General features: G+C 66.7%; 49 protein-coding genes (1 of these 49 running past the window's edge). 26 read left to right on the forward strand and 23 right to left on the reverse strand.

The window, feature by feature from the left end; all coding sequences use genetic code 11:
• From E6C76_RS22280 to E6C76_RS16050, 4 genes are all read left to right on the forward strand, one after another.
• Nucleotides 1-189: hypothetical protein (locus E6C76_RS22280; protein WP_211090284.1), on the forward strand; the 189-nt coding region annotated here is incomplete at its 5' end.
• Between the two features lie 7 nt (nt 190-196).
• The gene (locus tag E6C76_RS16040) at nt 197-682 is read left to right on the forward strand and encodes a hypothetical protein (RefSeq protein WP_136349263.1); all 486 of its coding nucleotides are present in this window, start codon (nt 197-199) and stop codon (nt 680-682) included.
• A gap of 27 nt (nt 683-709) precedes the next feature.
• Nucleotides 710-1,381 (forward strand): hypothetical protein, encoded by a 672-nt coding sequence (locus tag E6C76_RS16045; protein WP_136349264.1) that lies wholly within the window; start codon nt 710-712, stop codon nt 1,379-1,381.
• A 139-nt stretch (nt 1,382-1,520) separates the two neighbouring features.
• Nucleotides 1,521-1,931 (forward strand): carboxymuconolactone decarboxylase family protein, encoded by a 411-nt coding sequence (locus E6C76_RS16050; protein WP_136349265.1) that lies wholly within the window; start codon nt 1,521-1,523, stop codon nt 1,929-1,931.
• Between the two features lie 64 nt (nt 1,932-1,995).
• Here the strand turns inward: E6C76_RS16050 and E6C76_RS16055 are convergent, their stop codons facing one another.
• Nucleotides 1,996-3,282: an MFS transporter gene (locus E6C76_RS16055; protein WP_136349266.1), complete on the reverse strand. Its 1,287-nt coding sequence runs from the start codon at nt 3,280-3,282 to the stop codon at nt 1,996-1,998.
• 128 nt (nt 3,283-3,410) lie between these two features.
• Between E6C76_RS16055 and E6C76_RS16060 the strand changes: the two genes are divergently transcribed.
• Entirely contained in the window at nt 3,411-4,232 is an 822-nt protein-coding gene (locus E6C76_RS16060) for an AraC family transcriptional regulator (RefSeq protein ID WP_230976294.1), read from the forward strand.
• Between the two features lie 139 nt (nt 4,233-4,371).
• Nucleotides 4,372-4,980, forward strand: coding sequence for an LOG family protein (locus E6C76_RS16065; RefSeq protein ID WP_136349268.1), 609 nt, complete (start codon nt 4,372-4,374; stop codon nt 4,978-4,980).
• A gap of 4 nt (nt 4,981-4,984) precedes the next feature.
• Here E6C76_RS16065 and E6C76_RS16070 read toward each other — a convergent pair whose 3' ends face one another.
• The 5 genes from E6C76_RS16070 to E6C76_RS16090 all read right to left on the reverse strand — a co-directional run bounded on the left by E6C76_RS16070 (nt 4,985) and on the right by E6C76_RS16090 (nt 11,352).
• Entirely contained in the window at nt 4,985-5,422 is a 438-nt protein-coding gene (locus tag E6C76_RS16070) for a GNAT family N-acetyltransferase (protein ID WP_136349269.1), read from the reverse strand.
• Nucleotides 5,423-5,434: 12 nt separating this feature from the next.
• The gene (gene hisC, locus E6C76_RS16075; protein ID WP_136349270.1) at nt 5,435-6,529 is read right to left on the reverse strand and encodes a histidinol-phosphate transaminase; all 1,095 of its coding nucleotides are present in this window, start codon (nt 6,527-6,529) and stop codon (nt 5,435-5,437) included.
• A gap of 16 nt (nt 6,530-6,545) precedes the next feature.
• A complete protein-coding gene (locus tag E6C76_RS16080) occupies nt 6,546-7,583 on the reverse strand; it encodes a glutathione S-transferase C-terminal domain-containing protein (protein WP_136349271.1) in 1,038 nt (345 codons plus the stop codon).
• 104 nt (nt 7,584-7,687) lie between these two features.
• A complete protein-coding gene (locus E6C76_RS16085; RefSeq protein WP_136349272.1) occupies nt 7,688-9,979 on the reverse strand; it encodes a TonB-dependent receptor in 2,292 nt (763 codons plus the stop codon).
• Nucleotides 9,980-10,053: 74 nt separating this feature from the next.
• The gene (locus E6C76_RS16090) at nt 10,054-11,352 is read right to left on the reverse strand and encodes an MFS transporter (RefSeq protein ID WP_136349273.1); all 1,299 of its coding nucleotides are present in this window, start codon (nt 11,350-11,352) and stop codon (nt 10,054-10,056) included.
• Between the two features lie 310 nt (nt 11,353-11,662).
• On the opposite strand from E6C76_RS16090, the gene E6C76_RS16095 reads away from it, so the two are divergent.
• The 5 genes from E6C76_RS16095 (at nt 11,663) to E6C76_RS16115 (ending at nt 15,380) form a co-directional block, all read left to right on the forward strand.
• Nucleotides 11,663-12,871: an AraC family transcriptional regulator gene (locus E6C76_RS16095; protein WP_136349274.1), complete on the forward strand. Its 1,209-nt coding sequence runs from the start codon at nt 11,663-11,665 to the stop codon at nt 12,869-12,871.
• 89 nt (nt 12,872-12,960) lie between these two features.
• The gene (locus tag E6C76_RS16100) at nt 12,961-13,608 is read left to right on the forward strand and encodes an energy transducer TonB (protein WP_136349275.1); all 648 of its coding nucleotides are present in this window, start codon (nt 12,961-12,963) and stop codon (nt 13,606-13,608) included.
• A gap of 43 nt (nt 13,609-13,651) precedes the next feature.
• Nucleotides 13,652-14,521 (forward strand): MotA/TolQ/ExbB proton channel family protein, encoded by an 870-nt coding sequence (locus E6C76_RS16105; protein ID WP_136349276.1) that lies wholly within the window; start codon nt 13,652-13,654, stop codon nt 14,519-14,521.
• On the forward strand, nt 14,521-14,943 hold the full coding sequence (locus E6C76_RS16110; RefSeq protein WP_136349277.1) for an ExbD/TolR family protein: 423 nt from the start codon (nt 14,521-14,523) through the stop codon (nt 14,941-14,943). The genes E6C76_RS16105 and E6C76_RS16110 overlap by 1 nt, the downstream gene beginning before the upstream one ends.
• Nucleotides 14,944-14,954: 11 nt before the next feature.
• A complete protein-coding gene (locus tag E6C76_RS16115; protein ID WP_136349278.1) occupies nt 14,955-15,380 on the forward strand; it encodes an ExbD/TolR family protein in 426 nt (141 codons plus the stop codon).
• 17 nt (nt 15,381-15,397) lie between these two features.
• Here E6C76_RS16115 and E6C76_RS16120 read toward each other — a convergent pair whose 3' ends face one another.
• On the reverse strand, nt 15,398-15,691 hold the full coding sequence (locus E6C76_RS16120) for an antibiotic biosynthesis monooxygenase family protein (protein ID WP_230976295.1): 294 nt from the start codon (nt 15,689-15,691) through the stop codon (nt 15,398-15,400).
• 87 nt (nt 15,692-15,778) lie between these two features.
• The gene (locus E6C76_RS16125) at nt 15,779-17,002 is read right to left on the reverse strand and encodes an MFS transporter (protein WP_136349280.1); all 1,224 of its coding nucleotides are present in this window, start codon (nt 17,000-17,002) and stop codon (nt 15,779-15,781) included.
• Between the two features lie 70 nt (nt 17,003-17,072).
• On the opposite strand from E6C76_RS16125, the gene E6C76_RS16130 reads away from it, so the two are divergent.
• Complete coding sequence (locus E6C76_RS16130; protein ID WP_136349281.1) at nt 17,073-17,984, forward strand: LysR family transcriptional regulator; 912 nt, start codon at nt 17,073-17,075, stop codon at nt 17,982-17,984.
• Here E6C76_RS16130 and E6C76_RS16135 read toward each other — a convergent pair.
• The 6 genes from E6C76_RS16135 to E6C76_RS16160 form a co-directional block, all read right to left on the reverse strand.
• Nucleotides 17,975-19,189, reverse strand: coding sequence for an exo-beta-N-acetylmuramidase NamZ family protein (locus E6C76_RS16135; protein WP_136349282.1), 1,215 nt, complete (start codon nt 19,187-19,189; stop codon nt 17,975-17,977). The two genes, E6C76_RS16130 and E6C76_RS16135, sit on opposite strands and share 10 nt — an antisense overlap.
• Nucleotides 19,186-19,767 carry a DOMON-like domain-containing protein gene (locus tag E6C76_RS16140; protein ID WP_136349283.1) on the reverse strand — a complete coding sequence of 194 codons (582 nt, stop codon included), beginning with the start codon at nt 19,765-19,767 and terminating at the stop codon, nt 19,186-19,188. The genes E6C76_RS16135 and E6C76_RS16140 overlap by 4 nt, the downstream gene beginning before the upstream one ends.
• A gap of 105 nt (nt 19,768-19,872) precedes the next feature.
• Nucleotides 19,873-20,601: an amino acid ABC transporter ATP-binding protein gene (locus E6C76_RS16145; RefSeq protein ID WP_211090275.1), complete on the reverse strand. Its 729-nt coding sequence runs from the start codon at nt 20,599-20,601 to the stop codon at nt 19,873-19,875.
• 57 nt (nt 20,602-20,658) lie between these two features.
• Nucleotides 20,659-21,753: an amino acid ABC transporter permease gene (locus E6C76_RS16150; protein WP_136349285.1), complete on the reverse strand. Its 1,095-nt coding sequence runs from the start codon at nt 21,751-21,753 to the stop codon at nt 20,659-20,661.
• Between the two features lie 4 nt (nt 21,754-21,757).
• A complete protein-coding gene (locus tag E6C76_RS16155) occupies nt 21,758-22,942 on the reverse strand; it encodes an amino acid ABC transporter permease (RefSeq protein WP_230976296.1) in 1,185 nt (394 codons plus the stop codon).
• A 90-nt stretch (nt 22,943-23,032) separates the two neighbouring features.
• Nucleotides 23,033-24,061: an amino acid ABC transporter substrate-binding protein gene (locus tag E6C76_RS16160; protein WP_136349286.1), complete on the reverse strand. Its 1,029-nt coding sequence runs from the start codon at nt 24,059-24,061 to the stop codon at nt 23,033-23,035.
• Between the two features lie 535 nt (nt 24,062-24,596).
• Between E6C76_RS16160 and E6C76_RS22095 the strand changes: the two genes are divergently transcribed.
• Complete coding sequence (locus tag E6C76_RS22095; RefSeq protein WP_168734364.1) at nt 24,597-24,971, forward strand: PilZ domain-containing protein; 375 nt, start codon at nt 24,597-24,599, stop codon at nt 24,969-24,971.
• Between the two features lie 78 nt (nt 24,972-25,049).
• Here E6C76_RS22095 and E6C76_RS16170 read toward each other — a convergent pair whose 3' ends face one another.
• From E6C76_RS16170 to E6C76_RS16200, 7 genes are all read right to left on the reverse strand, one after another.
• A complete protein-coding gene (locus E6C76_RS16170) occupies nt 25,050-26,255 on the reverse strand; it encodes an ABC transporter substrate-binding protein (RefSeq protein ID WP_136349288.1) in 1,206 nt (401 codons plus the stop codon).
• A gap of 75 nt (nt 26,256-26,330) precedes the next feature.
• Nucleotides 26,331-27,284, reverse strand: coding sequence for a branched-chain amino acid ABC transporter permease (locus E6C76_RS16175; protein ID WP_136349289.1), 954 nt, complete (start codon nt 27,282-27,284; stop codon nt 26,331-26,333).
• A gap of 8 nt (nt 27,285-27,292) precedes the next feature.
• Entirely contained in the window at nt 27,293-28,162 is an 870-nt protein-coding gene (locus tag E6C76_RS16180) for a branched-chain amino acid ABC transporter permease (protein WP_136349290.1), read from the reverse strand.
• A 12-nt stretch (nt 28,163-28,174) separates the two neighbouring features.
• Nucleotides 28,175-28,879, reverse strand: coding sequence for an ABC transporter ATP-binding protein (locus E6C76_RS16185; protein ID WP_136349291.1), 705 nt, complete (start codon nt 28,877-28,879; stop codon nt 28,175-28,177).
• Entirely contained in the window at nt 28,879-29,718 is an 840-nt protein-coding gene (locus E6C76_RS16190; RefSeq protein WP_136349292.1) for an ABC transporter ATP-binding protein, read from the reverse strand. Before E6C76_RS16190 ends, E6C76_RS16185 begins: the two co-directional genes overlap by 1 nt.
• Before the next feature lie 104 nt (nt 29,719-29,822).
• Entirely contained in the window at nt 29,823-32,150 is a 2,328-nt protein-coding gene (gene ggpS / locus E6C76_RS16195; protein WP_136349293.1) for a glucosylglycerol-phosphate synthase, read from the reverse strand.
• Between the two features lie 61 nt (nt 32,151-32,211).
• Nucleotides 32,212-33,471, reverse strand: a complete 1,260-nt coding sequence (locus tag E6C76_RS16200; protein WP_136349294.1) for an MFS transporter — start codon at nt 33,469-33,471, stop codon at nt 32,212-32,214.
• Between the two features lie 489 nt (nt 33,472-33,960).
• On the opposite strand from E6C76_RS16200, the gene E6C76_RS16205 reads away from it, so the two are divergent.
• From E6C76_RS16205 to tyrS, 13 genes are all read left to right on the forward strand, one after another.
• Entirely contained in the window at nt 33,961-41,547 is a 7,587-nt protein-coding gene (locus E6C76_RS16205; protein WP_211090251.1) for a two-partner secretion domain-containing protein, read from the forward strand.
• Nucleotides 41,548-41,646: 99 nt separating this feature from the next.
• The gene (locus E6C76_RS16210; protein ID WP_136349295.1) at nt 41,647-41,949 is read left to right on the forward strand and encodes a hypothetical protein; all 303 of its coding nucleotides are present in this window, start codon (nt 41,647-41,649) and stop codon (nt 41,947-41,949) included.
• A gap of 100 nt (nt 41,950-42,049) precedes the next feature.
• Entirely contained in the window at nt 42,050-42,835 is a 786-nt protein-coding gene (locus E6C76_RS22640; protein ID WP_331000021.1) for an S-layer family protein, read from the forward strand.
• Nucleotides 42,781-43,611, forward strand: a complete 831-nt coding sequence (locus E6C76_RS22290; protein ID WP_211090252.1) for a DUF637 domain-containing protein — start codon at nt 42,781-42,783, stop codon at nt 43,609-43,611. The genes E6C76_RS22640 and E6C76_RS22290 overlap by 55 nt, the downstream gene beginning before the upstream one ends.
• A 199-nt stretch (nt 43,612-43,810) precedes the next feature.
• Nucleotides 43,811-44,164 carry a hypothetical protein gene (locus E6C76_RS16220; RefSeq protein WP_136349296.1) on the forward strand — a complete coding sequence of 118 codons (354 nt, stop codon included), beginning with the start codon at nt 43,811-43,813 and terminating at the stop codon, nt 44,162-44,164.
• Nucleotides 44,165-44,461: 297 nt separating this feature from the next.
• Nucleotides 44,462-44,803, forward strand: a complete 342-nt coding sequence (locus tag E6C76_RS16225; protein ID WP_136349297.1) for a hypothetical protein — start codon at nt 44,462-44,464, stop codon at nt 44,801-44,803.
• 165 nt (nt 44,804-44,968) lie between these two features.
• Complete coding sequence (locus E6C76_RS22100) at nt 44,969-46,006, forward strand: S-layer family protein (protein WP_211090253.1); 1,038 nt, start codon at nt 44,969-44,971, stop codon at nt 46,004-46,006.
• Between the two features lie 166 nt (nt 46,007-46,172).
• On the forward strand, nt 46,173-46,643 hold the full coding sequence (locus tag E6C76_RS16235; protein WP_136349298.1) for a PACE efflux transporter: 471 nt from the start codon (nt 46,173-46,175) through the stop codon (nt 46,641-46,643).
• Nucleotides 46,621-47,679, forward strand: coding sequence for a UDP-N-acetylmuramate dehydrogenase (gene murB / locus E6C76_RS16240; RefSeq protein WP_136349299.1), 1,059 nt, complete (start codon nt 46,621-46,623; stop codon nt 47,677-47,679). The genes E6C76_RS16235 and murB overlap by 23 nt, the downstream gene beginning before the upstream one ends.
• A 141-nt stretch (nt 47,680-47,820) precedes the next feature.
• Complete coding sequence (locus E6C76_RS16245) at nt 47,821-48,474, forward strand: c-type cytochrome (RefSeq protein ID WP_136349300.1); 654 nt, start codon at nt 47,821-47,823, stop codon at nt 48,472-48,474.
• A gap of 80 nt (nt 48,475-48,554) precedes the next feature.
• A complete protein-coding gene (locus E6C76_RS16250) occupies nt 48,555-48,908 on the forward strand; it encodes a RidA family protein (protein WP_136349301.1) in 354 nt (117 codons plus the stop codon).
• A 128-nt stretch (nt 48,909-49,036) separates the two neighbouring features.
• Nucleotides 49,037-52,903, forward strand: coding sequence for a DUF3683 domain-containing protein (locus E6C76_RS16255; RefSeq protein ID WP_136349302.1), 3,867 nt, complete (start codon nt 49,037-49,039; stop codon nt 52,901-52,903).
• A gap of 214 nt (nt 52,904-53,117) precedes the next feature.
• Nucleotides 53,118-54,368 (forward strand): tyrosine--tRNA ligase, encoded by a 1,251-nt coding sequence (gene tyrS, locus E6C76_RS16260; RefSeq protein WP_136349303.1) that lies wholly within the window; start codon nt 53,118-53,120, stop codon nt 54,366-54,368.
• 41 nt (nt 54,369-54,409) lie between these two features.
• On the opposite strand, the gene E6C76_RS16265 is transcribed toward tyrS, so the two are convergent.
• Both E6C76_RS16265 and E6C76_RS16270 read right to left on the reverse strand, forming a co-directional pair.
• Nucleotides 54,410-55,192 (reverse strand): NAD-dependent deacylase, encoded by a 783-nt coding sequence (locus tag E6C76_RS16265; protein ID WP_136349304.1) that lies wholly within the window; start codon nt 55,190-55,192, stop codon nt 54,410-54,412.
• Nucleotides 55,189-57,185: the 3' portion of a molybdopterin-containing oxidoreductase family protein gene (locus E6C76_RS16270; protein WP_136349305.1), read on the reverse strand. The gene runs 73 nt beyond the window's last position; the window shows 1,997 of its 2,070 coding nt (coding positions 74-2,070); its start codon lies beyond the right edge, outside the window — the gene reads right to left on this strand; the stop codon is at nt 55,189-55,191. The genes E6C76_RS16265 and E6C76_RS16270 overlap by 4 nt, the downstream gene beginning before the upstream one ends.

Raw genomic sequence — 57,185 nt, forward strand, 5'->3', positions numbered from 1 at the left:
ACGGCCAGTCTCATTGACGCCATGCACGGCAAATACGTTCTTGGCGAGATCGATTCCAGCGGTCACAATGCTCATGGACTTCCCCTGTCGGACGGATTGATGAGAGTTCGCACTTCCCATCGTGGCATTCAGGTGCCGATTACCGCAATGCGGTCAGGCCGGGACGGGGAAGTCCCTTTCATTCGTTAGAAATCTTATGCAACTGTCCATTTCATCAATAAGTCAAGCATTCTTCGCCTGGGCAGACCAAGCGTTATCTCAGCCAATTCCGAGCTCGACCGTAGCATTCCACTTCAATCTCTACGAGGGGCGGGAGTCAGTGCATGTCCAGCTCATAGGCATTGATTCCTTTGTTCTTGGCGATGTTTCAGAGCGGGACTACTGGCCCGGCTCGGAGACGTTTAGTACAGGAGAGAACATTTTCGAGATTCCGTTCTCCGTAGCTGGCGCTGGCTGGCAAGAATGGCAGCAAACCAGCATCGCGATGGCTCAGTCCTACATTATCAATGGCAACAAGTCGAACGTTCTCAAGATACACGCGGCGTGGGAATTGGCTTTGTCGATGGGGATATGTATGTACTCTGGCAATCATCAGCCATCTAATATGGTGCTCAACCACGCTCCCTTCGGTCGCTGGACGCTGCACCATAAAGCCGCGCAGCGCCAGCTAGATCTACGTTAGGCTTCATCAACAACCGGTTGCGGCCATATGGACTGGAAACCAAAAACAACCAATCCCGCAATACTTACGGCCTTGTCTGACTACCGCGACTTTCTCATGCGGATAGCAACTCTTTACGCAGGCACTAGGCTTGTCGAGTTAATCGATCTATTTGCACTCGGCGGCGAGACAAAGATTGCTATATCTGATGACTTTCCCGAAGGAATGACCACCATCCGGACAGTAGATCAGTTGTCCAAATCCATTCAATGCGGAGAGTATGGGCAACTTGCATTAGGGCTTGGAGTGATCCAGTTATGCACCGCCTTCGAGATATTCTTTGATAGTGCTGCAAGCTCCCACGGAGTCGCCGTCTCACAGGCTGACTCATTTGACGCGACCCATCATTCGATTGGCGGAACAGTCAAGCTGGGTAACAAGACGCTGATGCAGATTAGGAAGCTCCACCTCTCATTGGGAGTCAATAGTCCAATGAATTCCGACGAAGTTTTGATCAAACTCGCGTCGATCATCGAAGCACGGAACTGCTTTACTCACGCCGGCGGCTTGGTGAAAACTCTCAAAGCTAAAGAGAGACTGTGGGCATACCGAATCCCGAGCACCGTTGGGCAACCTTTGAAGCTCAAAGACAACCACCTCGATGACTTCTTGCATTACATGGCAATCAACACCTTGGCGTTTGTCAACAACGTGCCATGAAGCCTAACTCCTCAGTCAAGCAGACTGGGCGGTTCCTACGGTTTTGTGGATGCCCGGGACAAACGGCTTCGGAGTGTGCCTTGCTGCGTGGCCACAAAACTCTCGACACATCGTGCTGATTCATGGAGAGGCCACTTATATGGCTACCGTTCCTTTCTCATCCGACCCCGAGCAGGATCCCCGGGTCCGCGCGGTATTTGACGATATCCGCGCCACCCGCAAGACGGATTTCATCAACAACATGTGGCGGGCGCTGGCCTTCGATCCGGCGCTGCTGGAGCGCACCTGGGGCGAGGTCAAGGCGTTGATGGCCACGCCGACGGCGCTGGACCCGCTCACCAAGGAAATGATCTACATCGCGGTGTCCGTCGCCAATTCCTGCGGCTACTGCGTGCATTCCCATACGGCCGCAGCCAAAGCCAAGGGGATGACGGCCGAACAGCATGCCGAACTGCTGGCGATCGTCTCGTTGGCGGCAAAGACCAACCACCTGGCAACCGGCCTGCAGGTGCCGGTGGACGAGGTGTTCGACCTGGGACGCGGCGCATAGCAGCCGAACCCGTGCCTGCGCCGCTCGACTTCGGCGCGGCATCTTCGGGGATTGTGCAGCGTAGCTACGGCTGCGCGGCCACCGCCTGCCGTGGCGTGGCCTTCGCCGCCACGCCGATGCCCACCAGCCCGGCGGAGGCCACGCTCAGCACGAGCGCGGCCGCAGAGCCGTAGAAGATGCCGGAATCCAGGCCGGCATCCAGCATCGCGCCGAACACCGGCGCGGCCACGCAGAACCCCAGATCGAGGCCGGAATACACCGTGCCGTACACCCGTCCGGTGGCGCCCGGCGGCGCGGCGCGCTTGATCAGCATGTCGCGCGAAGGGCCGGCCAGGCCGGTGCCCAGGCCGGCCACTGCGGCGAGCGAGAGCGCCGCGATGCCGGGCAGCCAGCCGCTGCCGGCCAGTGCCAGCAATGTGGCGGAGGCGAGCAGGCTGACGCTGATGACCAGCTCCAGACGTGCCACCCGGCCGACCAAGAAGCCGCCCGCCACCATGCCGGCCGCGCCGAACAGCATGTAGCCGGTGACCACCATGGAGGTCAGCGCCAGCGGCAGGGCGTAGAGATGCTGAAGCGCCGGGCTGGCGAAATTCTGGATGACGCTGAGCGCGCAGGTGCTCCAGAAGAAGAACGAGAAGCACAGCCACACCGAGCGCAGCTTGAGGAAGGCGAGCGGGTGCTCGCGCGTCGGCGCCGCATGGGTGGCGGCCCTGTGCGGGGTAGCGGCGCGTATGCCCTGGCGGTCGTCCAGCGCGTCGCGGTGCCACACCATGATGGCCAGCACCGCGGCCGCCAGCAGTCCGCCGCACAGGCAGGCCAGGCGCCAGGAACCCGTGGCGGCGGCGATGCCGGCCATGAACACCGGCGCGGCGGCCCAGCCGAGGTTGCCGGAAATGCCATGCACGGAAAAACCGTGGCCCAGTCGCTGCGGAGAGACGCGCTTGTTGAGGATGGTGAAATCCACCGGATGGAAGGGCGCATTGCCCAGCCCGGCGATGGCCGAGGCCGCCACCAGCCCGAAGTAGCCGGTGGCCGTGCTGGCGACCAGGCCCGCGATGGCGAAGCAGGCCAGCGCGAAGAACAGCACCGGGCGGGCGCCCACGCGGTCCACGACGAAGCCGGCCAGCGCCTGCCCGACGCCGGAAATCACGAAGAACACCGACACCATCAGGCCGAGTTCGGAATAGCTGAAGCCGAATTCCGCGATCAGGAACGGAAACAGCGGCGGCAGCAGCATGTGGAAGAAGTGAGAAGAGCCGTGTGCCAGGCCGATCAGGCCGATGGTGCGGGCATCCTGTTTCAGTGTGTTGGGGTTGGGCGTGCTCATGAAGGCGATCATAGTCAGCGGCATGCCGTCCGATATACGATAGCAAGCCAACTACTGTCGCGATCATGCCAAGCCACGCCGTTGCCGATCCCTCCGCCCCGTCCCCGCGCCGCACGGTCCGCCCGTCCGCAACGCAAGGGCGTGGCGCGTGCGTGCCGGCGGTCACGCCGCATCTGTTCGTGCCCACCGGGCAGCGTCCGGTACGCGCCAAGGCGCGCCAGTTGAGCGCGGCCACGCAGGTGATCCCGCACAGCCACGCATGGGCGCAGATGTCGATTTCCACCACCGGGGTGATCCGCCTGAGCGTGCCCACCGGCACCTACATCGTGCCGCCTTCGCGCGCGGTATGGATTCCGCCGGAAGTGGAGCATACGGTGACCATGGTGGAAGACGCCGACCTGCGTACCCTGTACTTTCACCAGCCTGCGGGGTGCTGCGGGCCTGGCGTGCCGCCCGGTGAGGAGGAGCCATGGCGCCGCTGTCGGGTATTGCACGTCTCCGAACTGCTGCGCGCGCTGGTGCGCGAGATGCCCAGCGTGCCGGACGACGTGGCGCTGCCGGCGGAAGCGCTGCGCCGTGAAGCCTTGCTGAGTGCGTTGATCCTGGAAGAGATGCGTACCGCCCACGCGGTGCGCCTGGGCGTGGACCTGCCACGCGACAAGCGCCTGCGCGCGCTGTGCGAGGCGGTGCTGGCCGACCCCACGCGGCACGAAACGCTCGATGGCTGGGCGCGCGACACCGGCGCCAGCCCGCGCACCGTCGCCCGGCTGTTCCGCCAGGAACTGGGCAGCACCTTCTCCCAATGGCGCCAGCAGGTGATCCTGGCGAAAGCCGTGGCGCTGGCCGCCGGGCGGCGGCCGATCAACCAGATCGCCGCCGAACTGGGCTACAACAGCCCGAGCGCGTTCAGCGCCATGGTGCGCCGGGCGGTGGGCATGTCGCCGGCGCGCTTCCTGGGCGCGCAGCAGGGTTGAAGCGCCGGGCGCGGATCATGCCTTGCCCGGGATGCTTCGACTTCGCGCCCGCGCGCGGCTACCATTCGGCCGCCCCCGAAGGCGGCGGGCAAACGCAGGCCAAAACCCAAACCCCCGACCGACCGTGACCGGAGTTGCCATGACCCAGACCGAATCCCCCGCCCCGTTCCGCAGCCTGTGCGTGTATTGCGGTTCCGCCAACGGACGGCTCGACGACTACGCGGGTGCCGCCCGCGCGCTGGCCGCCGCCATGGTGGAGCGTGGCATCCGCCTGGTGTATGGCGGCGCCAGCGTGGGCATCATGGGCGCGGTGGCCGACGAGGTGCTGCGCCTGGGCGGCGAGGCGGTGGGCGTGATTCCCGAATCGCTGATGCGCAAGGAGCTCGCCCATGCCAAGCTCACCGAACTGCACGTCACGCCGTCCATGCATGCGCGCAAGACGCTGATGGCCGAACTGGCCGACGGTTTCGTCGCCCTGCCGGGCGGCATCGGCACCTTCGAGGAACTCTTCGAGGTGTGGACCTGGGGGCAACTCGGCTTCCACCGCAAGCCCTGCGGCCTGCTCAACGTGGCCGGTTATTACGACGGGCTCACCGGCTTCCTCGATCACGCCGCGCAGGAGCAGTTCGTGCGTGCCGAGCATCGCGCCATGCTGGTGGTGGAAAGCGATCCGGTGAGGCTGCTCGAGCGCTACGCCGCCTATCAGCCGCCCGCGCTGGCGAAGTGGGTGGAGCGCGGGCAGACCTGATGTTCTAGCCACCGCGCGGGCCCAGCGCTTTGGTCAGACGCACCAGCGGGAAACGCCCTCCCTGCGTCACCGCGCCATCCGTGGCGTAGCCGAGCTTCAGGTAGAAGTCGAGTACCTCCAGCTTGCCGGTGACCAGCGCTTCGCGCAGGCCGGTCTCGTAGGCCCATGTTTCCAGGCCCTGCATCAGCAGGCGGCCGATGCCTTGGCCCTGGCGATCCACCGCGACGGTGATGCGTTCGAACTTGGCCTTGCCTTCGTAGTTGCGCAGGCGGCCGGTGGCGGCCGGGGTCGGGCCGTCCATGATCAACAGATAGTCGACCTTTTCCCCCGGCTTCTCGTCGATTTCGCCTGCCACCGGAATGTCCAGGCTCAACGCCACTTGTATCCGCAGATAATGCACGGCGGCCAATTGCCAGGTCTCTGCGACCCGAATGATTTCCATGATGTTTGCCCTTTATGTCTGCCGGTCCGCGGCGAGGCGCCGCAGCACTGCGAAGACTCGCCGGTTTTCCTCGTCGTTGCCGATGGTGACGCGGATCCAGTTGGGCAGGCCGGTCTCGCGCCCCGAGCGCAATACGATGCCTTCTTCCAGGAATACCCTGGCCGCCTCGTCGCCGTCGCGGCCGAGATCGATCATCAGGAAATTGGCGAAGCTGGGGATGTAGCCCAGGCCCAGCGCGTCGCAGCAGGCGTAGTAGTCGGCGAGCCCTTGCCGCACCGCAGCGACCGAGCGCGCGAGGAAGTCCTCGTCGTCCAGCGCGGCGGCGGCGGCGATCTGAGCAAGATGATTCACATTGGGCGGCGTCTTGACCTTGTGCAGCAGGCGTATCGTCTCCGCCCCGGCGGCCGCGTAGCCGATGCGCAGGCCGGCCAGGCCATAGGCCTTGGAGAAGGTGCGCAGCACGATCAGGTTGGCATGCCGGCGTGCGAGCGCGATGCCGTCCGGGAAGTCCGGCGCCGCGGCGTACTCTCCGTAGGCTTCGTCGAGCACCACCGCCACCTCCGGCGGCACGCGCTCGAGAAATGCCCGTAGCGCCCCCGAGGCGACCACGGTGCCCATCGGATTGTGGGGGTTGCAGAGCCAGACCAGGCGCGTGCGTGGGCCGATGGCCGCCGCGACCGCGTCGAGGTCGATGGCGTATTCCCGCAGGGGAACCGTCACGACGCGTCCGCCGCTCACCTTGCTGGCGATCGTGTACCAGCCGAAGGAGGGTTCGGGGAGGACGACCTCGTCACCCTCGCCGACGAAAACCGAACAGATCAGCGACAGAATCTCGAAAATCCCGTTGCCGAACAGAAAACGCTCCGGTTCGAGATCGTGGCGGCGTGCCAGTTTGTTGCGCAGCGCGTCGCAGAAAGTGGCTGGGTAGCGCGAAGCCTCGCCGAGCGCTGCCGCCAGCGCCTCGCCGACCCGCGGCGAGTAGCCCAGGCTGTTCTCGTTGAGGGCCAGGTTGATCAGCCTGCCGTGCGCGCCGGATTCGTCCAGTGAGCGTGGAGGGTCGAAGCCACGGATGGCATCCAGGTGGTGGCGATACTTCATGGTGTGCATGCTCTCCCGTGCAGCCTCACGCGGCCGCTCCCGGTTCTCCCCAGCGCCACAGTCCGGCCGTGCCGGCCGCTCCCGGCCCCGAATTCAGCGCCGCGCCGCGCAGTTCTTCGCGCCCATGCGGCGCCAGCCAGGGCGCCAGCGGATCCTCGTCCAGCACCACTTCGGTCTCGAAACCGCGCCGGTACTTGCCGTTCGTGCCCGGCAGCAGGCCCAGGCTGATCTTCTCGCGCTCGTCGATGAAGCCGGGCGTCTGGAACAGATCGCGCGCATAGGCCCACAGGTGGGGGAAGTCGGTGATGCGCTCGACCGGCCCCAGTTCGGCCGGAAAGCGCGGCCGGTAGTTGGTGTCGTAAGAGGCCAGGGTGACGAACAGACGCACGTCGGCGTCGGTCAATTGCTCGCCGAACAGGTAGCGCCGGCTCTGCAGACGGAAGTCGAGATCGGCCAGGCGGGCCTCGAAGACCGTCTTGGCCGCCGCCGCGGCACCGGTGGAGGTAGCGAACAGCACCTTGTAGGGGCCGTTGTTGACGTCGTCGAAGAGTTGCTGGTTGAGCAGGTCGATCTGCGCACGCAAGGCCTGCGGATAAAGATCCGGCGCGCCCGGGCGGTGCAGCGGTGCCCAGGCGGTCTCCAGGTCGATGCTCAAGGTATGGTAGTCGTTGGTGACGACCCGCCCGCTCGCCACTTCGACCACGGCCGGTACGGTGCCCCGCCGGTCGTAGCCCGGCAGCGTGCGGCGGTACAGCTCATTGAGGCGGGCCACCTTGAATACCTCGTCCACGCCGCCGGGCTGGTCGTCGAATTCCCAGCCGTCGTCGCCGCGTGTCTTCACGTAGCCCACTGGGATCGCCTGCTCCAGCCCGAGCAGGCGGCGCACGATCAGTTGGCGGCGCGACCAGCCGCAGCCGGTGGATACGATCAGACGGTAGCGGCCGGCTTCGACCGGCAGTTGCGCAGGTCCGTCGCCAAAGCGTTGCGTGAACACGTTGCCCTGTCGTACGAAGGCGCCGTCGTGGCTTTGTTCCACGGTCTTTTCTGGATACACGGTTGCCATGTCATTTTCCTTGGAAGGGTTTTGCGGGTGCCTGGATGTTCGCCGCCTGGGCGTGCCGGGGCCCATGCCGGCGGAGCGCGGTGCGGCGCCGTTCTTTCATCCGCTCAGAATTTGTAGGTCAGGCTGACGCCGAAGGTGCGCGGATCGCCGTATCCGGTGGGGTAATGGCCGTTGCTTGCGTTGGTGCCCCCCTGGTAGAGCATGGCCTGGTTCTTGTAGCGTTTGTCGGTCACGTTGTTGACGTAGGCGCCGATGACGATCTGTTCGCCCGGCAGCGTGTAGTTGGCGCGGACGCTGCCGAGCCAGTAGGCTTTCTGCAGTGCGTACAGGTCGGTGTCGTTGGTGACGTTGAAGTGGTGCCTGCTGGTGTAGCTCCAGTCGGTACCGAGCGCCAGCGTGCCGCCGGCCAGCGGCGTGCGGTAATCGACGCCGAGCAGCGCGGTCGTTTCCGGGACGCGGGCAAAGCCGTAGCCCTTGTAGTTGGTGCCGCCGGCGATCAACTCGTCGAATTTCGTCCGCAGGCGGTTCAGGTTCGCGCGCAGGCGCAGTGCCTCGGTGAGCTGGAACTGGGCTTCGAGCTCGATGCCGTCGACCCGGCCGGAGCCGGCGTTCATCAGCGTCGGGTAGAACACGCCGTTCAGCACCTGGTTGACCACCAGTTGCATGTCGTCGTAGTCGTAGTGGTAGGCCGAGGCGTTGAACACCAGGCGTTTGTTCAGCCAGGTGCTCTTGTAGCCGACTTCGTAGGACTTCAGCTTTTCCGGATCGACGACCGAGAACTGCGATACTCCCGGCACGCCGTTGGGCGTGATGTAGGTGTTGTAGTTGCCCGAACGGAAGCCGCTGGCGTGGCGGAAATAGACCAGTTGGTCGTCGTCGATGCGGTACTCGGGGGTGATGTCGTAGCCGAGGTTGGACCAGCTATTCTTGATCCGGCCGCCGGTCGAGTAGTAGGTCGACAGCGTGGCCCCCGCCAGCGCGTCCGGCGACCACCAGTTGCCGTTGACGGTGAAGGGCGAGGCGCCGGTGGCGCGCACCGTGGTCAGGTCGATCCCGCTCTTCTCGTAGGTGTAGCGCAGGCCGCCGCTGAGCTTGAAGCGTTCGGTGAATTCGAAGCCGACGCTGCCGAACAGCGCGGCGCTGGTGGTGTCCTGTTCGTAGGCGGTGGCGTTGAAGGACTGGGTGGCGGCGTTGCCGGTGAGCTTGGCGTTGGCGCCGTAGGATTCGTTGTCGTCGCGGAACAGGTAGGTGCCGGCGATCCAGGTGAGACGCTCGTCCGTGGGCGAGGCCAGGCGGAACTCCTGGCTCTTCTGGGTTACCTTGTTGCGCGAGTAGGAGCGCGCGCTGCCGCCGGTCGCGTACTCGTACGGCGTGTAGTCGGAATCGACCAGGCCGGTGCGCCGGCCGTGGTCGATCGCGGTCACCGAGGTCAGCGTGAGGCCGCCGATATCCCAGTTGAAGGTGAGGCTGGCGCCCTCGGAATCGACCTTGAGCGGCAGATCGAAGTTGTAGGCGACGTGGTCGCGGTCGCCCCTGCCGGCGCCGATCGGGGCGACGTAGCCATTGACGTCCGGCGCGCCGTTGCGGGTGACCGAGTACCAGGGGTTCTGCGTGCCGTCGAGCCGGCGCACATGCACGTTGAGCAGGGCGTCGAGTTCGGGGGAGATGAGCGCCAGCAGCTGGAAGCGGCCGGCGAAGTCGTCGAAATCGCCGACGTCGTTGCCGGTGGTCGTGTTCTTGGCCAGGCCGCCGCGCTTCTCGTAGTGGATGGCGGCGCGGCCGGCCAGCACGTCGTCCTTGATGGCCCCGCCGACGGCGCCCTGGAACACGCGGGAATCCAGGTTGCCGATCTGTACCCTGGCATAGCCGTCGGTCTCGAATGCCGGCTTGCGCGAGATGAAATGGAAGGCGCCGCCGGTGGTGTTCTTGCCCCACAGCGTGCCCTGCGGGCCGCGCAGCACCTCGACCCGCTGCAGATCGAACAGCGGTCCGCCGGTGAACAGGTTGTTGTTGTAATACACCTCGTCGGCATAGAAGCCGATCGGGTTCACCGCGTTGTTGGTGGCTTCGTTGGAGCCGACGCCGCGGATGAAGAAACGCGGGCGCGCCCGGCTCTCGGTGTTCCAGCCCTGTGCGCCGGGGATGAATTTGGCGACGTCCTTGGTCGTCCGCAACTCGCCTTCCTCGAGGTCCTCGCTGCTGATCGCGGTGATCGCCGAGGGGACCTTCTGCAGGCTCTCGGCACGCCGGGTGGCGGTGACGATCACCGTGTCGAGCTGCTCCCTGCTCTCGGCGCCCTGCGCCGGGACGATTCCGGACAGGGTGGCGAAGAGTCCGCCGAGGGCGAGGATGAGCGGGCGTTTCCTGAAACGGATGGTGCTGGGGGAATGCTGCATGACGTTCTCCGGAAAGTTCTTTCGTCGGGGGGAAGGAAACCGAGGCCCGGTGCGCAGGCGGCGGGCCGGTGTGCTCAGGCCGGCTCTGCTGTCTGGCCGGGGCGTCCGAGCCAGAAGGCGAGGACGATCCAGATCAGCCCGGCGGCGGCATAGGCGACCGGCGCCACGAACACCGCCTGGGCCAGGGAGTGGGCGTCGGACAGGCGGCCGACGAGTTCGGGGCCGACGATGCCGGCGATGCCGGAGGTCAACACCACGGACAGCGCGGTCGCGCTGTTGCGCAGATAGGGCGGCACCGTCTCGACGATCAGCGTCGTCAGGGTGCCGGCGCTGAAGCCGAAGAGGGCGATCCCGGCCGCGATGGCGATCTGCGCGACCGTCAGATCGCGGCTGCCGTAGGCGATGGCGAAGGCCCCGGCGGCCAGCAGCGAGGTGGTCGCCAGAAAGGCGGGAAAGCCCCAGCGGAAAGGCCGCAGGAACAGGCTGGAGAAATAGCCGCCGAGCAGGCCCACCGGCAGGGTGTAGAGCAGGATCTGGGCGAGAAACCCGGAAGCCTGCTGGTTGCTCAGATCGAAGACGCGGTGCAGGTAGGCCGGAATCCAGATCTGCACCGACATGGCGGTGAAGAAGAACAGCAGCGCCAGCGAATGCAGGACGTAGCCCGGATAACGGAAAACGGCCAGGCTTTCGCGCACGCCGGGCCTGGCGCGGGCCGGCGCCTCGCCGGGCTGGATGTCGTCGAGCGCACCGATGGCCGGTTCCCGGACCCACAGCAGCAGGGCCGCGAGCAGCAGTCCGGGCAGCCCGGCGACGAAGAAGGCGGTCCGCCAGCCGTATTCGGCCGCCAGCCAGCCGCCGAGCGCCAGTGCGGCGGCGGTGCCGATCTTGTTTTTCAGCATGTACAGCGAGAACACCAGGTTGCGCCAGCGCGGACGGTAGAGGTCGGCCAGCCAACTCGGTGCGAGGGTGTTGTAGGCCGCTTCGCCGAAACCGGTGGCGACGCGCCAGAACAGCAGGCCGAGAAAGCCGGTGGCGAGGCCGGTGGCAATGGAGGACACGCTCCAGATGGCGACCCCGGTGAGCAATACGGCCTTGCGTCCGAAACGGTTGGCCAGGACGCCGAAGATTGGCGCGCCGAGGATGCCCGCCAGGGTAAACATCGAAGACAAACGCCCGATCTGCTCGTCGCTGAAACCGAATTCCGCTTTGATCGGCGTCAGCAGCGAGGCAATGATCATCGCGTCCAACACGCAGACGACGCCCAGCAGCCAGATCAGCGTCAGCGACGCATGGCTGTTGTGCTGCCAACGGGAAGGGCTTGGCAAAGGGGTGTCGAAAGAATCGGTGAGCGTGCTTTCCTGCGGGTTGGCCATGACTGTCTGCCTCGGATGATCGGGAGCGGAAATCCGAACGGCCTGGGGGCGTCCAGAAGGAGGCCTATTGTTCAATGCCGGGTGCAGGGGATCGAAGGACAATCCGTGTCACATATATACAAACATCTGATTAACTTAGATTTTTGATTGCCTTGCCATAAACCTGCGGCTTGATTAGCTTTTTTTGGAAGCATCCGTCAGCCATGCAAAAGAGCCGCCCGGAGGGGGCGGGTGCACGCATGAACGTTCGGGCAAAGCCGCCGGATTCGCCGCTTTGCGGGGCCGGCCTTCAAGGTGCCTGATCCGCGTGATGCCCGGTCCGACGCGCGGCGAGATGATGACGGTGATGGCCGCAAAGCCGTCCATCACCGCGCTGGCGGGCAACGATGAACGAAGTACAGGAAGAGCGAACCGATCCATGGAACATCCAGCAGCGGACAATTCGTGCCAGCCTCGCAGTGCCAACCCCGCTTCCGGAGCGGCGCCGGGGAGGTACCAGATCGGCCTCTACGACCGTGAATTCACCCTGTTCCAGGTATCCGGCCTGCTGATGTCGGCAATGGAGCAAAGTGTTTCGTTCGAAGGGCTGCGACGGGAGATCGATATCGATCTGCAGCAGGGCAGTTGGCCGGCCGCGACCGTCTCCTATGCCGAGATGCGGAGAATCTTCGAGCGTTTGTGGCTGACCGGAGATAAAGCGCAATCCCTGTTCAACCATGCCTCACGGATCAACTTTGCCAGTTTCGGTATCGTCAGCCTGGCGGCGATGGCGCTGGACAGCAGCGAGAAGGGCATCCGCTTTTGCGCCAAGAATCTCCGTACCCCCTGGAATGCGGTCCCGGAGGCCAATCGGAACGGCAGCATGAGCATGCTGCACATTCCCAAATTCTACGATCCGGAGTTGCGCGCGACGCTCGAGCATTTCCATTTCGTCAACTGCTTCGCGGTGTCCCGTTCCCGATCGCCTGGAATCCGGGTCGCTGATTCGGTGCGGTTTACACGCTCCTGCGGCATTTCCCGGTCGGCGCTGGAGGACTATTTCGGCTGTCCGGTTTTTTTCGACGAGGACATCGCACAAATCGATTTTTCCCGGCAGTGGCTCGACCGCCCCGTTCCGATCCTTGATCCTGGCTTGCGGACCAGGGTGACGCAAATGTTCGAGGACGTTCTGGCCGAAGAGGCGCTGCGCGGGCAGAGCATCCTCCAGTTTCTGAGTACGCACCTAGACGAAATCAGATCGTCCGAAGACATGGCGCGCCTGCTCGGCGTCAGCCGCCGTACGCTGGCTCGTCTCCTCGACCGGGAAGGGGTCAGCTATTCCATCCTGTCGCGTGAGGTGCGCCTGACCGCGGCCCGCCGCATGCTGCGGCACGGCGTGGGCACGGCGAGGATTGCCGAGAACCTCGGTTTTGCCGACGAACGCAGCTTCCGGCGGGCCTTCCGGACCTGGAGCGGGGTGAGTCCTTCCGAGTACCGGCGTTCCCAGGAGCGCTTTCCCGGGGGCCTGACACGGGCCTGAGCCGTCCGGTATTCCACCGGGAAAACCGAAGGCATGACTTGCTCGGCCGTTCGGCCCGATTCCGCAGACCTGCAAGGATCCATCGATTCATGAGTTACGCCACCCAGCAACGCGACCCGCGCCGGCACCTGATCGGCATCGTGTTCGTGATCGTGCTGCACGTCATCGTTGTGTACGCACTGATCAACGGTCTTGGGCGCGAGGTGGTCGAGGTCTTCAAGGCGCCGCTGGACGTGCGCCTGATCGAAGAGCTCAAGCCGCCCCCGCTGCCGCCACCTCCCCCGCCATCCGAGATCAGGAAGATCGTCGCCCGCCCGCGCCCCGCTCCGCCGCCCCCGGCCTACGTCCCGCCGCCCGAGGTGGTGGTGGAAACCCCGGCCGAGCCTGCCCCGACGATCATCGTGACCCAAGCCGAACCGCCGCCCCCGGCGCCCCCCGCGCCGCCCGCCCCCGCCCAGCCGGTGGCCGCGGCCATCGGCGTGGCCTGCCCCAACCACCTCGCCATCCGCAGCAGCGTGCCCTACCCGCGCCAGGCCCTGCGCCGCAACCTCGCCGGCGACGTGCGGGTGGAGTTCGTCGTCGATACCAGCGGCGCCATCGGCAACGTGCGCATCCTCGAATCCAGCAACCCGGTGTTCGACGACGCCGTGCTCGGCGCCGTGCGCCGGCTCAAGTGCGTCGGCCAGGGCCAGCCGGTGCGCGTCAGCGTGCCGTTCCGCTTCGCCCTGGACGGCTGACGGACCCCGACCATTTTCAGACCCCAGCAAGATGGAGAACCCCATGACCCGCCCATCCAACGCGCGCCTGCTGCGCGCCTATCTCACCGCATCGCTCCTCGCGCTGTCCGTGGCAGGCACCCCGGCAGCGTGGGCGCAAGACACGTCCGCGCCCGAGGCTGCCCCGGCCAGCACCGCCCCGGACCCGGCTCCGCCCAGCCCGCAGCCCCCTGCAGCGGAAAAGGTCCTCAACCCCTACGGCCTGGAAGCGCTGTGGGCGCAGGGCGACGCGGTCGCCAAGGGCACCCTGCTGATCCTGGTATTGATGTCGGCGGCCACCTGGTACGTGATCGTCACCAAGCTGTACGAGCAGCACAAGCTGCGCCGCCACGCGCGCGAGGCCAGGGAGAAGTTCTGGACCGCCGGCGGCGTGCAGCAGGCCACCGAGGCGCTCAACCCGCACGGCGCCTTCCGCTTCATCGCCCAGTCCGGCCTGGAAGCCAAGGAACACCACACCGGGCTGCTGGAGCACATCGACCTGAACACCTGGGTGGGCCAGTCCATCCAGCGCGCCATCGAGAACGTGCAAAGCCGCCTGCAGGATGGCCTGGCGCTGCTCGCCACGGTGGGCTCCACTGCCCCCTTCATCGGCCTCTTCGGTACCGTGTGGGGCATCTACCACGCGCTCACGGCCATCGGCATCGCCGGCCAGGCCAGCATCGACAAGGTGGCCGGCCCGGTGGGCGAGGCGCTGATCATGACCGCCATCGGCCTGGCCGTGGCCGTGCCCGCGGTGCTCGGCTACAACTGGCTGGTACGGCGCAACAAGGCTTCGCTCGACGAGGTGCGTGCCTTCGGCGTGGATCTGCACGCGGTGCTGCTGGGCGGGGGCAACGCGCGCACCGCGGCGGCGGCCGCGCAGGAGGCGCACTGATGGGCATGCAGGTGGGGGCTGCACAGGAAGAAGACGAAGCCATCTCGGCAATCAACACCACGCCGCTGGTGGATGTGATGCTGGTGCTGCTGATCATCTTCCTGATCACCATCCCGGTGGCCATCCATACGGTGCCGGTGGAGTTGCCGCGGGAGAGCAACCAGCCGCGCGAAACCAAACCGGAAAACATCAATCTCTCGGTCACCCGCGAGGGCACGGTGTTCTGGAACCAGGAGGCGATCGCAGGCGAGGCGCTGGTCGAGCGCCTGAAGACGGTGGCCGTGCTGCAGCCCCAGCCCGAGGTGCAGATCCGCGGCGACGGCGCCGCGCCCTACGAGCACGTGGGGCGGGTGGTGCTGGCCTGCCAGCGCGCGGGGATCCTCAAGATCGGCTTCATCACCGAACCGCCGCCGCGCGGCTGACGAGGGCACCCATGGGAATGAACCTGCAAGGCCCTTCGCCGGCCGGCGAGCCGGAGGTGATGATGGACATCAACACCACGCCGCTGATCGACGTGATGCTGGTGCTGCTGATCATGCTGATCGTCACCATCCCGATCCAGCTGCATTCGGTGGCGCTGAACCTGCCGCAGGGCAACCCGCCGCCGGTGGTGGAGCCGGAGGTGGTGCGCCTGCACATCGAGGGCGACGGTACCATCCTGTGGAACGGTGAGACGCTGGCCGGCCTGCCCGGGCTCGAAGCCCGCCTGGCCGCCGCCGCGGCCCAGGCCATCCAGCCCGAACTGCACATCCGCCCCGATGCCGCCGTCGCCTACCAGGTGGTCGTCTCGGTCATGGCCGCCGTCCAGCGCAACCGCCTCAACAGAATCGGACTCCTCGGCAACGAGCAGTTCCTGTGAGGCCTGTGCCGATGGCCCTATAACACCGCTTCGAACAGCTCCAGGCTGGGCGGCCCCAGGTAGATCTCGCGCGGGCTCTTGCCCGCGTTGGCGTGCGCCAGGCGGAAGGCCTCGGAGCGCGTCCAGGCCTCGAAGGCCTCGGTGGATGTCCACTCCGTATGCGAGGCGAACAAGGTGTATTCCTCGGTCTGCGGGCCTTGCAGCAGATGGAAGCGCACGAAGCCCGGCACCTGGTCGAGGTAGCTTTCGCGCTGGCGCCAGTGTTCGATGAAGGTCTGCTCGTGGCCGCGCAGGATTTTGAAGCGGTTCATGGCCAGAAACATGGTGGCTTCTCCACAACGATACGGGGTGCCTGCCATGGTACGCCGCCCGCGCCGTGCGTGGCGGGTGGAGCAGTCTCAGTCCAGTGCCGGACGCAGGCGGCGCAGCCATAATGCGGTGAGCAGGGCCAGCACGGTGCAGCCCGTCAGCATCGCCACCAGGCCCGCCCAGCCACCCGCGCTCCACGCCAGCCCGCCCAGCGCGCCCAGCACGCTGCTGCCGAAATAGTAGCTGCACAGGTACAGCGCCGAGCCCAGTGCCCGGCGCTCCTGTGCGCGCCGGCCGACCCAGCCGCTGGCGGCGGTGTGTACGGCGAAGTAGGCGAAGGTGAAGATGCCCACCCCGATGATGACCACCGGCAGCGCTTCGAACAGGGTCAGCAGCAGCCCCGCGGCCATCAGCGGCATCAGGCTCCACAGCACGTTGCGCCGGCCGATGCGGTCGGCCAGGCGGCCGGCCCAGGTGGACGCCAGCGTGCCCAGCAGATAGAGCAGGAACACCGCGCCCACCGCGCTCTGGCTGAGCAGGTAGGGCGCCTCCTGCAGGCGGAAGCCGAGGTAGTTGTACAGGCCGACGAAGGCGCCCATGATCAGGAAGGCCACGGTGAACAGCCAGGGCAGGCCGGGGTCGCGGTAGATGCTCAGCACGTCGGCGAACACCCGGCGCGGCGTGGCCGGGCGGGCGCGGAAGTTGCGCGAGGCCGGCAGCCAGCGCCAGAACGCCAGCGCGGCGACGGCGCCCAGCACGCCCAGCAGACCCAGTGCGATGCGCCAGGAAAAGAAGTCGGTGAGCAGCGCGGCGATGAAGCGCCCGCTCATGCCGCCCAGTGCATTGCCGGCGATGTACAGGCCCATCGCGCGGCCCTGCGCGGACGGGGAGATTTCCTCGCCCAGCCAGGCCATCGCGGCGGCCGGCAGCCCGGCCAGCGCCAGGCCGAGCAATGCGCGGAGCACCAGCAACTGGTCGAAGCCGACGACGAAAGCCGAGGCCAGCGCGCACAGCGCGGCCAGCGCCAGCGCGGTGTTCATGACGCGGGCGCGGCCATAGCGGTCGGACAGGATGCTGGCCGGGATCAGCGCGGCGGCCAGCGCGCCGGTGCCCAGCGACACGGTCAGGCTGGCGCGTGCCGGGCCGACGCCGAATTCGCTGGACAGCAGCGGCAGGATCGGCTGCGTGCCGTAGAGCATCGCGAAGGTGGCGAAGCCGCCGATGAACAGCGCCACGTTGGCGCGCTGGTAGGCGGGGGTGCCGGCTTCGAGCGGGGCCGGTTCGGCGCTTGGGGCGGGGGGGACGGGGGACATGGCGCGATGCTATTTGCCGCCGATGCGTCAGTCCAATATATTCGAATCGATCCATTGATACGTTGAATATATGGAATTGCGCCACCTGCGTTACTTCGTCGCCGTCGCCGAAACGCTCAGCTTCACGCGCGCGGCGGAACGCCTGCACATCGCCCAGCCGCCGCTGTCCATGCAGATCCGTGATCTGGAGGAGGAACTGGGCGCGCGCCTGTTCGAGCGCGGACGGCGCAAGGTGGCGCTGACCGAGGCCGGTGCGCGTTTTCTGGAGCATGCGCGGGCCATCCTGGCGCGCGCCGCGCATGCTGCCGACGAGGCGCGCCGCGCGGCGGCGGGGGAGTTGGGCGAACTGCGCATCGGCATCACCTCCTCGCTGCCGTATACCGAGATGCTGCCGGACCTGCTGGCGAGCTTCCGCCGGCGTTATCCGCAGGTGCGTCTGCAACTGCGCGAGTTGTTCACCACCGCGCAATTCCAGGCGCTGGCGGCCGGCGAGCTGGATATTGGTCTGGTGCGCGTGGAAGCCGGCGCGGCGCCGTCCGGCATCGAATTGCGCGAGATCGGCCGCGATCCGCTCAATCTGGTCGTGCCGGCCACCCATCGGCTGGCGCGCCGCGCGGCGGTGGGCTTCGCCGAACTGACGGAAGAGGAATTCGTCACCTTCCCGCCGGGCACCGGTACCGGCCTGCCGGACAAGCTGCGCCAACTCGCGCTGGCGGCCGGTTTCGAGCCGCGCATCGTGCAGACCGCGCGCGAGGCCACCACGCAGATCGGCCTGGTGGCCGCCGGCCTGGGGCTGGCGATGCTGCCCGCGCCGCTGGCCTGCGTACGCGTGCCGCGCGTGCGCTATCTGCCGTTGAGCGATGCGGGGGCGGATTTCCCGCTCGCGCTGGCCTGGCGCGCGCCGGCACCGGAGCCGGTGGGCGTGCGCTTTCTGGAGGTGGTGGAGGCGGTGCGCGCGGCGCGCAATGCGGTTCAGGGATAGCGCCGGTACGGTGCGCTGCTTTCCAGCCAGGCCGCTTCATCGGCGGCGGCCAGCGCATCCAGGTCGCCGGGTTCGGCAGCCGGATCGTCCACCCATTCGCGCAGCAACGGCGAGCCGTTGATCAGGTCGATGGCCAGGCGGTCGAATTCGTATTCGTAGGGGAAGTCGCGCCACAGCGGATAGTCCGGGCGCAGGCGGCGCAGGGCCTTGAAGGCCAGCGCCTGCAGGCGCCAGGGGCGGAAGGCGTGGTGGGCGTAGGCGCCGTCTTCCACGTGGAACTGCAGGCCGCTGCACAACTGGCCGGCGTGTTTGTGGAAGGTGGGTTCGAACCAGCATTCGCGCGGTCGGCAGCCGGCCAGCCAGGCGGGGGCGAGCGCCTGCATTTCGGCGAGCAGCGCGCGTGCATCCAGGTCGGGGGCGCCGAACAGTTCCAGCGGGCGGGTGGTGCCGCGCCCTTCGGAGAGCGTGGTGCCTTCCAGCATCACCGTGCCGGCGTAGCAGCGCGCCATGGAGAGGTTCGGGGCGTTGGGGCTGGGGTTGATCCAGGCGCGCTCATTCAGCGGCCAGCCATGGCCGGGCGCGGCGTCCGGCTGCCAGCCGAGCATGTCGATGACCTGCAGGTCCACGTCCAGTTGCAGCGTGCCGACGAACCAGTGCGCCAGTTCGCCCATGGTCAGGCCGTGGCGCATGGGCAGCGGCCCGGCGCCGACGAAGCTTTCCCAGCCGGGGCGCAGCAGGGTGCCTTCCACCGGCCGCCCGGCGGGGTTGGGGCGGTCCAGTACCCACACGCTCTGGCCGCGCGCGGCGGCGGCTTCGAGCACGTAGCGCAGCGTGGTGATGAAGGTGTAGATGCGGCAGCCGAGGTCCTGCAGGTCCACCAGTAGCACGTCGAAGGTATCGAGCATGGCCGCCGTGGGGCGGCGCACCTCGCCGTACAGGCTGAATACCGGAATGCCGTGCACCGGGTCGCGGTAGTCGGGCGATTCCATCATGTTGTCCTGCTTGTCGCCGCGCAGGCCGTGCTGCGGGCCGAAGGCGGCGGTGAGCCGCAGGTCGGGCAGTGCGGCCAGGGCGTCGAGGGCGTGCTGCAGCGTGGCGGTGACCGAGGCCGGATGGGCGAGCAGGGCGACGCGGCGGCCGGCCAGCGGGCGGCGCAGGGCGGGCTCGGCGAGCAGGCGGTCGAGGCCGAACAGGGTAGGGGTCATGGGTGCTCGGGGCGTGGAAAGTGGGGCGAGAGCGCCAGCGCGAAACCGCGCCGGTCGTGGAAGTCGGCCTGCACGGCGGGGTGGCGCAGCGCCCAGTAATGCAGGCCGCCGCCATCCTCGGTCACCGCGCTGAGGCCGAGCATCCACTGGCGTCCGGGCGGGGCGGCGGGCAGCAGGGCCGCGGGCACTTGAATGGCGAGTTCCAGGCGTTGTGGCATGGCGGTGACCAGAATCTGCGGGGCCGTGCCGGCGGGCGGAGCAGCATCGCTGCGCGCGCGGTAGCGGGCGAAGTCGTACACCGCCCATTGGCCGGAGGGGGAGAAGTTGAACTCGCGGTAGGCGGTCTCTCCGGCGACGGTGATGAAGGCTTCGCAGCAGGTGTGCCGCCAGAGTTCGTCGGCAGGGCCGGAGGGCTGGATGGCCGGGATCCGCAGGCCGCCGTCGTGCTCGACGGCGTAGCGCAGCAGCAGGCCGCCACGGGGGTGCAGGTCGATGTCCGTTTCGACGCGGGTGGCCGCGCCCGCTCCGGTGGCCGGATGGGGTTGCAGCTTGAGGCGAACGGGCAGGCGGACGGACATGGCGTCGGGCCGGGAAGCGGGACGCCAATGGTAGCGCCTGGGTGGGCGCGAGGCGAGGTATGGCGTGGGGGCGCGGCGGCCGGAGCCGCCGCGCCCTGCCGCGGGTCAGTGGTTGAGGATCTGCCCGAGGAAGGTCTTGGTGCGCTCGTTCTGCGGGTTGGAGAAGAAGGCCTCCGGCGGGGCCTGCTCGATGATCTCGCCCTTGTCCATGAAGATCACCCGGTCCGCCACGGTGCGCGCGAAGCCCATTTCGTGGGTCACGCACAGCATGGTCATGCCGCTTTCGGCCAGCTGGATCATGGTGTCGAGCACTTCCTTGACCATTTCCGGGTCGAGCGCCGAGGTCGGTTCGTCGAACAGCATGATCTTGGGCTTCATGCACAGCGCGCGGGCGATGGCCACGCGCTGCTGCTGGCCGCCGGAGAGCTGGCCGGGGTACTTGTTGGCCTGCTCCGGGATGCGCACGCGGTTGAGGTAGTGCATGGCGACCTCGTCCGCTTCCTTCTTCGGCATGTTGCGCACCCACATCGGCGCCAGCGTGCAGTTCTGCAGCACGGTGAGGTGAGGGAACAGGTTGAAGTGCTGGAACACCATGCCCACTTCGCGGCGGATCGCCTCGATGTGCTTGAGGTCGGAGGTCAGTTCCACGCCGTCCACGACGATCCTGCCCTGCTGGTGTTCTTCCAGGCGGTTGATGCAGCGGATGGTGGTGGACTTGCCCGAGCCGGAGGGGCCGCACAGCACGATGCGTTCGCCCTGGCGGACCGACAGGTTGATGTCCTTCAGTACGTGGAATTCCCCGTACCACTTGTTGACCCCGGAGAGCTCGATCATCATCTTGTCGCCCAGGGTGTGCTTGAGTGCGTTTTCAGTCATTTTCGACGCTCGTTCCTAACGTTTGTGCCCGGTGTGCAGGCGGCGTTCCAGCCGCATCGAATAGCGCGACATGCCGAAGCAGAAGATCCAGTAGACCAGCGCGGCGAACACATAGCCTTCAATGGCGAAGCCCAGCCAGGCGGGGTCCACGGTGGCCTGGTGGATGCTGTTGAACAGGTCGAACAGGCCGATGATGATCACTAGGCTGGTGTCCTTGAACAGCGCGATGAAGGTATTCACGATGCCGGGGATGACCAGTTTGAGCGCCTGCGGCAGGATCACCAGGCCCATCATCCGCCAGTAGCCCAGGCCCAGCGCGCCGGCGGCCTCGTACTGGCCCTTGGGGATGGCCTGCAGGCCGCCGCGCACCACTTCGGCGATGTAGGCGGCCTCGAACAGGATCACCGCGATCAGCGCGCGCAGCAGCTTGTCGATGGTGATCTGCTCGGGCAGGAACAGCGGCAGCATCACCGAGGACATGAACAGCACGGTGATCAGCGGCACGCCGCGCCAGAACTCGATGAAGGTCACGCAGATGACGCGGATCGCCGGCATGTCGGAGCGCCGCCCGAGGGCCAGCAGCACGCCCAGCGGCATGGCGCCGGCGATGCCCACCACGGCGATCACCAGGGTCAGCATCAGGCCACCCCACTGGCTGGTCGGCACCACTTCCAGCCCCGGGCCGCCGTGCAGCAGCCAGAACGCCAGCCACGGGTAGACCAGCAGGTAGGCCAGGCCATACACCAGCTTGCGCGGCATGGCCTTGACGAACAGCGGCGCCGCGCCGGCCACCGCGAGGATCACGGTGAGGTCCACCCGCCAGCGCAGCCCCTGCGGGTAGAAGCCGTACATGAACTGCGCGAAGCGGTTCTGGATGAACACCCAGCAGGCCCCGCCCGGCGCGCAGTCGCTGCGTGTGCTGCCGCTCCAGGTGGCGTCGAGGAAGGCCCACTGGATCAGCGGCGGCACCGTGACCCAGATCAGGTACAGGGCCAGCGCGGTGAGCAGGGTGTTGAACCAGTTGGAGAACAGGTTGGCGCGCAGCCAGCCCACGACGCCCACCGACAGGGTCGGCGGCGGAAGATCGGGTTTGAAGACGTGCGTGCTCATGGCCTCAACGCTCCACCAGCGCGATGCGCTTGTTGTACCAGTTCATCAGCAGCGAAATGCTGAGGCTGATCGCCAGGTACACCGACATGGTGATGGCGATGGTCTCGATGGCCTGACCGGTCTGGTTCAGCACCGTGCCGGCGAACACCGACACCAGGTCGGGGTAGCCGATCGCTGCGGCCAGCGAGGAGTTCTTCACCAGGTTCAGGTACTGGCTGGTCAGCGGCGGAATGATCACCCGCAGGGCCTGCGGGATGATCACCAGGCGCAGGATGTGGCCCGGGCGCAGGCCCAGCGAGCGCGCCGCTTCGGTCTGCCCGTGGCTCACCGCCTGGATGCCGGCGCGCACGATCTCGGCGATGAACGCCGCGGTGTAGATCGACAGCGCCAGGGTGATCGCCACCAGTTCGGGAATCACCACCCAGCCGCCGCGGAAGTTGAAGCCGGTAAGTTCCGGCACGCTCCAGTGGAACGGGCTGCCGGCCACCAGCGCGAACAGCGCCGGCACGACCACGAGGATGCCCAGGCTGGCCCACAGCACCGGGAAATAGCGGCCGGTGTTTTCGTGGCGGACCCGCGCCCAGCGTGCCAGCGCGACGCAGCCGGCGATGGCGATGACCAGCGCGACGATGAACGCCCAGAACCCCTCGGCCGGCGTCGGCGAGGGCAGATACAGGCCGCGGATGTTGAGGAAGACGGTTTCGCCCAGCGCATGGCTGTCGCGCGGCGGCGGCATGGCGCGCAGCACCGCGAAGTACCAGAAGAAGATCTGCAGCAGCGGGGGGATGTTGCGGAAAATCTCGATGTACAGCGCGGCCAGCCGGCTGATCAGCCAATTGGGCGACAGGCGCGCGACGCCGACGACGAAGCCGACGATGGTGGCGATGAAGATGCCCAGCACGGAGACCAGCAGCGTGTTGAGCAGGCCCACGACGAACACCCGCCCGTAGGTATCGCCCTCGGTGTAGTCGATCAGCGACTGCAGGATGCCGAAGCCGGCGGGATTGTTGAGGAAGGCGAAGCCGGAGGTGATGCCGCGCTGCGCCAGGTTGGCTTGCGTGTTGTGGAACAGATACCAGCCGATCCCCAGGACGGCGCCGATGGCAAGGATCTGGAAGACCCAGGCGCGCACCTTGGGGTCGGTCATCATCGAGCCGCGCCTGGACGGCTCGCTTGCCGGATTCTGCATGGCAGACCCTGTCAGGAAATGGAGAAAAGGGAGAAGCCCTGAAACGGGCGCCACCGCCCGGAGGCGGTGGCGTGTGCCGCGAATGCGGGCTTAGCGGACCGGCGGCGCGTACTGCAGGCCGCCCTTGTTCCACAGTGCGTTCAGGCCGCGCTCGATCTTCAGTTCGCTACCCTGGCCGACGTTGCGCTCGAACATCTCGCCGTAGTTGCCCACTTGCTTGACGATCTTGACGGCCCAGTCCTTCGGCAGGCGCAGGTCCTTGCCGTACTCGCCCTCGGCGCCCAGCAGGCGGCGCACGTCGGGGTTGGTGGAGCTCTTCGCCAGTTGTTCGACGTTGGCGGAGGTCACGCCCAGTTCCTCGGCGTTGATCTGGGCGAACAGCGCCCAGCGCACGATGGCGAACCACTCGTCGTCGCCGCGGCGCACGACCGGGCCGAGCGGCTCCTTGGAAATCACTTCGGGCAGCACGATGTAGCCATCCGGGTTGGCCAGCTTGATGCGCTGGGCGTACAGCTGCGACTGGTCGGAGGTCAGCACGTCGCAGCGGCCGGCTTCCAGCGCCTTCACGGTTTCGTCGGAGCGGTCGTAGGTGATCGGGGTGTATTTCAGGTTGTTGGAGCGGAAGTAGTCGGACAGGTTGAGTTCGGTGGTGGTACCGGCCTGGATGCACACTGCGGCGCCGTCGAGTTCCTTGGCGCTCTTCACGCCCAGCTTCGTGCTCACCAGGAAGCCCTGGCCGTCGTAATAGGTCACGCCGGTGAAGCTCAGGCCCAGGCCCGCGTCACGAGTGCTGGTCCAGGTGGTGTTGCGCGACAGGATGTCCACTTCGCCGGACTGCAGTGCGGTGAAGCGCTCCTTGGCGGTCAGCGGGGTGAAACGCACCTTGGCGGCGTCGCCGAACACGGCGGCGGCCACGGCGCGGCACACGTCCACGTCGATGCCCAGGAAGGTGCCCTTTTGATCGGTGTAGGAAAAGCCCGGCAGGCCGTCGCTGACGCCGCATTGCACGTAGCCCTTCTTGACCACCGCATCCAGGGTGGTGCCGGCGCTGGCCGGAACGGACAGGCCGAGGGCGGCGAGCGCGGCGACAGAAGCCAGCGTGGTCTTTACAGTTTTCATCGAATACCTCCAAGGGGTGTTGGACAGCAATGGAACAGTTACGGGCAATGACGAACGGGATAACCGTCCGCCGCCGATGACCAATGGCCGAACATGTCGCCATACTGGCGGGAACCGAGTATTCGCCCGAAAAACCCCGCGCGCAATGGCTTTAGGGAAAGCCCTAACATGTCCGATATTTTTCCGGAGTGAGCCGGAATGCGTTGATCTAGCAGGAGGCGTGCCAGCATGTTGCATCGCACGACGAATGGGGAAACGCGGGGCTATCGGCGACTTTCGCCGTACGCGGGCACCTGGATGGTGCCTGGGGTGTGCGCAACGCACCGCCACGGTTCGTTTTTCGCGAATCGGGTATTCCGCGGCCGCGCCGAGGCGAAGGACGCCGGAGAGGCGTCGGCGCCGCGTTGAGGGGGCCGGGTTGTGCCGTGCATCATCAGCCGGCCGGAAAAACCGGGACTGCGGCTTTCACCGAGCGCGCCTCCGGTGTGGATGGGGTACAGTGCGCCCCTTGTTCGTCGCACTGAGTTCCGGGTCGATGGAAGAACATCGCCAACACCCCCGCTATCACCTGCGCTGGGATGTCGCCCTGGCCTTCGAGAATGGAGGCCGCACCCAAACGGCGGTCGGGCGCACCCACGACATCTCGCTCGGCGGCCTGTCCGCCCTGGTGCCCTGTGATGTGCGCAGCACGGGCCTGGTCACCGTGCGCCTGGCGCCCGCGCCGCTGCATGCCGGCCATGAATCGCCGATGATCGACGCGCAGGCCCGTCTGGTCTATTCCATCCTGTCGCCGCGCGACGGCTGCTTTCGCGTCGGCCTGGCGTTCGAGCGCTTCACCGGGGACGGCCGGGCGCAACTGCGCCGGCGTCTCGACCAGCACCTGCCCGGCTTCGGCCTGCCCGGGGGCTGAAGAGGGCACCAAAAGAAAACGGGCCGTGCCGGGGAAACCCGGCACGGCCCGCGTGGGCAGCGTCGCGCGCTGGCTTGCTTACTTCATGTCGGCGATGGCCTCGTAGGTGCCGTTGGCCACCTTGAAGAGGGCGTAGGTGCCCGGCACGTCGCCGGCCTGGTCGAACTCGTGGTCGCCGCCGGCGCCCTTGTAGTCGATGTCCTTGCCCTCGGCGATCAGCTTCTTGGCCTTGGCCCACTCGCCCGGCAGGATCGGCTCGCCCGGGCCGCTGGCCACGGCGCGCAGCGCTTCCGACAGCTTGGCCTTGTCGCCGCCGGCCTTCTCGATGGCCAGTGCGACCAGGAAGGCCGCGTCGTACGCCGAAGTGGCGAACACGGCGTTGGGGTCGTGGCCGGCGGCGGCGAAGGCCTTGTTGAACAGTTCCAGCGCCTGGGTGGCTTCGCCCACCGGCGCGGAGGTGAAGAAGTTCGCCAGGTTCTTCTCGCCCAGGGAGCGGATGATGCTGTCGATCTTCATGCCGTCGGCGCCCACGTACTGCTTGAAGAAGCCGTTTTCCAACGCCTGGCGCAGGATGGTCAGGCCGGTGCCGTCGCCGTAGTCGAAGATCACCAGGGTGTCGGCGCCGCCACGGGCCAGTTGGGCCAGGTCGGAGCGGTAGGAGGCCTTGCCGCCTTCATGCCCGGAGTAGCCGGCCAGCTTGCCGCCCTTGGCTTCGAACTCGGCCTTGAAGGATTCGGCCAGGCCCTTGCCGTAGTCGTTGTTCAGATAGGCCACCGCCACCGTCTTGGTGCCGCGCTCCAGCAGGGAGCGCGCCAGCGCGCGGCCCTGGTAATCGTCGGACGGCAGGGTGCGGAACACCAGATCCTTGTCGTTGAGCTTGGTGATTTCCGGGGAGGTGCCGGACGGGGTCACCATCAGCACGCCGGCCGGGATGGTGACCGAGTTGGCCGCCGCCAGCACGGCGCCGGAGCAGCTCGGGCCGACGATGGCGACCACGCGGTCGATGTTCACCGCCTTGGTGGCCGCGTCGGTGGCGTTCTGCGGGTTGCAGGCGCTGTCGCCGATGGTGAATTCCAGCTTGCCGTTGTTGAGGATGCCGCCTTGCTCATTGACCTGGGCGATGGCCAGGCGCGAGGCGTCCAGCATGCCCGGGGCCATGGCCGCGATGGGGCCGGAGATGCCGGCGAGCAGGCCGATCTTGACGTTCTGCGCGTGCGCCGGGGCGGCCAGGACGGCCGCGCCCAGCAGGGAGCCGACGAGGGTTGCGATGGTCTTCTTGTTCACAGGGTCACCTCCTGAGAATGCCGTGTGGCATGTGATCGATGGAATGTTGTGGTTGTTTGTCCGCGATTTTCGCGCTCAGGCCCGGGGCGGCGCGGTGCCGCCGCCGTGCTGGCGCTCGGGCAGTATACCCTCGGGGCGGAAGCGCAGGACCAGTTGCAGCGTCAGGCCGATGATGAACACGCGGACGTATTTGGCCTGGATGGCGATTTCGGTGGGCAGGCGGTCGGTGAGCAGTTCGGAGACCGACCAGATGACCCAGATCACCGCCGCGCCGAGGATGGCGCCCCGGTTGTTGCCCGAGCCGCCGAGGATCAGCATGATCCAGATCAGGAAGGTGGCGATCATCGGATCGATGGCTTCCGGCGTGACCGAACGGTTGAAATGCACGAACAGCGCGCCGGCCAGGCCCATCAGCGCGGAGCCGAACACGAAGGCCTGCAGGCGCCGGTCGGCCACCCGCTTGCCCATCGCCGCGGCGGCGTTCTCGTTGTCGCGGATGGCGCGCATCATGCGGCCCCAGGGGGCCTTCAACTGGCGCTCGACGAGCAGATAGGCGGCCAGCAGCAGCACCGCGACGATGGCCAGATAGGCCATTTGCGACTCCATGTAGGGCAGGTCGCCGAAGGGCCGGGGAATGCCGGTGATGCCGCGCACGCCGCCGGTCAGCCAGTCCTCGGTGCGCACCACCAGGCGGATGATTTCCGCCACGCCGATGGTGGCGATGGCCAGGTAGTCGGAGCGGAAGCGCAGGCAGATCTTGCCGATCGGCCAGGCGATCAGCGCGGCGACCGCCATCGCGGCCAGCAGGCCGAGCACCATCGGCAGTTCGAAGCCGCCCACACGGCCGCTGGCCGGCAGGCTGGTGAGGATGGCCGAGGTATAGGCGCCGATGGCGAAGAAGCCGGCGATGCCCGCGTTGAACAGTCCGCTGAAACCCCACTGGATGTTCAGGCCGAGGGCGAGCAGGGCATAGATGCCCACCAGGATGGCCATGAAGACCGCGTAGTTGGCGAGGCCGACGATATCCATGAGCGTCCTCAGAGAACTTTGCCGTTGAGCAGGCCGCGCGGGCGGACCAGCAGGATGATCAGCAGCAGCGCGAAGGCTGTGGCCGCCTTGTACTGCGCCGGCACGACGAACACCGAGAGTTCCTCGGTGATGCCGACGATCAGGCCGCCCAGCACGGCGCCCTGCACGCGGCCGACGCCGCCCAGGATGGCGGCGGCGAACATCGGCAGCAGCAGCTGCCAGCCCATCATCGAATGCAGTTCGGTGTTGATGCCGAGCATGAAGCCGGAGGCCGTACACAGTGCGCCGACGATGGCCCAGGTGAGCATGGTGACCTTGCGGTTGTCCACGCCGGACAGGCGGGCCAGATCCGGGTTGTCCGACATCGCGCGCATGGCCTTGCCCCACTTGGACTTGCGCAGGAAGAGTTCCAGGCCGACGACGATCAGCACCACGGTAAGCAGGGTGTTCAGCTCGCGCGGGCGCAGCAGGATGCCGAAATACTCCTCCGGGCGCACGATGCCGGTGACGTAGGTGGTGGGGTCCACGCCCCATACCACCTGCACCACCGCGCGCAGCATCAGCGCCACGCCCAGCGAGGCCATCACGGTGAGGATCTTCGGACGGCGCGAGAGGTAGTCGTAGAAGCTGCGGTCCACGCCGATGGCGATCACCGCGGTGATCGCCATCGCCAGCGGCAGCGCGACCCACGGGTCCATGCCGCTGGCGGCCAGCGCCAGGGCGATGAAGGCGCCCAGCGTGGCCATGTCGCCGTGGGCGAAGTGGGCGAAGCGCAGGATGCCGAACACCAGCGTGATGCCGATGGCGCCCACCGCGTAGATGGCGCCGAGCACGATGCCCGGCACCAGGTAGAAGTTGAGGAAATCGAGCAGGGTCATGGATGGGATCTCTCAGCCGCCGAGGAACATCTCGGCCACTTCCCGGTCGGCGAGCAGCGCCTGGCCGGTGCCTTCGTGGCGGTTGGCGCCGGTGGCCAGCACGTAGCCGCGGTCGCAGAAGGCCAGCGCCTGCTTGGCGTGCTGTTCCACCAGCAGGATGGACACGCCGGCATCGCGCACGTCGCGGGTGATCTGGAAGATCTGCTCCATGTATTTGGGCGACAGGCCAGCGGTGGGCTCGTCGAGCAGCAGCAGCTTGGGGTCGAGCATCAGCGCGCGGCCCATGGCGACCATCTGGCGCTGGCCGCCGGAGAGGTCGCCGGCGAGGTTCCTGCGCTTGGCCTTGAGGTCGGGGAACAGCTGGTACACCCGGTCGTAGGCGGCGGACAGGTCGCCGCTGCGCAGGAAGCCGCCCATTTCGAAGTTCTCGTGCACCGTCATCTCGCGGAACACGTTGTCCACCTGCGGCACGTAGCACACGCCGCGCTGCACGATGCGGTTGGGCGCCCAGCCGGTGATCTCCTCGCCGTCGAAGACGATCTGCCCGCCGCGCACGTTGAGCAGGCCGAACACGGCCTTCATTGCGGTGGATTTGCCAGCGCCGTTGGGGCCGACGATGACCACGATTTCCTTCTCGGCGACGGTGATCGAGACGCCCTGCAGGATGTCCGCGTCACCGTAGCCGCCGCGCACGTCGCGCATGTCGAGCAGTGGCATCACAGGTCCTCCCGCGGCAGTTCTTGTTCTCGCATGTCTTCCACCCTGGGGTCGTGTTCCGCCTCGTTGCGCTCGATGGCCGACGCGGTCTCGCCGAGGTAGGCCTCCAGCACGCGCGTGTCCGAGCGCACGGTGTGGAAGTCGCCCTGGATCAGCACCTTGCCCTCGGCCATGCACACCACCGGGTCGCACAGCTTCTCGATCATCTCCATGTCGTGCTCGATGAGGATGAAGGTGTAGCCGCGTTCGCGGTTGAGGATCAGGATCTTCTCTTCGAGCTTGCGCAGCAGGGTGCGGTTGACGCCGGCGGCCGGCTCGTCGAGCAGCACCAGTTGGGCGTCGGTCATCATCGTGCGGCCCAGTTCGAGCAGCTTCTTCTGGCCGCCAGAGAGGTTGCCGGCGCGCTCGTGGGCGACGTGGCCGAGTTCCAGGAAGGCCAGCGTGTCCTCGGCCTTGCGGTGCACCTCCTCTTCGGCGCGGCGCACCTTGCCCCAGGCCAGCCAGTTGGCGAACAGGCTTTCGCCCGGCTGGCGCGGCGGCACCATCATCAGGTTCTCCAGCGCGGTCAGGCGGTGGAACTCGTGGGGAATCTGGAAGGTGCGCACCAGGCCCTTGTGGAACAGCGCGTCGGTGGGCAGGTGGGTGACGTCCTCGCCAAGGAAGCGGATGGTGCCCGAGGTCGGTTGCAGGGCGCCGGCGATGAGATTGAAGAGCGTCGTCTTGCCCGCGCCGTTCGGGCCGATCAGGCCGAGAATCTCGCCCTTGTTCACGCGCAGCGAACAGCCATCGACCGCGTGAAAGCCCCCGAACGCTTTGACCAGGCCGTCCAGTTCTAGCATGTTGTTGTCCAGTGGGCGCCGCCCCGCCGTGGGCGCGGCGCGGACCCCCGCCGGCCGCGCGGGCCGCCGGGGGTCGGTTATGTTTCGGTTATGGGGCGGGGAGATTACCGTATTGGGTGGCGTGCGGGAAGTTCGGGAGAACCAGCAGTCCCCGGCGCCCCCGGTTGGGCCGTTGCCTGGGGTGCGGCGGAAAGACTGGATGCGGCCGCCTCGGTGACCGCGTCGAGAAAGTCCTGCCCCCAGCGGTGGATGTCGTTGTGGCGGACCACGCCGAACAGTTCGCGCAGGCGCGCCTCGGCCTCGGCGCGGTTCATCGCGATGCCCAGATAGAGCTTTTCGCGCAGGTCGACGGGGTCGTGCGGGTTGGTCAGCAGCGCGCCGTGCAGTTCGGCGGCGGCGCCGGCGAATTCGGACAGCACCAGCACTCCGCGCCCTTCGGTGAGGCCCTGCACGGCCACGTATTCCTTGGCCACCAGATTCAGCCCGTCGCGCAGCGGGGTGATCCACATCACGTCGGCCATGGCGTACCAGGCCACCACCTCCTCGAACGGCAGCGCGCGGAAGAAGAACTGCACCGGCGTCCAGCCCACGCTGGAAAAGCGCCCGTTGATGCGCCCCACGGCCTGCTCGATCTGGTGCTGCAGGGTGTCGTAGATGGTCATCTCGCGCGCCGCCGGCACGCACACGGCGAGCAGCGAGACCTTGCCGCGCAGTTCCGGGTGGGTGTCGAGCAGTGCCTCGAAGGCGCCCAGCTTCTCCAGCGTGCCTTTGGTGTAATCCAGCCGTTCCACCGACAGGATCACGCGCTGCCCGGCCAGTTCGCGGCGCAGCGCGGCCATGCGTTCGGCGTTGCGCGGGTCGTCGAGCACCGCGCGCACGCGGCCCACGTCCAGCCCCACCGGGTGCGCGCCCAGGCCGATGCGCCGGCCATGCACCTCGATGGCCGTGGTGACTTCCTCCAGGCCCACCGCGCAGCCGTAGCTGAGAAAGCGCGGCGCGCAGCTTTTCGTCTCGAGCACCTTGACCGGCGCCACGCCGCGCGCCACGTCGACGAAGTTCTCCGCCTGGCGCGGAATGTGGAAGCCCACGTAGTCGCACTGCAGCAGGCTGCCGACGATCTCGCGCCGCCACGGCAGCACGTTGAACACGTCGGCCGAGGGGAAATAGGTGTGGTGGAAGAAGGCGATCTTCAGGTCCGGGCGCAGTTCGCGCAGGAAGGCCGGCACCATCCACAGGTTGTAGTCGTGAAGCCACACCACCGCACCCTCGGCGGCTTCCGCCGCGGTGCGTTCGGCGAACAGGCGGTTGACCTTGAGGAACACCACCCAGTCTTCGTCGCGGAACACCGCGCGTTCCCAGAAAGTGTGCAGCGTGGGCCAGAAGGCTTCCTTGGAGAAGCGCTTGTAGAACACGTCCACGTCTTCCTTGGAGAGCGCCACGCGGGCGGCCACCAGGTTGGGATAGCGGGCGCGATCCACGTCGGTGTGCGTCTCGAAGGGGATGGCGCGCTTGGGGTCGTGGATGGACCAGGCTACCCAGGCACCGCGCCGGCCGTCGCCGAAGAAGCCCAGCAGCGTCGGAATGATGCCGTTGGGCGAGGTCGGCCGGCGGCGCACGATGCGGCCCTCCTCGAAGCCCTCCTCGTAGGGCAGGCGGTGGTACACCATCACCAGGTCGGAACGCCCGCGCGCCTCCATGGCGCGCAGTTCGGCCTCCACGCCCTGCGGGCCGAGGAAGCCGAAATGGCCGATGGCCTCCAGGATGCCGCCGCAGCCGGTATGCGCGGAATGCAGCACGCGCGCGCGGTCGCGGGTGGCTTCGAGCAGTGCGGGTTCGGATTCGCCCACGCACACGCCCTTGAAGCCGGCCTCGAACATCGACAGATCGTTGAGCGTGTCGCCGGCCACCAGCACCTCGTCGGGGTGGATGGCCAGGTGGGCGACCAGCGCGCGCAGCGTGCTGCCCTTGTTCACCCCGCGCGGCAGGATGTCCAGATACATGTCGGCCGAATACAGCACGTCGCAGCCCAGCGCCTCGGCGGTGGCGCGCACCTCGTCATCGACCGCGCCGGCCGCGCAGAAGTACGAGCAGCGCCGCTGCTGCGGCACCTCCTGGCGTTCCAGCGCGGGAAAGCGTGCCATCGCGTCGGCCACCGCGCGCTCGCCCGGCCAGCGCTGTTCCACCTCGGTCTGCAGGGGCAGCACGGCCTGCCGGCTGTGGCCGTCGACCACGGTGGCGCCGACGTCGCAGACGATGTAGTCGGGCACCGGAATGGTGGGATCGGCGAGCAGCGGCAGCACCACCTCCAGGCCGCGCCCGGTGACGAACACCAGGCGGATTTCGGGGTGCGCGCTGATCAGTTGGTAGAGGCGCTGGCGATTGTCCGGATCGCCGGCGAGAAAGGTGCCGTCCAGGTCGGTGGCAAGCAGCATGTGCGTTTCTCCTGGGAAGGGTGAGCGCCGACATGGGATGCCGACAACGTGGGTGCGTGGTTCAGTCGGCGTGTGTGGCCGCCGGGGCTTCCGGCGGCGCGGCCTCGGGCGGGTTCATCATCTCCAGCACGGTGGGTGAGGTGCGCAGCATCGGCATGAACTGCGCGGGGTCATCGACGATCTCATCCGCGCCGCGGCGTGCCTGCAGCAGCGCGAAGGCGGCCGCCGGGGCGAACATCGCGGCGAAATACAGCGGCAGCGCGGCCGGGCCGATCCAGTCCATCAGCACGCCGGCCAGCGCCGGGCCGACGGCCGCCGCCGCGCCATGCACCAGCAGCAGGCCGGCGTTGCCGGAGAGGATCTCGTCGTGGTGCAGGTGGTCGATGAGGTGGGCGACCACCACCGGATACACCGCGAAGGCGGCCGCGCCGAAAATTGCGCAGCCCACCAGCACGGCCAGGCCGAAGTTGCCCAGGATGGCCATCATCACCCCCCCGGCGGCAGCCACCGCGGCCACCAGCGCCAGTGCGTAGCGGCGGTCCATGCTGTCCGACAGCCGGCCGATGGGCCACTGCAGCAGGGCGCCGGCCAGGATCGTCAGGCTGATGAACGTCGCCACGCCGTCCGCCGGCAGGCCGATGCGGCCGGCGTATACCGCGCCCAGCCCCCAGAACGCGCCCATCGCCAGCCCGGAGGCCAGCGCGCCGCCGATCGCCACCGGGGCTGCCTCCCACAGGCGGCGGATGGGCAGGCGCGGGGTATCGGTGAGCGGCGGCGGCGGCAGGCGGGTGGCCATCACCGGCATCAGCGCCAGCATCACGCTGATTGCCGCCACCGCGAACAGGGTGAACGCCGCCGGCGCGGCGAGATGGAGAAACTGCTGCGCGCCGGCCAGCGCGAACAGGTTCACCGCCATGTAGATGGCGAAGATCTGTCCGCGCCGCTCGCCCGGCGCCTGGCTGTTCAGCCAGCTCTCGATCACCGTGTAGAAACCCACCAGGGCGATGCCGGTGATCACCCGCAGCAGCATCCAGAACCACGCCTCGGCGAGCAGCGCGTGCGCCAGCACGCAGGCCGCCGTGGCCGCGCCGAAAAAGGCGAAGGCGCGCACATGGCCCATGCGGCGGATCAACGGCGGGGCCACGAAGGTGCCGGCGAAGAAACCGACGAAGTAGGCAGAGCCGATCAGCCCCAGGGTCTGGTCGCTGAACCCCTCCACGCTGCCGCGCAGGGCCAGCAGCGTGTTGAGCAGCCCGGTGCCGGTGAGCATCAGGGCGATTCCGGCGAGCAGTGCGCCGATGGGTAGCAGCAGGGGCAGCATGCGGTCGTGTTCTTCCGTTTCCGCTGCCGCGCGAGGGGGGCGGGCGGCGGGGAACCGGCGCCACGGTGTTCGCCGTCCGTCCGAAGGCGGATGACCCGTCGCGCCAATATATTTGCGCCAATATTCTAACGCAAAGCGACCCGGCCCGTGCGGCCCAGCAATGCTTGTTTGCACTGGGCTCCCTGGCGAGTTTGCCGCGCAGAGGAGAAATTTTTTGACATACTTTTTTTGGATAACTAAATTAGTTCTGTTGCATGACCAGATTGAACTTATTTTCCGTTGGCATTGAACGCTTGGCGAAGCATGCCTCAGGCAGGCTCGCGGCGTCCGCCGGCGATCTTTCCTCCATGCCTTTCCGGCCTCATCCCCCTTCGCCTGTCTCCCGCTCCGAGGCCCAGTCTCTCGTACGCCCGGACGTTCTGCCCGCCGGCGAGCACCCGCTGCACTTGCGCGTCGAACTCCTCCTCTGACCGAGCCGCCTTTCCCGCCATGAAGAACACCACCGCCTCTGTGCCGGAAACGCCGATGAACCTGCGCAGCCCGGCCAGCCGCAGCCTGGCCTGGGTGCTCACCGCCACGCTGACCCTCAACCCGATGGCACCCGCGCTGGCCCAGATCACGGTGGCAAACGGCACGACCACGCTCGGCCAGGCCGGCAACGGCGTGCCGGTGGTCAACATCGCCGCGCCCAACGCACGCGGGCTGTCGCACAACCGCTTCACCGACTACAACGTCGGCAGCCAGGGGCTGATCCTCAACAACGCCACCGAGCGCACCCAGTCGACCCAACTCGGCGGGATCATCCTCGGCAACCCCAATCTGCAGGGCAAGGCCGCCGGGATGATCCTCAACGAGGTAACCGGCACCAACCCCAGCCAGTTGCGCGGCTACACCGAGGTGGCCGGGCAGGCCGCGCGGGTCATAGTCGCCAACCCCCACGGCATCAGCTGCGACGGCTGCGGTTTCATCAACACCCCGCGGGCGACCCTCTCCACTGGCCGGCCGATCCTCGAAGACGGGCGCCTGGATCACTTCGACGTGGATGGCGGGCAGATCGCCATCGAGGGGGCCGGGCTCAACGCCAGCAATATCGACCAGTTCGACCTGATCACCCGCAGCGCGCGGATCAACGCCGAGATTCACGCCAACCGGCTGAACATCGTCGCCGGGCGCAACCAGGTGGACGCCGACAGCCTGGCCGCTACCGCCAAGGCCGGCGCCGGCAGCGCGCAGCCCATGCTGGCCATCGACAGTTCGGCGCTGGGCGGCATGTACGCCGGCGCCATCCGCCTGGTGGGTACCGAGGCCGGGGTAGGGGTGAAGCTGGCCGGCGATCTGGCGGCCAGCGCCGGCGACATCCGCATCGATGCCAGCGGCAAGCTGAGCCTGGCGCAGACGGCTGCCGCTGGCGATCTGGCGCTCAAGGCCGGCGACCTGGATCTGACCGGCAAGACCTACGCCGGCGGCGAGGCCGAGATCGCCGCCCAGGGCCGGCTCGACGTGCGGCAGAGCCTGGCGGCGGCGGGCACGGTCACCTTGCAGGGGGCGCAGGTGGTCAACCAGGGGGTGGTCGAGGCGGGTGTCCAGCCGGACAACGGCCGCGCCGCTGCCGACCTGCGGGTCAGCGCCCAGCAACTGCGCAATGCCGGCACCTTGATCGGCAATGGTCAGCTCGACGTCAAGGTCGAGCAGAGCCTGGACAACCGTGGCGGCACCCTCAGCGGCAAGAGCCTGGCCCAGGTCGAGGCTGGGCATCTGGACAACCGCCAGGGCCGGGTGCTGGCCGAGCAACAGTTGAAGATCGACGGCACGCACCTCGACAACGCGGGGGGCCTGCTGCAAAGCCAGGGGAGCGTCGCGATCAGCGTGCGCGAGGCGCTCGACAACCGCCAGGGCGATATCCACAGCCATGGCGACCTCCAGCTCACGGCTGGGCGGCTGGACAACCGCGAGGATGGCCTGATCCTCAGTCAGACCCGTCTGGACGCCGCTATTGGCCAATTGGACAACCGTGGCGGTGTACTCAGTGGCAGGCAGGCGCTGAGCCTGAGCGCACAAGGGGTCGACAACCGCGACCAGGGGCTGATCAACAGCGCCGGCGCCCTCGCCCTCGACGCCGACCGGCTCGACTCCTCCAATCGGGGCGAAGTGTCCGCCAAGGGGACGCTCGCCGTGCGTGTGGGCGAACTGGTGCAGCACGGCGGCCAACTGATCGGCGAGGGCAGCGTCAGCCTCGACCTGCGGAGCGGCACCCTGGACAACCAGGGCGGCCTGATCGCTGCCGGGGAAGATCTGACCCTGAGCCAGGTCGGCGAACTGAGGAACGGCGGCGGCGAGCTGTCGAGTACGGGTGATATGGCCATTGCCGGCCGGCAACTGGACAACAGTCAAGGTGGCCGGTTGATTGCTGCAGGGCAACTGGCGCTCGATGTCGACTCGGTGGACAACTCGGGCGCTGGGCTGCTCTCTGGCTGGAGCGGCATTCGTATCGACGGCGCCAGTCTCGACAACCGCGACCAGGGCACCGTCTCCAGTCGTGACGGCGCGCTGGAGGTGAACCTCAGCGGCACGCTCGACAACAGTGGCGGCGGGGCGCTGGTCAGCCAGGGCGCCCAGCGCCTTCGGGCCGGCAGCCTGGACAACCATGGCCAGGGCATCCTCTCCAGCGAAACCGGCATCGACCTGAACATCGCCGGCACGCTGAACAACGCCAGCCAGGGCCTGATTAGCGCCCCGGATCTCAGCCTCGAGGCCGGTCAGGTGCTCAACCAGGACGGCCGGATCGTCTCGGCGGGTGATCTGCTGCTCAGCGGCGGCGGCCTCGACAACAGCGGCGGCAGCCTGACCGCCGCCCGAACCCTGAGCGCCAGCCTGAGCGGAACCCTGCGCAACAACAGCGCCGGTCAGCTCGCCAGCGGCGGGCCGCTGGTACTGAACCTGGGCAGCCTCGACAACCGTGGCGGGCAACTGGCCAGCCAGGGCCCGCTGGAACTGTTCGCCGCCAGCCTGGACAACACCCAAGGTGTCCTGGCCGGCCAGGGTGACATGACGCTGAAGCTCAGCGGTGCCCTGATCAACCGCGCCGAAGGACTGATCTACAGTCGCCAGGGCGGCCTGACGATCGAAGCGGACAGCCTGATCAACGATGCCGGCACCCTGCAGGCCAGGGGCCTGATCGATGTCGTCATCGAGGCGGCCGCGAGCAACCAGAGTGGGCGCATACTCAGCGAAAGCGGCGACCTCGAGCTGAGCGCCGAACGCCTGGACAACAGCAATGGTGGCATCCTTGCCAGTACCCTCGGTGGCATCAAGCTGGCCCTGGCCAGCCTGTTCGACAACCGTGGCGGCACCACCCAGGCCAAGCAGGATATCGACCTGAACACCACGGCTAACGGCCAGGTGCTCAATGCCGGCGGGCACCTCTCCGCCGTTGCGGGCAATGCCCGTATCCAGACCGGCACCTTCGACAACCAGGGCGGCGGCCTGTACGCCGGCAGCCTGCTCAACCTGTACGCCGGCAGCTTCGCCAACCAGGGCGCGGCCGCCGGCCAGGGCGGCAAGGTCGCGGCGCACAGCATCGACTTCAGTCTGAGTGGCGCGCTGAACAATGCCCATGGCCTGATCGAGGCCGGGGATGCCCTGCGCTTCGGCGCCGCCAGCCTGGACAACCGCCAGGGTGCCCTGCGTGCCTTGGGCCAGGGCGGCGAGAGCCGCCTGACCACCAGCGGTGCGTTGGACAACCGTGGCGGCCGCATCGAAGTGGCCAATAGCGACCTTGCCCTGACCCCCGGCAGCCTGCTCAATGCCGACGGTTCGATCCTGCACCTCGGCAGCGGCAACTTCGGCCTGGCCAGCAGCAGCCTGGTGCAGGCCGGTGGCACACTGATCAGCAACGGCGCCCTGAGCGTCAATGCGGCCACCTGGAACCACAGCGGCACCCTGCAGGCGCGCGAGCTGACCCTCGACGTCGGCACCTTCACCCAGAGCGCCAGCGGTCAGTTGCTGGCGACGCAGCGCCTGAGCGCCCGCGGCGGCGACTGGAGCAACGCCGGCCTGATCGCCAGCGACGGCAGCCTCGAGTTGACCCTGAGCGGTGCCTACGGCGGCAGCGGTCGCCTGACCAGCCTGGGCGACCTCAGCCTACAGGGCGCCAGCCTCGACCTGGCCGACGCCGGCAGCATCGCCGGTGGTGCGCTCAGCCAGTTGACCTTCAGCGGCCAGGCCGTCAACCGTGGCCAACTCACCGCCGACGGCGACCTCACCGTGCGCGCCGCCAGCCTGATCAACTCCGGCACCCTGGGCAGCGCCGAGAACCTTCGGCTGTATGCCCCGACCCTGCGCAACGAGAACGGCCTGATCTTCAGCGGCGGGGACATGGCGCTGCGGGTGAACAGCTTCACCAACCGGTTTGCGGATGTGTACAGCCTGGGGGCCATCGACCTGGCGCAGGACGACGAGGGCCATGCGGGCGCTCTACTGGAGAACATCTCCGCCACACTGGAGTCGGCAGGCGACCTCAGTCTGGCCGTCTCGCAGTTGATCAACCGCAAGGACGTCTTCGCCGTCGAGTATGAACAGGCCTCGGGGCAGATCAGCGTCAGATGCTACGACTGCGGCGGCGATCACCATAACGTGGACTACATTGCCAGGGAGGTCTTCGAGAGCCGAGTCGTCGAAGACTCTCCCAGTGCCCTGCTGCAAAGCGGGGCCGATCTGAACCTGGTGGTTGGCAGCCTGGAAAACCGCTACAGCACCATCGCCGCTGCCGGCGACCTGCGCATCGAGGCAGAGCGTCTGGATAACCAGGGCGCCGCCACCGGACAGAGCGTGCGAATCCGCACCTGGAATACCGGCCGGGTGACCGACGGCACCGATGAGCGTTTCCGCTACAACCACATCAACCCCTACAATGCCCAGGCCCTGCCCAAGGAGGTGCCCGTCGAAGCCCTGTCGCGTTTCACCCTGGTGAGTGACATCACCGAGGTCACGCCGACCGGGGTGGCAGCCGCGGCCATCATCCAGGCAGGTGGCGCCGTTTCCGTCACCGTTGCGGGTGCTGTGGACAACGGCGTCGTGCTGCAGCAAGCCGTGGCGAGCGGTTCGGAGCGGGAGGCAGGTACTGCCGTGCATGGCTCGACCCAGCCCGTGGTCGTCACCCTCAACCCCCAGCTACCGCCTGATCTTTCCCAGCAGCAGGTCAACCCGCTTGAGCTGCCAGGCTTCAGCCTGCCTGTCGGCGATAACGGCCTGTTCCGCCTGAGTGGCCAGGGAGGCGAGCAGCAATCCGCCAGCGCCGGTCATGGCGACAGCCTGCCGGCCCAGCAGTTGCAGCATGCCCAGGGCTCGCCCATCGCCTCCCGTCCGGCAGGTGCCCACCCGTACCTGATCGAAACCAACCCTGCGCTGACCGAGCTGGCCCACTTCCTGGGCTCGGACTACCTGCTGGCCAACCTCGGCTACGACCCGGACCAGGCGCAGAAACGCCTGGGCGACGGGCTGTACGAGCAGCGTCTGATCCGCGAAGCGGTGGTGGCGCGCACCGGTCAGCGCTACCTGGCCGGGCTGAGCAGCGACGAGGCGATGTACCGCTACCTGATGGACAACGCGGTGGCGAGCAAGGACGCGCTGAACCTGTCGGTGGGGGTGAGCCTGACGGCCGACCAGGTGGCCGCGCTCACGCACGACATCGTGTGGCTGGAAGCGTACGAAGTGAATGGGGAAGAAGTGCTGGTGCCGGTGCTCTATCTGGCCCAGGCCGAGGGCCGGCTGGCGGCCAACGGCGCGCTGATCCAGGGCCGTGACGTGACCCTGATCAGCGGCGGCGCACTGAACAACCAGGGCACCCTGCGCGCCAGCGGCGAGCTGGATCTGAGTGCCCAGCACATCGCCAACAGCGGGCTGATCGAAGCCGAGGAGCGCCTGCAACTGCTGGCCACCGAGAGCATCCGCAACGTCCAGGGCGGGATCATCAACGGGCGCGACGTCAGCCTGATCGCCGGGCAGGACATCCTCAACGCGCGTACGGTGACGAGCTATTCCGCCGAAGGGCGGGGTTTCAGCCAGTATGGCAGCCTGCTCGACAACGCGGCACAGATCGAGGCGAGGGGGGATCTCAGTCTGTCGGCGGGTCGCGATATCCAGAATACAGGGGGGGCGCTGAGCGCCGCTGGCAACGCCGAACTTCACGCCGGCAACGACCTGGTGATTAGCGCCGCGCAAGCGCAAGAAGGCCAGATGCGCCAGGACAAGCGTCATTTCTGGAGCGCAGGACAGACCACCCAGCATGCCGCCGACGTGACGGTGGGCGGTCACCTGGAGGCCGCTGCCGGGCGTGACCTTGCGGTGATCGCCAGCCGGGTGCAAGCCGGCGGGGACGCGTTCCTGCTGGCCGGCGGCGACCTGACGCTGTCGTCGGCGGCCGACGTCTCGCACACGGACTACCGCTACCGGAGCAGCCGCAAGAAGATCCACGATGAAAAGCTCAGCGTGCGCCAGCAGGCGGCCGAGGTGGAAGCGGGCGGCAACCTGCTGCTGGCGGCCGGTGAGGACCTGACGCTGGTGGCCAGCGCGGCGCAAGCCGGGGGCGAAGCCTACCTGTACGCCGGCGGCGAGGTGGCGCTGCTGGCTGCGGAGGATCTGAGTTACAGCCTCTACGACAAGAAGAAAAAGGGCAGCTTCGGTCGCAAGAAGATGCGCCGCGACGAAGTGACCGTGATCACCCAGGTGGGCAGCCAGGTGAGCGCGGGCGAAAGCGTCACGCTGGAAAGCGGCGGTGACCAGACCTACCAGGTGGCGAAGCTGACCAGCGGCGGGGATCTGACCCTGGACAGTGGCGGAGAGATCGCCTTCGAAGGGGTGATGGACCTGAAGCAGGAAAGCCACGAGAAGAGCAAGAGCAGTTGGGCGTGGACCTCGGCCAAGGGCAAGGGCAAGACGGACGAGACGCTGCGCCAGAGCGAACTGGTGGCCGGAGGTGAGCTGGCGATCCGTGCGGCGGGCCGGATCAGCATCGACATCAAGGAAGTCAATGCGCAGACGGTGAGCCAGACGATCGACGCGCTGGTGCAGGCGGACCCGCAGCTGGCGTGGCTGAAGGAGATGGAAGCGCGCGGGGACGTGGATTGGCAGCGCGTGAAGGAAGTGCACGACCAGTGGAAGTACAGCCATTCGGGCATGGGCCCGGGGCTTGCGCTGGTGGTGGCGATCGTGGTGGCGGCGGTGACCGGGCCGATGATGAGCACCTGGATCGGCTCGGGCGCGCCGGCCACCTCGGCGCTGACGGCGGCGCTCCCGGCCACGGCGACGGCGGCGGCGATCCCGGCGGGCTGGGCCAACGTGGCGCTGACGGCGGCCATGAGCTCGGCGGCGAGCAACATGGCGATCAACACGATCAACAGTGGCGGGGACCTGGGCGAAGCGTTCAAGCTGACCTTCTCGGGCGATGCCATGAAGGGCTATGCAAGCGCCGCAGTAATCGCCGGCTTAGGAGCGTATACGGATATGTGGGGCCGTACAACGACTGAAAGCGGCAACACGATACTGACCGATCTGCCCGAACGTGCAAAGGCCTATGCACTGAATACTGCCGTCAAAGGTGTGCTTACCGGTGCCAGCAGTTCTGAGGAGTGGGCGACCGTGGCTGGTATCGGACTGATGGGAGAGGCGTACCAATACTGGGTAGGTCGAGAATCGGACCTACGGCCCGGTGTGGACAGGCCAGAGGGAGCAAAATTTTTCCCCATTCCAGAAGACGGTTTCTTCCGTGTACCCACAGTTATCGTTGAGGGAGTTGTGCGCGAAGGGAAAAACATTGGGCTGAATGATGTTTGCACGTCAGCTTTATCTATTTGCCATGGAATGCCGATCAGCAATGCCTTGAATGCAGTTCCAGGATTCAATTCATTTGCTACGCTCCACGATACTTGGATGAATTGGTTGGATGTAAATAAAATGACAAATGTGGCGACGAATATTGGATCCATGCCTCCTGCGCTAATATTGAATTATGGCAGCCTTGCCAACCAATACTATTGGCTCAAGCCGACGGTCGATCAATCTAGAGAGAATGATAGATGAAAATCAAAAGAGGTATATCAATTTCACTGACTCTGGCATGTTTTTTTATGGTGAGTGGGTGTTATCATGGTTACTGGAAAGAAAGCAAGGATAGGTTGATTGGAACAAAATTCGATCCAAGTAAAAACCGGGATGAAACAGGGGGTGGATATAGATTTTTTGTTCCAAAAGGGGAGGGGGTTTACTATCGTGTGGATCAAGAACCACCCAATACTCGCTATTTCATCAAATGGACTCCACATTGCCGGTATTCGCTACTGGTCGATCCGAACGGTACGATCCTTTCTTGGCGCTTCGAAGATACGGAAAATCCTAGCCGGTCTTGTACCATTAGCTGAAAAAACAAAAGAGATGACAGATTTATTTTTGCTCCACCCGACGCTCTTTAAAATAGGTAGATGATGCTGCTTGGCCGGGTGTACAGATTGTGTGTTTGTATGGCATAAATTTTGATCCAGTGCTCCTTCAAATCTCCCACATGCCCCATTTTCTGTAGTTTGCGATGAACCTCCGTACTTCGGCCAGTCGCATCCTTGTCTGGGCGCTCAGCGCCACGCTGATCTTCAACCCCATGCATCCGGCCCTGGCCCGGATTGCTGCTTTTTCCGACCTTTCGCAGCAGCAGACCAGCCCGCTGCCCCCGTCCGAGTCCGGCGCGCCGAAGCCCCCGTACCTGATCGAGACGAACCCTGCGCTGACCGAACTGGCCAATTTCCTGGGCTCGGACTACCTGCTGGGTCTGCTGGGCGAGGATGGGGACACGTCCTGGCGGCGGCTGGGCGACGGGCTGTACGAGCAGCGTCTGATCCGCGAAGCGGTGGTGGCGCGTACCGGGCAGCGCTATCTGGCCGGGCTGGGCTCGGACGAAGCGATGTACCGCTACCTGATGGACAACGCGGTGGCGAGCAAGGACGCGCTGAACCTGTCGTTGGGGGTGAGCCTGACAGCCGAGCAGGTGGCCGCGCTCACGCACGACATCGTGTGGCTCGAAGCGTACGAAGTGAATGGGGAAGAAGTGCTGGTGCCGGTGCTGTACCTGGCGCAGGCCGAAGGCCGGCTGGGCCCGACCGGGGCGCTGATCCAGGGCCGGGACGTGACGCTGATCAGCGGCGGCGAACTTTCCAACCAGGGCACGCTGCGGGCGGTGGGCAGCCTGGATGCAGGTGCTGCGAGCTGGCGATCCGCGCGGCGGGCCGGATCAGCATCGACATCCCGGAAGTCAATGCGCAGACGGTGGGGCAGACCATCGACGCGCTGGTGCAGGCCGAACCGCAGTTGGCGTGGTTGAAGGAGATGGAAGCGCGCGGGGACGTGGATTGGCAGCGCGTGAAGGAAGTGCACGACAGCTTCAAGTACAGCCATTCGGGGCTGGGAGCGGGGCTGAGCCTGGTGGTGGCGATCGTGGCGGTGGCGGTGACCGGGCCGATGACGAGCACCTGGATCGGCTCGGGCGCGCAGGCCGGCTCGGCGCTGGCGGCAGCAGTGCCAGCCACGGCCACGGCGGCGGCGATCCCGGCGGGCTGGACGAACGTGGCGCTGACGGCGGCGGCGACCTCGGCGGCGAGCAACATGGCGATCAGCACGATCAACAACGGAGGGGACCTGGGCGCGGCGCTCAAGGAAACCGATGCGCTTAAGGGCTATGCGAGTGCAGCAGCAATCGCCGGCTTAGGGGCGTATACGGATATGTGGGGCCGTACAACGACTGAACGCGGCAACACGATACTGACCGATCTGCCCGAGCGTGCAAAGGCTTATGCACTGAATACCGCTGCCAAGGGGATTCTTACTGGCGCGAACAGTCCGGAAGAATGGGCGACGGTAGCCGGTATCGGACTAATGGGGGAAGCGTACCAATACTGGGTCGGTCGAGAAACGGACCTACGGCCCGGCGTAGACCGGTCAGAGGGGGCGAAATTTATTGCCATTCAAGAAGATGGTTTCTTCCGCGTACCCACGGTTGTCGTTGAGGGAGTCGTGCGTGAAGGGAAAATATTGGCTTCAATGATGTATGACTATTATCGTTTTCTATTTGCCACGGAACACCGATCAGCAACGCGTTGAATGCCGTGCCAGGATTCAACGCCTTTGGTACCTTACACGACACTTGGATGAATTGGATCGATGAAAGAGGGATAAGTAGTACCGCAATCAACCTTGGTAGCATGCCACCTGCAATAATAGTGAACTATGGCGGGACCGCCAATCGATATTACTGGCTCAAGACCACCATCGAACAAGCCAAGGTTCGAGAGGAAAAGAAATGAAGAGGCTGAATTTTTCGATGACCGTCGCGATGCTTTCCATTTTCTGCGTGGGATGCGTGTCGCATAGCATGTGGGTGGATGAAAGGGACAAAATGGTCGGCACAAAATTTGATCCATCTTGGAATGTTGGTATGGCAAGAATTGGAGTAATGAATAGATATAAGGCTTCTGTCCATCAGGATGATGAGGTTGCTTACTATCGTATGGACCAAGAATCACCCAACATCCGCTACTTCATCCAATGGACTCCTCATTGCCGGTATTCGTTGCTGGTCGACCCAAACGGTACGATCCTTTCATGGCGCTTCGAGGCTACGAAAGACCCTGGCCGGTCTTGTGTCATTCATTGAAGAAGACAAGGAGGTGCGGAAATGAAGCGCCTGCGTTTATGGGTTTCCCAGCTTCAACGCCTTCGGCACATTGCACGATACCCGGATGATTAGTAATGTCTTGAACACGGTCCCGGGATTCAATTCATTTGCTACGCTCCACGATACTTGGATGAATTGGCTGGATGTAGAAGAAATGACAAATGTGGCGACAAATATTGGATCCATGCCTCCTGCGATAATATTGAATTATGGCAGCCTTGCAAACCAATACTATTGGCTCAAGCCGAAGGTCGATAAATCTAGAGAGAATGATAGATGAAAATCAAAAGAGGTATATCAATTTCACTGACTCTGGCATGTTTTTTTATGGTGAGTGGGTGTTATCACGGTTACTGGAAAGAAAGCAAGGATAGGCTGATTGGAACAAAATTCGATCCAAATGAAATTCGGAATGAAACAGGGGATGTATATAGAGCTTTTGTTCCAAAAGGGGAGGCGATTTACTATCGTGTGGATCAAGAGCCGCCCAATACTCGCTACTTCATCAAGTGGACTTCACATTGCCGGTATTCGCTGCTGGTCGATCCGAACGGTACGATCCTTTCTTGGCGCTTCGAAGATACGGAAAGTCCTAGCCGGTCTTGTACCATTAGCTGAAAAAAACAAAAGAGATGGCAGATTTATTTTTGCTCCACCCGACGCTCTTTAAAATAGGTAGATGATGCTGCTTGGCCGGGTGTACAGATTGTGTGTTTGTATGGCATAAATTTTGATCCAGTGCTCCCTCAAATCTCCCACATGCCCCATTTTCTGTAGTTTGCGATGAACCTCCGTACTTCGGCCAGTCGCATCCTTGTCTGGGCGCTCAGCGCCACGCTGATCTTCAACCCCATGCATCCGGCCCTGGCCCGGATTGCTGCTTTTTCCGATCTTTCGAAGCAGCAGACCAGCCCGCTGCCCTCGTCCGAATCCAACGTGCCGAAACCCCCGTACGTGGTGGAAACCAACCCGGCGCTGACCGAGCTCAAGCAGTTCATGGGCTCGGACTACCTGCTGGCCAACCTCGGCTACGACCCGGACCAGGCGCAGAAACGCCTGGGCGACGGGCTGTACGAGCAGCGTCTGATCCGCGAAGCGGTGGTGGCGCGCACCGGTCAGCGCTACCTGGCCGGGCTGAGCAGCGACGAGGCGATGTACCGCTACCTGATGGACAACGCGGTGGCGAGCAAGGACGCGCTGAACCTGTCGGTGGGGGTGAGCCTGACGGCCGAGCAGGTGGCCGCGCTCACGCACGACATCGTGTGGCTCGAAGCGTATGAAGTGAATGGGGAAGAAGTGCTGGTGCCGGTGCTGTACCTGGCGCAGGCCGAAGGCCGGCTGGGCCCGACCGGGGCACTGATCCAGGGCAGCGACCTGGCGCTGATCGCCGGGGACACGCTCGCCAACCGGGGCACGCTGCGGGCCGACGGAAACCTCTCGGCCACGGCCGGTCAGGTGGTCAACAGCGGCCTCATGGAAGCGGGCGATCGGCTGTCGGTGCTGGCGGTCGACAGCGTGCTCAACACCCGGGGCGGCATCCTCGCGGGGCGCGACGTGGACGTCACCGCACTCAGCGGGGACCTGATCAACGAGCGCACGGTGACGGAATTCACCAGCCAAGCCAGCAGGCTGAGTTTCGCCCACAGCCAGGTTCCTGCCCAGCAGCCCGTCGGCCTTGCCGAGCAGGCGCTGGATTATTGCAAGAGCACACCGGAGCAGCGCGCCCCGCGTTTTGTCGAACAGACAGCAGAGGACGTACTGGCTGCGATGGAGCGAGGCACAACACAGGGCTGCCGCAGCTATCCGCTTGAAACATTTTGACCGCCGGTGATGGGGACCAAGGAAGCCACCTCCCCGCGAAATCAGCATCAAGTCGCACAAAATCTGTGCAAATCGCTGCTGCCTTACACTGTTTGCACTGCGCGCCTTGCCATCGGACGGCTTCGCACCTATCGTAGCCGGCTTCATTCTCCGCATCGCCACCGCCGTGTCCGCCCACAAACCCAAGCTCCGTTCGTTCTGGGACCGTGTTCGCCAGATCAGTCTGTTCGAGGTGGGCGGGCTGCTGCTGATCACTCCGCCGTTCGCCTGGGCGAGCGGCGTGCCGCTGGCCGAATCGGCCGGACTGCTGGCGATCATCGCGCTCATCGCCGCGCTGTGGAACGCCAGCTACAACACCTGTTTCGACTGGTTCGAAGGGCGTCTCACCGGGCGCACCGCCGACCGCCGGCCGGTGCGCCTGCGCGTGCTGCATGCCTTCGGTTTCGAGATCGGCCTGCTGATGATGAGCCTGCCGGTCATCATGGGGTGGACCGGCATGACCTGGCTGGAAGCGCTGATTGCCGACATCGGCCTGGCGGCGGCCTACGTGGCCTACGCCTTCGTCTTCAACCTGACCTACGACCGGGTGTTCCCTATCCACGTGGAGCCGCTGGATGTCGCGCGCCAGGCCGACTGAGCCGTGCGTGGGCGCGCCGCCGGCGTTCGAGCACGACGTGGCGCTCGACCGCCTGAACACCTTCGGCCTGCCGGCGCGTGCGGCGCGGCTGGTGCGCATCGATTCGGTGGCCGGCCTGCAGGCCCTGGTGCGCACCCCTGCGTGGCGGGATGAACCGCGCCGGCTGGTGCTCGGCGGCGGCAGCAACGTGGTGCTCACCGGGGATTTTCCCGGGCTGGTGCTCAAGGTCGAACTGCGCGGCCGCCGCCTGCTCGGCGAGGACGGCGACGCCTGGCTGGTGGAAGCCGGCGGCGGCGAGAATTGGCACGACTTCGTGTGCTGGACGCTGGCCGAGGGCTGTCCCGGGCTGGAGAACCTCGCGCTGATTCCCGGCACCGTCGGGGCCGCGCCGGTGCAGAACATCGGCGCCTACGGGCTGGAAATGGCCGAACGCTTCGCCGGGCTGGATGCGGTGGATCTGCACAGCGGCGAACTGCGCGCTTTCGATGCGGCCGCCTGCGCCTTCGGCTACCGCGACAGCGTGTTCCGCCGCCAGCCGGGGCGCTGGTTGATCGTCGCGGTGCGCTTCCGCCTGCCGCGCCGCTGGCGGGCCAACGCGGGGTATGCGGAGCTGGCGCGCGAACTGGCCGCCGCCGGGGTCGTCGATCCGGCGCCGGAGCAGGTGGCCAGGGCAGTCATCGCAGTGCGCCGGCGCAAGCTGCCCGACCCGGCGGAAACCGGCAATGCCGGCAGCTTCTTCAAGAATCCCGTGGTCGACGCCGAGCAGGCCGCCGCGCTCGCCGAGCGCTGGCCGGACCTGCCGCGCTATCCGCAGGCCGATGGCCGCTGCAAGCTGGCCGCCGGCTGGCTGATCGAGCGATGCGGCTGCAAGGCGCGCGATTTCGGCCCGGTGGGCTGCCACGCCAACCAGGCGCTGGTGCTGGTCAATCGCGGCGGTGCCACGGGGGCCGACGTGCGGCGTGCGGCCGAGGCCGTGCGCAGCGAGGTGAGGCGGTGCTTCGGCATCGATCTGGAGCCCGAACCGGTATTCGTATGAACGTGCCACAGTGCCGTGGTGCACGGTGTTGTTTCAGTGCGTCGTGCCCGGGAAGCGCGCATGATGATAAAATTTCGGCCCAGGCGTAGCAGGCGGCTGCCATCCTGGACGGCCCATGCCGAAATCTTGCGGGAGTATTCAATGCGCATCAGCTGGTCGCGGGCATGTACATCCTTCGTGCGTTACCTGACGGTCTTCGGGCTGGCAGCGGTCGCCACGACGGCGTCATCGGCTGATCGGGCCGCCGATCTGGTGAACAAGTCGCGTTCGGATGCGGCGCTCCAGGAGACCCTGGTGGCCGAGGGGCGCAAGGCGGCGTTCTTCTGTGCCAACTGTCATGGCGATGCGGGCATCAGCCGGTTCACCAACGTGCCCAATCTGGCCGGCCAGCATCCGGATTACGTGCTCACGCAGATCGAGGCCTTCCTCTCCGGCGCCCGCAAGGACGAATTCATGCAGGGCCTGATGCGCGTGCTCAACGAGCGCGAAAAGGCCGCCATCGCGCTGATGTATTCGTCGATGCCGGTCATCCCGGCCACCGAGCCCGGCCCGCGCGCCGCCAGCGGCGGCCAGCACTTCCAGCAGCTGTGCGCGCGCTGCCACCAGACCGATGCCCACGGCGGCAAGGACTTCCCCCGCCTGGCCGGCCAGCAGCCCGACTACCTGCGCCTCAGCCTGAAGCGCTACCTGACCATGTCGGGCGAGCGCTTCTACCCGCCGATGACCGCCGCCGTGGCGCAACTCGGCGCGCAGAACATCGACGCCATGGTCGAGTTCCTCTCCAGCCAGCCCTGATCCGCTCCACACCCGGCGCTGCCCGCGCCGGGCCACATCACGCTAGACTCGGGTTCCGCAAAACCCGAATCTTCGCGACCATGACCGACATCCTGCGCCGGGGCACCACCGCCCGCTATTCCGATTCCGTCACCCACGCCGGCGTGGTGTACCTCGTCGAGGTGCCCGCCAGCGAGGACAGCGACATCCGCCAGCAGACCCGCGAGACGCTGGCGAGCATCGAGCGCCAGCTCACCGAGGCCGGCTCCGGCAAGGGCCGCGTGCTGATGGCCACCATCTACCTGACCGACATGGCCGACTACGCCGGCATGAACGAGGTGTGGGATGCCTGGCTGCCGGCGGGCAGCGCACCCTCGCGCGCCTGCGTGCGGGTGGCCGGTCTGGCGCGCCCCGGCTGGCGGGTGGAGATTGCCTTGACCGCCGCGGTGGGCTGAGATACACGGCGACTGCTATTCCTTTCCCAATGTCCATGCGGGTTTCAAGGGCTTGATTTTTGCTGCGGAGCAGCGTGCGCTTCGTTAGAATCGAGTGTTTCCCTGCAGCAGCTGTGCCCGGTGCGCCAATGACCCAACGCCTGCGAGAGATCCCCTACAACTACACTTCGTTCTCCGACCGCGAGATCGTCATCCGCCTGCTCGGCGCGGAAGCCTGGGGGATGCTGGACGAACTGCGTGCCGAGCGGGTCACCGGGCGTTCCGCGCGCATGCTCTACGAGGTGCTGGGCGACATCTGGGTGGTGCGCCGCAACCCCTACCTGGAAGACGACCTGCTGGCCAACCGCGAGCGCCGCGAGGCGCTGATCGGCGCGCTGGTGCACCGCCTCAACGAGGTGGACAAGCGCCGCCAGGGCAATCAGCGGGTGACCTTCCTGCTCGGCCGCGCGCGCGAGGCGGTGGCCGACTTCGAGCGCTGGTTCTCCGACACTTCGCGCCGCCGCAAGGCCGTGCTGAAGACGCTGGGCCGCCACACCAAGCGCGACAACGTGTGCTTCGACGGCCATGCGCGCGTCAGCCACGTCACCGACGCCACCGACTGGCGGGTGGAATACCCCTTCGTGGTGCTCTACCCGGATACCGAGGAGGAGATGGCGCCGCTGGTGCGTGCCTGCATCGAGCTCGGCCTGACCATCATCCCGCGCGGCGGCGGCACCGGCTACACCGGCGGCGCGGTACCGCTGGATGCGAACTCGGTGGTGATCAACACCGAAAAGCTGATCACTCTCGGAACGGTCGAGGACATGGTGCTGCCCGACGCCGACGGCAAGCCCATGGCCTCGCCCTACGCCACCATCCGCACCGGCGCCGGCGTGGTCACCGAACGCGTGGCGGAAGCGGCCACGGCCGCCGGGCGGGTGTTCGCCGTCGACCCCACCTCGGCCAGCGCCTCCTGTGTGGGCGGCAACATCGCCATGAACGCCGGCGGCAAGAAGGCCGTGCTGTGGGGCACCGCGCTGGACAACCTGGCGTGGTGGAAGATGGTCACGCCGGACGGCAACTGGCTGGAGGTCGAGCGCCTCGACCACAACTTCGGCAAGATCCACGAGCAGCACACCGCGCGTTTCCGCCTGCGCCGCTTCGACGGCCTGAGCTACAAGCCGCTGGGCGAGGAAATCCTCTCCATGCCCGGCGCCTACTGCCGCAAGGACGGCCTGGGGAAGGACGTCACCGACAAGTTCCTCGGCGGCATTCCCGGGGTGCAGAAGGAAGGCACCGACGGGCTGATCGTCGCCGCGCGCTGGGTGCTGCACAAGATGCCGCCGATCACCCGCACGGTGTGCCTGGAGTTCTTCGGCCAGGTGCGCGAGGCGGTGCCGGCCATCGTCGAGATCACCGACTACTTCAAGCCGGGCGGCCCGGGCAACCTGGCCGGCGTGCTGCTGGCCGGCCTGGAGCACCTCGACGAACGCTACGTGAACGCCGTGGGCTACACCACCAAGGCCAAGCGCCACGGCCGTCCCAAGATGGTGCTGATCGGCGACATCGTCGGCTTCGACGAGGACGCGGTGATGCGCGCCGCTTCCGAGGTGGTGCGCATGACCAACGTGCGCGGCTCGGAAGGCTTCATCGCCGTGTCTCCCGAGCAGCGCAAGCGCTTCTGGCTGGAGCGCAGCCGCACCGCGGCCATCTCGCGCCACACCAACGCCTTCAAGATCAACGAGGACGTGGTGATTCCGCTGCCGCGCATGGGCGAGTACTGCGACGGCATCGAGCGCATCAACATCGAACTGTCGATCCAGAACAAGCTGGCGCTGTGCGACGCGCTGGCCGAATACCTGCAGGGCGACCTGCCGCTCGACCAGGGCGACGCGGAGATCGACCAGGACGTGTTCATCGGCGACCGCCGTCAGGCCGCGCTGGCTTATGTGGCCACGGTGCGCCGGCGCTGGCAGTGGCTGCTCGACCACCTCGACCTGCCGCTCGCCGAGGCCGAGGCGCAGTTCGCCGAATACGGCGTCGAGGCCGGCGAACTCTCCAACCGTGCCGCCGAGCCGCGTCTGTTCCACCGCCTGCAGGACTACTCCATCCGTGTGTCGTGGAAGGCCGAGCTGAAGCCGCGCCTGGACAAGATCTTCGAGGGCGTGGTGTTCCGCCAGGTGCTCGCGCGCATCGCCGCCATCCACAAGGAAGTGCTGCGCGGGCGCGTGTTCGTCGCCCTGCACATGCATGCCGGCGACGGCAACGTGCACACCAACATTCCGGTCAACTCCGACCACTACGAGATGCTGCAGACCGCCAACCGCGCGGTGGACCGCATCATGGCGCTGGCGCGCAGCCTGGACGGGGTAATCTCCGGCGAGCACGGCATCGGCATCACCAAGCTCGACTACCTCACCGAGGAAGAGATGGCGAGCTTCTGGTCCTACAAGGCCAGGGTGGACCCGGAGGGCCGCTTCAACCGCGGCAAGCTGATGCGCGGCGGCAACCTGGACAACGCCTACACGCCCAGCTTCAACCTGATGGGGCACGAATCCCTCATCATGGAGCAGACCGAGATCGGCGCCATCGCGCACGACATCAAGGACTGCCTGCGCTGCGGCAAGTGCAAGCCGGTGTGCTCCACTCACGTGCCGCGCGCCAACCTGCTGTACAGCCCGCGCAACAAGATCCTCAGCACCTCGCTGCTGGTCGAGGCCATGCTCTACGAGGAGCAGACCCGGCGCGGCGTCTCGCTGGCCCACTGGGCCGAGTTCGAGGACGTGGCCGACCACTGCACGGTGTGCCACAAGTGCGAGAAGCCCTGTCCGGTGGACATCGACTTCGGCGACGTCTCGGTGAAGATGCGCAACCTGCTCAGAAAGCAGGGCAAGAAGTCGTTCAACCCGGGCAAGGCCGCCGCGATGGCCTTCCTCACCGTCAAGGACCCGGCCACCATCAAGCTGATCCGCACCGGCATGATCGAGTGGGGCTACAAGGCGCAGCGCCTCGGCCACCGCGTCGGCAAGGCGCTCGGGCTGATCCAGCCGCAGCTCAAGGCGCCGCCGGCCACGCTGGGCAAGGCGCCGCTCAAGGCGCAGGTCATCCACTTCATCAACAAGCCCATGCCGGGCAACCTGCCCAAGAAGACCAGCCGCGCGCTGCTCGACATCGAGGACGACAAGGTCATCCCGGTGATCCGCGACCCGCGCCGCAACGGCGACGCCGAAGCGGTGTTCTACTTCCCCGGCTGCGGCTCGGAGCGCCTGTTCAGCCAGGTCGGCCTGGCCACCCAGGCCATGCTCTACCACGTCGGCGCGCAGACCGTGCTGCCCCCCGGCTACCTGTGCTGCGGCTACCCGCAGAGCGCCGCCGGCGAGGAAGACAAGGGCCAGAAGATCACCACCGACAACCGCGTGCTGTTCCACCGCGTGGCCAACACGCTGAACTACCTGGACATCAAGACGGTGATCGTGTCCTGCGGCACCTGCATGGACCAGCTGCAGAAGTACGAATTCGAGAAGATCTTCCCCGGCTGCCGGCTGCTCGACATCCACGAGTACCTGATGGAGAAGGGCGTGAAGCTGGAAGGCGTGGACGGCGTGAAGTACATGTACCACGAACCCTGCCACACGCCGATGAAGGTGCATGCCGGCATCAAGGTGGCCAACGAGCTGATGGGCACGCGGGTGGATCTGTCCGACCGCTGCTGCGGCGAATCCGGCACCCTGGCGGTGGCGCGCCCCGACATCTCCACCCAGGTGCGCTTCCGCAAGCAGGAAGAGATCGAGAAGGGCGCGGCCAGGCTGCGCGGCGACGATCCGACGGCCCGTGTGAAGCTGCTCACCTCCTGCCCGAGCTGCCTGCAGGGCATGCACCGCTACGCTAACGACGCCGGCGGCGTGGAGCCCGACTACATCGTCGTGGAACTGGCCCGCCACCTGCTCGGCGAGAACTGGCTGCCCGACTACGTCGCCCAGGCCAACAGCGGCGGCATCGAGCGCGTGCTGCTCTGATCCGCGGCCCGGCCCCCGCCCCGGTTACGGTGCGGGGGCCTTTTTGCTAGGATTGCATCCCATGCGCCGCACCCACGTTTCCTTCGTCCGCTATTACGCCTACCGCACATCACGGCGGTAGGGTTGCGCGCATCCCGGTCCGCCCAAGGCGGACGGGTCGGATGGATCGGCAGTTTTCCTTGGGCTTTTCGCCCCTTGTTCTCAGGAGACTGCCATGCCCCACCACGATCTTGCCGATGTCCTCCACCTCCTGGAGGAACGCGGCTTCATCCACCAGAGCACCGATCACGAAGGCCTGCGGCAGGCCTTGGCTCGCGGTGCGCTGAGCGCCTACATCGGTTTCGACGCCACCGCCGACAGCCTGCACGTCGGCCACCTGCAGGGCCTGATGCTGATGCGCTGGCTGCAGCGCGCCGGGCATCGCCCGATCCTGCTCATCGGCGGCGCCACGACGCGTATCGGTGATCCGAGCTTCCGCGACCAGAGCCGGCCGATGCTCGACGAGCCGACCATTGCCGCCAACATTCGCGGCATCCGCAGCGCGTTCGCGCGCTACCTGCGCCTGGACGACGGCCCGGGCGGCGCCCGGGTGGTCGACAACGCCGAATGGCTCGACGGGCTGGGCTACCTCGAATTCCTCAACCGGGTGGGCCGGCACTTCAGCGTCAATCGCCTGCTGAGCTTCGATGCGGTGCGCACGCGCATCGAGCACTCGCTGTCCTTCCAGGAATTCGGCTACACGCTGTTGCAGGCCTTCGACTTCACCGAGCTGGCCCGGCGCCACGGCTGCACGCTGCAGGTCGGCGGGGCCGACCAGTGGGCCAACATCATCAACGGCGTCGAATTGTCCAGGCGCCAGGGGGGCCTTCCGCTGTACGGCCTGACCATGCCGCTGCTGGTCACCGCCGACGGCCGCAAGATGGGCAAGTCCGCGCAAGGTGCGGTATGGCTCAACGCCGAACGCCTGTCCCCATTCGATTTCTGGCAGTTCTGGCGCAATGCGGACGACCGCGACGTGGCCCGCTTTCTCGCGCTGTTCACCGAACTGCCGATAGTGGAGGTGCGCCGCCTCGGCGCATTGCAGGGGGCGGAATTGAACGAGGCCAAGATCATCCTGGCGACCGAAGCCACGCGTCTGGCCCATGGCGCGGATGCCGCTGCGGCGGCGGAGCGGGCCGCCAGGGGCGTGTTCGGCGGCGCCGGCGAGGACGACGATGAAGGCCTGGCGGTACTCGCCGTCGGCAAGGCGCGTGTCGCGCTCGGCGTCACCTTTGCCGAGCTTGCGGTGGAGGGCGGGCTGGCGTCATCGCGCAGTTCGGCGCGCCGGCTGGCGGCCGGCGGCGGCCTGCGCCTGAACGGCCAGCCGGTGGAGCGCGCGGAGGACTGCCTGCCGCCGGACGGGATGGAGTGGCGCCTGTCAGCCGGGCGCAAGCAGCATCTGCGCGTGATTGTCACTGGCGACTGAAGCGGCGGTGCACAGGGCGGCGCTCGTCCGCCCGTCCGCGCTCAGTGTCCGGCGGGCGCGTCCGGATGCAGGCGCGCCCACAGCTTGCCCATCGCCTCCGCCGCGCCCAGGCGCAGGCGGTGGGTGACCAGGCCGCTCACCTCGCTGTCGCCCGGATTGATTTCCACGCTCGGGATACCTTCCTGGCGAGCCCACCAGACCGGTCCGGCGATGTAGGGGAACACGCTGGTGGTGCCGATGGAGAGCACCAGATCGACGCCTGCGGCGAGCACCCGTTCGAGCCGCTGGATGCCCTGCTCGGGCAGCATCTCGCCGAACAGCACCACGTCCGGACGCAGCAGCCCGCCGCATACCGGGCAGGCGGGCGGGATGTCCAGTCCGGTGAAGTCGGCCACGTCGCGCTCGTGCGGGCATTCCGTGCAGCACAGGTGGTGCACGGTGCCGTGGATCTCGATGAGCTTTTGCGAGCCGGCGGCGCGGTGCAGGCCGTCGACGTTCTGGGTGAGCACCCACAGGGCGGATTTCTCCTGCTCCAGCGCGGCGATCAGGCGGTGCGCGGCGTTCGGCCCGGCGCCCCGGCAGTTGCTTTCCAGCTCGGCGATGTAGCGCCAGCAGATGTCCGGGCGACGGGCCATCATCTCGCCGGACAGGGCCTGCTCGATGGTCAGCCCCTCGCCGGTCAGGCGCTCGTGGTACAGGCCGCCGATGCCGCGGTAGGTGGGCAGGCCGGAATCGGCGGAGATGCCCGCGCCGGTGATGATCAGGATGCGTTGGGCCTCGGCCAGCAGGCCGGCCACGGCGTCCAGGGTGGTGTCTTGGTTCATGCCGCTTCGGTGTCGACCAGGCAATCGTAGAAACAGGCGCCGCCGCCCAGATCGGTGAGCGCGTCGCTGGTCACCGCGTTGACGTTGTGGCCGTCGTCGGAAAGCTTCTGCCACCAGATCGACGGACAGACCACCACGCCGGGGCGGATGCGTTCGGTGACCACCGCGCTGGCGTGGAAGGCGCCACGGGTGTTGAACACGCGCACGCGCTGGCCGTCCGCGAGGCCGCGTGCGGCGGCGTCCTGTGGATGGATTTCCAGCTTCGGGCCGCCCTCGCCCTTGAGAAAGCGCGGCAGGTTGGCGAAGCTGCTGTTGAGGAAGTTGCGCGCCGGCGGGCTGATCAGCGCGAGCGGGTAGCGCGCGGCGAGGGCCGGATTGCTCGGCGCCGATTCGCGCGGCGGATGCCAGGCCGGCAGCGGGTCCAGCCCCTGCTCGGCGAGGCGCTGCGAGTAGAACTCGCATTTGCCCGAAGGAGTGGGGAAGCCACCCGCGGCGAAGGGCACGAAGGGGCTGGGCAGGTCGAGGCGTGCCCAGCCGCGTTCGGCGAAGCCCTCGGCCAGCCCGCGTGCGCGCGGATCGCCAGGCAGGAAGGCGCTGGCGGCGATGGCTTCGTCGTCCTCGCACAGCGCCGGGTCGTCGAAGCCCAGGCGCCGGGCCAGGCGGCGGAACACTTCGCTGTTGGGCAGCGCTTCGTCCAGCGGGGCGATGGCCGGGCGGTTGGTCAGCGCGTAGAGGTGGCCGTAGGCGGTGTGGAGGTCGTGGTGCTCGAGCTGGCTGGTGGCCGGCAGCAGGATGTCGGCGTAGTCGGCGGTGTCGGTCTGGAACAGCTCGTGTACCACGCAGAACAGATCCTCGCGCGCGAAGCCGGCGCGTACGCGGTTGCCGTCCGGGGCCACGGCGAGCGGGTTCGAATTGTAGACGTAGATGGCGCGGATCGGCGGGTCGTCGGCTTCCAGCAGGGCGCGGCCGATGGCGCTCATGTTGATGGTGCGCGGCGGAAAGCGTGCGGGCTCGGGGTAGAGGTCGGGGCGTTCGAGTGTGGCGCGGTCCACCGGGAAGTTGCCGGAGGCGGACAGCAGCGCGCCGCAGCCCGGCTTGCGCCAGGCGCCGGTGAGCGCGGGCAGGCAGGCCACGTTGCGCACCGCCATGCCGCCGCCGGCGTGGCGGTTGAGGCCGTAGTTGAGGCGGATCAGGCTGTCGTGACCGGCCTCGCCATAGTCGCGCGCCAGCTGGCGGATGGTGTCGGCGGGCAGGCCGACGAAGGGCGCGGCCCATTCCGGCGTGAAACCGCGCACGTGCTGGGCGAGTTCGGTGAAGCCCAGGGTATGGCGGGCGATGTAGTCGTGGTCGAGGCGGTCCTCGGCGATCAGCACCTGCATCATCGCCAGCGCCAGCGCGCCGTCGCTGCCGGGCAGCGGGGCGAGGTGCAGGTCGCACTTTTCTGCCGTCTGCGTGCGCCATGGGTCGATGCACACCAGGCGCGCGCCGCGCCGTTTCGCTTCCAGCAGGTGACGCCAGCCGTGCAGGTTGGAGACTACCGGGTTGGCGCCCCAGATGAGGATCAGGCGGGCTTCGGCCACGGCCTCGGGGTCGGCGCCCTGGGCGGCGCCCACGGTGGCCTTCCAGCCGGCCCCACCGGCGCTGGAGCAGATCGTGCGGTCGAGCAGCGATGCGCCCAGGCGGTGGAAGAAGCGCCGGTCCATGCCGGCGCTGTGCACCAGGCCCATGGTGCCGGCGAAGGAGTAGGGCAGGATGGCGCGCGGGTCGTCGGCGGCGATTTCGGCGAAGCGGGTGGCGATGGTGTCCAGCGCTTCGTCCCAGGAGATGCGCGCGAAGCGCCCTTCGCCCTTGCGGCCGATGCGCTTCATCGGATGGCGCAGGCGTTCCGGGGAATACACGCGTTCCAGGTAGTGGGCCACCTTGGTGCACAGCGCGCCATGGGTGAACGGCATGTCGGCCGCGCCGCGTACCTTCACCGCGCGGCCGTCGGCCA

Origin of the sequence: Pseudothauera nasutitermitis (assembly GCF_004801295.1) — a bacterium.
Classification (GTDB): domain Bacteria; phylum Pseudomonadota; class Gammaproteobacteria; order Burkholderiales; family Rhodocyclaceae; genus Pseudothauera; species Pseudothauera nasutitermitis.

What these genes read in the sequence shown, in the direction of transcription:
- E6C76_RS16040 (WP_136349263.1), top strand. Translation starts at nt 197, where the DNA reads ATGCAACTGTCCATTTCATCAATAAGTCAAGCATTCTTCGCCTGGGCA.
- E6C76_RS16045 (WP_136349264.1), top strand. Translation starts at nt 710, where the DNA reads ATGGACTGGAAACCAAAAACAACCAATCCCGCAATACTTACGGCCTTG.
- E6C76_RS16050 (WP_136349265.1), top strand. Translation starts at nt 1,521, where the DNA reads ATGGCTACCGTTCCTTTCTCATCCGACCCCGAGCAGGATCCCCGGGTC.
- E6C76_RS16055 (WP_136349266.1), bottom strand. Translation starts at nt 3,282, where the DNA reads ATGCCGCTGACTATGATCGCCTTCATGAGCACGCCCAACCCCAACACA.
- E6C76_RS16065 (WP_136349268.1), top strand. Translation starts at nt 4,372, where the DNA reads ATGACCCAGACCGAATCCCCCGCCCCGTTCCGCAGCCTGTGCGTGTAT.
- E6C76_RS16070 (WP_136349269.1), bottom strand. Translation starts at nt 5,422, where the DNA reads ATGGAAATCATTCGGGTCGCAGAGACCTGGCAATTGGCCGCCGTGCAT.
- hisC (WP_136349270.1), bottom strand. Translation starts at nt 6,529, where the DNA reads ATGCACACCATGAAGTATCGCCACCACCTGGATGCCATCCGTGGCTTC.
- E6C76_RS16080 (WP_136349271.1), bottom strand. Translation starts at nt 7,583, where the DNA reads ATGGCAACCGTGTATCCAGAAAAGACCGTGGAACAAAGCCACGACGGC.
- E6C76_RS16085 (WP_136349272.1), bottom strand. Translation starts at nt 9,979, where the DNA reads ATGCAGCATTCCCCCAGCACCATCCGTTTCAGGAAACGCCCGCTCATC.
- E6C76_RS16090 (WP_136349273.1), bottom strand. Translation starts at nt 11,352, where the DNA reads ATGGCCAACCCGCAGGAAAGCACGCTCACCGATTCTTTCGACACCCCT.
- E6C76_RS16095 (WP_136349274.1), top strand. Translation starts at nt 11,663, where the DNA reads ATGCCCGGTCCGACGCGCGGCGAGATGATGACGGTGATGGCCGCAAAG.
- E6C76_RS16100 (WP_136349275.1), top strand. Translation starts at nt 12,961, where the DNA reads ATGAGTTACGCCACCCAGCAACGCGACCCGCGCCGGCACCTGATCGGC.
- E6C76_RS16105 (WP_136349276.1), top strand. Translation starts at nt 13,652, where the DNA reads ATGACCCGCCCATCCAACGCGCGCCTGCTGCGCGCCTATCTCACCGCA.
- E6C76_RS16110 (WP_136349277.1), top strand. Translation starts at nt 14,521, where the DNA reads ATGGGCATGCAGGTGGGGGCTGCACAGGAAGAAGACGAAGCCATCTCG.
- E6C76_RS16115 (WP_136349278.1), top strand. Translation starts at nt 14,955, where the DNA reads ATGGGAATGAACCTGCAAGGCCCTTCGCCGGCCGGCGAGCCGGAGGTG.
- E6C76_RS16120 (WP_230976295.1), bottom strand. Translation starts at nt 15,691, where the DNA reads ATGAACCGCTTCAAAATCCTGCGCGGCCACGAGCAGACCTTCATCGAA.
- E6C76_RS16125 (WP_136349280.1), bottom strand. Translation starts at nt 17,002, where the DNA reads ATGTCCCCCGTCCCCCCCGCCCCAAGCGCCGAACCGGCCCCGCTCGAA.
- E6C76_RS16130 (WP_136349281.1), top strand. Translation starts at nt 17,073, where the DNA reads ATGGAATTGCGCCACCTGCGTTACTTCGTCGCCGTCGCCGAAACGCTC.
- E6C76_RS16135 (WP_136349282.1), bottom strand. Translation starts at nt 19,189, where the DNA reads ATGACCCCTACCCTGTTCGGCCTCGACCGCCTGCTCGCCGAGCCCGCC.
- E6C76_RS16140 (WP_136349283.1), bottom strand. Translation starts at nt 19,767, where the DNA reads ATGTCCGTCCGCCTGCCCGTTCGCCTCAAGCTGCAACCCCATCCGGCC.
- E6C76_RS16145 (WP_211090275.1), bottom strand. Translation starts at nt 20,601, where the DNA reads ATGATCGAGCTCTCCGGGGTCAACAAGTGGTACGGGGAATTCCACGTA.
- E6C76_RS16150 (WP_136349285.1), bottom strand. Translation starts at nt 21,753, where the DNA reads ATGAGCACGCACGTCTTCAAACCCGATCTTCCGCCGCCGACCCTGTCG.
- E6C76_RS16155 (WP_230976296.1), bottom strand. Translation starts at nt 22,942, where the DNA reads ATGCAGAATCCGGCAAGCGAGCCGTCCAGGCGCGGCTCGATGATGACC.
- E6C76_RS16160 (WP_136349286.1), bottom strand. Translation starts at nt 24,061, where the DNA reads ATGAAAACTGTAAAGACCACGCTGGCTTCTGTCGCCGCGCTCGCCGCC.
- E6C76_RS22095 (WP_168734364.1), top strand. Translation starts at nt 24,597, where the DNA reads ATGGAAGAACATCGCCAACACCCCCGCTATCACCTGCGCTGGGATGTC.
- E6C76_RS16175 (WP_136349289.1), bottom strand. Translation starts at nt 27,284, where the DNA reads ATGGATATCGTCGGCCTCGCCAACTACGCGGTCTTCATGGCCATCCTG.
- E6C76_RS16180 (WP_136349290.1), bottom strand. Translation starts at nt 28,162, where the DNA reads ATGACCCTGCTCGATTTCCTCAACTTCTACCTGGTGCCGGGCATCGTG.
- E6C76_RS16185 (WP_136349291.1), bottom strand. Translation starts at nt 28,879, where the DNA reads ATGCCACTGCTCGACATGCGCGACGTGCGCGGCGGCTACGGTGACGCG.
- E6C76_RS16190 (WP_136349292.1), bottom strand. Translation starts at nt 29,718, where the DNA reads ATGCTAGAACTGGACGGCCTGGTCAAAGCGTTCGGGGGCTTTCACGCG.
- ggpS (WP_136349293.1), bottom strand. Translation starts at nt 32,150, where the DNA reads ATGCTGCTTGCCACCGACCTGGACGGCACCTTTCTCGCCGGCGATCCG.
- E6C76_RS16200 (WP_136349294.1), bottom strand. Translation starts at nt 33,471, where the DNA reads ATGCTGCCCCTGCTGCTACCCATCGGCGCACTGCTCGCCGGAATCGCC.
- E6C76_RS16205 (WP_211090251.1), top strand. Translation starts at nt 33,961, where the DNA reads ATGAAGAACACCACCGCCTCTGTGCCGGAAACGCCGATGAACCTGCGC.
- E6C76_RS22640 (WP_331000021.1), top strand. Translation starts at nt 42,050, where the DNA reads ATGAACCTCCGTACTTCGGCCAGTCGCATCCTTGTCTGGGCGCTCAGC.
- E6C76_RS16220 (WP_136349296.1), top strand. Translation starts at nt 43,811, where the DNA reads ATGAAGAGGCTGAATTTTTCGATGACCGTCGCGATGCTTTCCATTTTC.
- E6C76_RS16225 (WP_136349297.1), top strand. Translation starts at nt 44,462, where the DNA reads ATGAAAATCAAAAGAGGTATATCAATTTCACTGACTCTGGCATGTTTT.
- E6C76_RS22100 (WP_211090253.1), top strand. Translation starts at nt 44,969, where the DNA reads ATGAACCTCCGTACTTCGGCCAGTCGCATCCTTGTCTGGGCGCTCAGC.
- murB (WP_136349299.1), top strand. Translation starts at nt 46,621, where the DNA reads ATGTCGCGCGCCAGGCCGACTGAGCCGTGCGTGGGCGCGCCGCCGGCG.
- E6C76_RS16245 (WP_136349300.1), top strand. Translation starts at nt 47,821, where the DNA reads ATGCGCATCAGCTGGTCGCGGGCATGTACATCCTTCGTGCGTTACCTG.
- E6C76_RS16250 (WP_136349301.1), top strand. Translation starts at nt 48,555, where the DNA reads ATGACCGACATCCTGCGCCGGGGCACCACCGCCCGCTATTCCGATTCC.
- E6C76_RS16255 (WP_136349302.1), top strand. Translation starts at nt 49,037, where the DNA reads ATGACCCAACGCCTGCGAGAGATCCCCTACAACTACACTTCGTTCTCC.
- tyrS (WP_136349303.1), top strand. Translation starts at nt 53,118, where the DNA reads ATGCCCCACCACGATCTTGCCGATGTCCTCCACCTCCTGGAGGAACGC.
- E6C76_RS16265 (WP_136349304.1), bottom strand. Translation starts at nt 55,192, where the DNA reads ATGAACCAAGACACCACCCTGGACGCCGTGGCCGGCCTGCTGGCCGAG.